The sequence below is a fragment of the Streptomyces sp. NPDC034049 genome (assembly GCF_055575575.1).
Window position 1 is genome coordinate 112643 of record NZ_JBVISJ010000019.1, and the last position, 57671, is coordinate 170313.

Here is a 57671-nt window from a genome sequence, read left to right on the forward strand (position 1 = left end):
GCGTCGAGGCTGCGGGTGCGGGTGGGTGCGTGGAGCGCGCGCTCGCCGCGCCGGTGTGCGCGCCGATCGGCCCCGTCGCCCCGCCCGCCGTCGGCGTTGACGTGATCGACAGGCGCCCCCTACGGTTGCCGGAACGTTCCGGCATGGAGTGGTGGAGTCCCCGATGAGCCATCCCCCGCGCTGTCCCGTGGTCGCCGAGGCGGAGTTGACCGCCTTCCTCGCCACCCGGTTCGGAGTACGCGGCGCCCTCAAGGACCTGGGGAGCCAGCAGGACCGCAACTACCGGGTCCGTACCGACACCGGCGACCGGGTGCTCAAGATCGCCCATCCCGCGACGGACGCCGCGCTGCTCGGGGCCCAGGACGCGGCGGTCGACCATCTGGCCGGGGTGCTCCCGGACGTGCGGCTGCCCCGGGCCCGGACCGGAGTGGACGGCGCGGCGGTGCAGTGGCTCACCGCGGACGGAGTGGAACTGGCCTGCCGGCTGCTGGACTTCGTCCCCGGCGAACCGATCATGGACAGTCGCTATCTGGCCCCGGCCGTCGTCGCCCGGCTCGGCGGACTCGCCGGACGCGTCGCGGCCGGGCTCGCCGGATTCGAGCGCGCCGGCCTGGAGGCGGCCGCCCCGGACCCGACCCGGATGTGGGACCTGCGCAACGCGCCCGCCGTCATCGAGGCACTGGCCCCGCACCTGCCCGACCAGAGGCGCGCCCGACGGATCCTGCGGGCGTCCCGCGCCGCCCGCGCCCTGGTGGAGCCGTACGCCGACCGGCTGCCGACGCAGATCGTGCACGGGGACGTGACCGACAACAACGTGGTCTGCGAGACGGCCGGCGACGGGCGGCCCGTCCCGGTCGGCGTCATCGACTTCGGTGATCTGGGTCCCGGTTGGACGATCGCGGAACTGGCGGTCACCTGCACCTCCGTGCTCCACCACCACGGCGCGGGCCCCGCGTCGGTGCTGCCCGCCGTAGGCGCCTTCGACGCGGCCCGGCCGCTCGGGGACGAGGAGGTGGCCGTACTGTGGCCGCTCGTCGTGCTGCGGTCGGCCGTCATGGTGGTCAGCGGGCAGTACGACACCCTGCTCGACCCGGACAACCGGTACGCCACGGCCGCGCTGGACCGCGAGTGGGCGATGTTCGAGGCGGCCGTGTCGGTACCGGCGCAGGTGATGACGGCCCTGTTCCGGCAGGCACTCGCCCGCCCGGCGGCCTGCCCCGGGGCCGCCGCCGGACCGCTCACCACGTCCACGTCCATGTCTGCGTCCGCCTCCACGTCTGCGTCCGCGTCCATGTCCGCGTCCGCGTCCCGGAGCGGACCGCCCGCGCAGGTCCTGACCGCGAGCCGGCTGCTGCCCGCGCTGACGGGTGAGGTGCACGTCCTCGATCTGTCGGTGGGGAGCGACGATCTGCACACCGGACGCTGGCTGGACCCCGGCATCGAACGCGCGCTCGCGACGGAGGCGTTGGCGGCGGGGCGGACGGCCGTACGGACGCGGCACGGTGAGTTCCGGCTGACCCGGGCGTCCGTCGACGGCGGGGGCGTCGCCGAGACCTGTGCGCTCGGGGTCGAGCTGTACCTCACCGGGCCGCTGGAGGTCCACGCGCCCTGGGCCGGCACGGTCACCAGGACTCCCGACGGCGTGTTGACCCTGAGCACCGGCGACGGGGGCGATTTGATCCTGGACGGTGTCGGGGGCGGGGTCGGCGTCGGCGCCGTGGTCGAAGAGGGCCAGCCGCTGGGCACGGTGGCCGAGGACGACGGGGTGTACGTGCTGGGCGTCCAGCTCTCCGCGCTGCCCGGTGCCGCGCGTCCGCCGAGGTTCGCCACGCCCGAACTCGCCGACGGGTGGCTGTCGTTGTGCCCCGACCCGGGCGTGCTGCTCGGCGACGGAGCACGCGAGCCCGTGGGGGAGGGCCGGGACGGGCTCGGGTCGGCCGCCGTCGACGCGGAGTTGCTGGAGCGCCGCGAGAACTCCTTCGCCACCGTCCAGGAGCACTACTTCGAGGAGCCGCCGCGCATCGAACGCGGCTGGCGGCACCACCTGGTCGACACCCGGGGCCGCGTCTACCTCGACATGCTCAACAACGTCACCGTTCTCGGCCACGGCCACCCCGCGCTGAGCGACGCCGTGCACCGGCAGTGGCGGCGCCTCAACACCAACTCCCGTTTCCACTACGCCTCGGTGGTCGAACTGTCGGAACGGCTCACCCGGTCGCTCCCCGACGGCCTGGACACCGTCTTCCTGGTGAACAGCGGCTCCGAGGCCGTCGACCTCGCGCTGCGGCTCGCCTGGGCGACGACCGGCCGGCAGGACGTGGTCGCCGTCGAGGAGGCGTACCACGGCTGGACGTACGCGAGCGACGCCGTCTCCACCTCCATCGCCGACAACCCGGGCGCCCTCGCCTCACGCCCGCCCTGGGTGCACACGGTCGCCGCGCCCAACTCCTACCGGGGCCGGCACCGGGGAGCCGAGGCACGGCGGTACGGTCCCGAGGCCGCCGAGCGGATCGCCCAACTCGCGGCGCGCGGCAACCCGCCGGCCGCGTTCCTGTGCGAGCCGTTCTACGGCAACGCCGGCGGCATGCCCCTGCCGGACGGCTATCTCGCGCAGGTCTACGCGGCCACCCGGGCCGTCGGCGGTCTCTGCCTCGCGGACGAGGTGCAGGTCGGCTACGGCCGGCTCGGCACCCACTTCTGGGGGTTCGAGCAACAGGGCGTCGTACCGGACGTGGTGACCGTCGCCAAGGCGATGGGCAACGGGCATCCGCTGGGCGCGGTGGTCACCCGGCGTGAGATCGCCGAGGCCTACCGCGGCCAGGGCTACTTCTTCTCGTCCGCCGGTGGCAGCCCGGTCAGCTCGGTGGTCGGGCTCGCCGTCCTCGACGCACTGCGCGACGAGGAACTCCAGGCCAACGCCCGGGACGTGGGCGGCCACCTGAAGCACCGGCTCCACGAACTCGCCCACCGGCACGAGCTGATCGGCGCGGTGCACGGCTCCGGTCTCTATCTGGGCGTGGAGTTCGTGCGCGACCGTACGACGCTGGAGCCGGCCACCGAGGAGACGGCCGCGATCTGCGAGCGGCTGCGCGAACTCGGCGTGATCATGCAGCCGACCTCCGACCGGCAGTGCGTGCTGAAGATCAAGCCGCCGCTGTGTCTGACCAGGGACGGCGCGGACGGCTTCGTCGCCGCCCTGGACGACGTCCTGACACACGGCTGGTGACCTCGGGGGTCACGGGGGCGTGTCCGCCCGTGTGCTCCGCAGGCTCGGGAACAGGGCCTGGACCCGGGCGGGGTCGGGCGTGACGAAGACGCCGTCCGCCGTCACCGCGGGGACCGCAGGGTCCGCCTCGGCATGATCGAGCCGTACACGAGGATCTTGCGGCCCTCGGTGCCGGTGACCCGGGCGAAGAGCCGCAGCGGCGTCTCCAGCGGGACGGGACGGTGGTAGTGGATCTGGAGGAAGACGGTCATGGCGTGCAGCCCTGCCGCGCCGCAGGCCCGGCCCATCAGCTCGTCGAGCAGCATGGCGCTCATCCCGCCGTGCCCGTAGCCCGGCGGCCCCTCGTGGGTGACACCGAGGGCGCACCGGCCGACGAGGCCACCGTCCGCCGGCGCCGCCCGCAGGGGCGGGGCGAAGGGGTTGCCGACGCCGGTGACGGGGCTGAACATCCGGGTGCCGCCGGGGAATTCGTCCACGTCCGGGATCTCCGCCCTGCGCCGGAGCCGACCGGTCAGCCGCCCGGTGATCCGGCGGACGTCGTCCGCCACGGCGTGCAGGACCTGCGCGGGGGCCGTCGTGCGGACCGCCGTCTCCACCAGGGCCCGTAGTTCCCGGCCGAGCGCGGCCGTCGCCGCCCGCCGGTGTTCGAGCTCTGCCTCGTCGTGCGGGGGAGAGTCACCGGGGAGCTGCGGCGTGGGGGTCGTCGGTGTCGTCGGTGCGGTGGTGGAGGGAGGACTGTCTGTGCGGGGTGTGTTCATCTGGGTTCTCGGTCGGTGCGTGCGTGCGTGCGGGGTCGGGGGAGGGGGAGGGGGATCAGGTGGCGGCGCGGACGAAGACCGGCTTGAGGTGCTTCTCGGGGAGCGCGTCGGGAAGCTGCTCCCAGTCGAGGACGTGCGAGACGACGCGCGCCGGGTCGACCTTCCCCGAGCCGGCCAGGGCGAGGGCGTCGGGGATGTGGGCGCGGACGTTGTCGCGGGCGACGCGCAGGGTGACGCCGGTGAGGTACATGTCGAGCAGGGGCAGTTCGCCGGGGCGGAAGTGGTTGCCCGCGGACTCGCAGACGCCTTCCGGGGCGAGGGACTTGACCGCGAGGGCGAGCTGATCGACACGGCCGGTGGCCTCGACGGCGATGTCGAAGCCGTGCGGGACGGGCTCGGCCGCCTCGGCGGTACGGGCGCCGAAGCCCTCGGCGAGCTGCCGGTGCGCGGGGTCGGGGTCGACGTACAGCACGTCGGAGGCGCCGAGCGCGCGGGCGATGTCGCACACGTACAGACCGATGCTGCCCCGGGCGACGACCAGGACGCGGGCGCCGGGACGGGTCGCGAGGTGGGGTGCGACCAGGCGCCAGGACAGGGACCAGTTGTCGCTCGCGGAGGCCATGGCGACGGGGTCGAGTCCGGCGGGCAGGGGCACCAGCATGGCGTCCGCGTACGGCACGCGGACCAGGTCGGAGAAGAGGCCGCCCCAGGTGCCGCCGATCGGCGCCCCGTACATCGCCATGTGCGGGACGGCCGTGCAGTGGGCCGTGAGCCCGGCCCGACAGTGGTCGCAGGCTCCGCAGTTGATGGACCAGGGGACGACGACCAGGTCACCGGGGGACACCGTGGTGACGGCGTCGCCGGTCTCCACGACGCGGGCCACGCATTCGTGTCCCAGGGCGAACGGCGGCTCGATGAAACCGTGACCGGCGAGGATCGCGGAGTCCACGTCGCACGGGGTGGCGGCCACCGGGGCGACGATCGCCTCCGCGTCGGAGCGCAGGCGCGGGTCGGGGGTCTCGCGCCACTCGACGGTGCGGCGGGCCACGTAGGTCAGTTCACGCATCGGTCCGCCGGCCCTTCGCCAGGGCCACGAGGTCGGCGAAGCGGACGACGGAGCCGCCGGCGCCCCAGGTGCCGTCGGGCTGCTCGTGCACCAGCACCCACACCCGCGGGGCCTCGGCCGGGGGCAGCCCGGCGGCTTCGAGGACGGTCCTGGTCGCGTCCTCGACCAGCCCGGCCCGGCGCCGCTCGGACAGCGCCCCCTGCGGAACGGTCACCTCCACGAGATGGCGCGGCGCGTCGTCCTCGGCCGTGGTCTGCGCCCCTGCGGGCAGCTCGACCAGGTAGCTCCACGCCTGGGCGCGGAAGAACGCGGTGTCGGGCGCGCCCTCCCAGCGCAGCAGCACGGCGGCGAGTTCGCGCTGGACCTTCTCGCGGCCCGCCTCGGTCAGTGAGCCGGTCGGGGCGGTGAGCCGGATCATCGGCATGGCGAAGTCCCTTCGGGAGTCGGGGCGTCGGGATGGATCGAAGACCTGCGCACGGTCCCTGACAGCGGCCGTGACCAGATCTATGACGATCGTTATAAGCGGAGGTCACGCTAGACTATGACGAGCGATATAGCCAGAGGGGAGCACGTCTTGGCGCAGGAGGGCACACCGTCCCGGGAACGCATCGTGGCCGGGGCGGCCGATCTGATCAGCAGGCGCGGGCTGAACGCCGCGAGCATCCGGAACCTGGCCAAGCACGCCCGGGCGCCCCTCGGCTCGACCTACCACTACTTCCCCGAGGGCAAGGGGCAACTGGCCACCGAGGCCGTGCGCTACGCCGACGCGGCCATCGCCCGCAGACTGGGCAAGGCGCTGGAGGCGGGCCCCGTCGCCGGGCTGCGCGCGTTCCTGGCCCTGTGGCGCGGCGTCGTCCTCGACAGCGAGTTCCGTGCCGGCTGCCCCGTGCTCGCCGTGTCCGTGGAGGAGCCCCCGGCCGACGAGATCCCGTCGGCCCTCACCGCCGCCGCCGAGGCCTTCGACGGCTGGGAGCGCCTGCTCGCCGACTCGCTGCGCGACCACGGTGTCGACCCGGAGCGGGCCTCCGGCCTCGCCGCGCTCGTCGTGGCCTCGGTCGAGGGAGCCATCGCCATGTGCCGTGCCAAGCGCGACATCCAGCCGCTCGACCGGGTGGGGGAGCAGTTGGAGGCGCTGGTCGCCGGGGCGGTCGTGCAGCGGCCCTGAGGGAAGCCGGGCTCAGTCCGCCCGTCCAAGCACCGTCTCGACAAGGTCCCGTCGGTAGGTGGTGTACGCGGCCCGCAATGCGGGTCCCGGCCAGTTCGCCGGAAGCAGTTCGGCCGGCAGGACGGGGTCGGCGAGCAGATGGCGTACGGCCGCCGCGAGCGCGGTGAAGCGGTCCGCGGGCTCGCGGGTCCGCTCGATGTGGCCGAGCAGCACCTCTGCGGTGCCCGCCCAGTCGTCCAGCGGCCACAGGCTCGCGGCCAGGTCCCCCGCGGGCTGCTCGGGGCGGCTGTCGAAGTGCTGGACCGTGGGGCCGAGGTCCGGCGGCCGGGTGTGCCGCAGATTGGCCGGGCGGAGCCAGACGCCCTCCCGCAGCTCGGCGAGCCGCAGCGCCGTCAGCCGCGCGCGCAGATCGGCGCGCTCGGCGGGGCTCCGGCCGGTCGCGGTGACCACGACCATCTCCCAGTCGCCCCGCCACGGCCGGGTCTCGGGGTGCACCGACTCGTCCTGGCGTCGCTGACGCTCCAGGAGCCGGTCGCTGAGCCGGTACACGGCGTCCGAGCGCCGCAGGTCCCCGGCCGCCACCATCCGGCTGAGCGCGGCCCGCAGCGTGGACCCGGCGACCCCGAACGCCTCCACGTGGCGCACCAGTTCGCGCACCGGCAGCTCGGGTGGATGCATGCCCAGCAGCAGGCTCAGGACCACCGACCGCGCGGACAGCGGCCGCAGTTCCAGCTCGGCGGGCCGCCCCGGCGCGTTCGTCTGCATGACCCGTACTGTACGGGGCGTTCGATCATTGTTACGTCATAGCTGCGACCGTAGAAATAATGTAATACTCGCGGCATGGTCTCGATACTCGCGCACACGCGGCCGCGCCCCGCCGGCGCCACCCACGACGTCACCAACCAGCCTCCGCCGCTCGTCCCCTACGACGCCTCCGAGGACGCGGCCCTGCTGGAGGGGCTGCGCAGGGAGGGCGCGGAGTGGGCCGAGAAGGACGTCCGGCGGCTCGGGACGGTCGCCGGTGGTGCCGAGGCGCAGGAATGGGCCGAACAGGCCAACCGGTACGAGCCGGAACTGCGCACCCACGACCGCTACGGCAACCGGATCGACGAGGTCGACTTCCACCCCGGCTGGCATCACCTGATGCGGACCGCCGTGCGTGCGGGCCTGGCGGGCGCTGCCTGGGCGGACGACCGGCCCGGCGCCCATGTCGCGCGCATCGCGGGAGCCCTCGTGTGGGGGCACACGGAGGCCGGACACACCTGCCCGACCTCGATGACGTACGCCGTCGTGCCCGCGCTGCGCCGGCAGCCGGAGCTGGCCGCCGTGTACGAGCCGCTGCTGACCGGACGGGAGTACGACCCGGTCCTGCGGGTGCCCACCGAGAAGCCCGGGCTGCTCGCCGGGATGGGCATGACCGAGAAGCAGGGCGGCAGCGACGTACGGGCCAACACCACGACGGCCACGCCGAGTTCCGAGCCCGGGGTGTACACCCTGCGGGGGCACAAGTGGTTCACGTCGGCGCCGATGTGCGATCTGTTCCTGGTGCTGGCCCAGGCGCCCGGCGGGCTGAGCTGCTTCCTGGTGCCGCGCGTCCTGCCCGACGGCAGCCGCAACCCCTTCCGGATCCAGCGGCTCAAGGACAAGCTCGGCAACCGCTCCAACGCCTCCTCGGAGCCCGAGTTCGACGGCACCGTCGCCTGGCGGGTCGGGCCCGAGGGGCAGGGCGTGAAGACCATCATCGAGATGGTCAACTCCACCCGCCTCGACTGTGTGATGGGTTCCGCGGCCCTGATGCGCAGGACACTCGTCGAGGCGGGCCACCACGCGCGGCACCGCAGCGCCTTCGGGGCGCGGCTGCTCGACCAGCCGCTGATGCGCAACGTCCTGGCCGACCTCGCGCTGGAGTCCGAGGCGGCCACGACCCTCACCCTGCGGTTGGCCGGCGCCGCCGACCGCGCGGTGCGCGGGGACGAGGGTGAGCGGAGGCTCCGCCGGATCGCCACCGCCGTCGGCAAATACTGGGTGACCAAGCGCGGCCCGGCCTTCGCGGCCGAGGCGCTGGAGTGCCTGGGCGGCAACGGCTATGTGGAGGACTCGGGCATGCCCCGGCACTACCGTGAGGCGCCGCTGCTGTCCATCTGGGAGGGCTCGGGCAACGTCAACGCCCTCGACGTGCTGCGGGCGTTGACCCGCGACCCCGACACCGCGGAGGCGCTGTTCGCCGAACTCGCCCTGGCCCGGGGCGCGGACGCCCGGCTCGACACGGCCGCCGCCGGGCTGAAGGACGCGGTGCGCGTGGCCGACCAGGCGGGTGCCCGGCGGCTGGTGGAGCGCATGGCCCTCACCCTCCAGGCGTCCCTGCTGGTCCGGCACGCGCCGGGCGCGATCGCGGACGCCTTCTGCGCTACCCGGCTCGGCGGCGACTGGGGGCACGCCTACGGCACCCTCCCGGGCTCCGCCGACCTCGACACCATCCTGAGCCGCGCCCTGCCGGCTGGCTGAGGGGGGCGGGGCGAGGGTGGGGGTGAGGGCCGGGGCGAGCGTCAGGCGTGGGCGTGGGCCGAGGTGCGGGCGAGGCTGAGGACCGGGTGAGCGTCGGGGCGCGTGCGCGGGCCGGGACGCGGGGGCCGAGGCAGGGTCCTCGGGTTTCTCAGGCGCCGAGGGCCGTGCGGATCGCCTCGGCCTTCTCCCGTGTGAACACTCCGCTGTCGAGCAGGGAGAGGACTGACAGCACCCCGCCGCCGGAGCCCCAGCTGCCTTCGTCGACGACCCGGAAGGTGACCCACCACGACGGCGAGGGCTGTGTGACACCGCACGCCTCGGCCAGCGCGGCCAGGATCCGTTCGACGACCTCGGCCCGGACCTCTCGACGCCAGTCGCCGTCCATCACGGTCACATCGACCACCATGACGTCGGCCGCCTGCTCGGCGTCCACCAGTAGCCGCCCGCCGATCGCCATCATGTCGGCGGCCCGCTCCACGAAGTGGACCTGGAAGCCGGCCCGCGCGGCCGGGGCGAACTGTCCGACCTCGGGCACGAGGACCGCGTCCGTCAGGGTCTCGGCCAGCGTCCGACGCTCTTCGAGGCTCAGACGGCCCTGCGGGGTGTTCACGGTGATGACGGTCATGACTGCCTCCTATGGCGATCGTTATAGGAGGACAGTACACGGAGCTATGACGACTGTTCTAATCGACGGGGTGAGGTGCCGCAGCGGTCGAACGCGCAGCTCAACCGCGAGCGCGATCGTGCGCCCCCGCGGGCTCACCCGGCGAGCGCGTCAGTCATTCGTTGTGCAGCACCTGCGCGATCGTCAGCCCGGCCGCGCGGCGGGCCGGTACGTAGGCGCCCAGGACGGCGATCAGGACGCCCGCGAGAGCGGGCGCGGCCAGGGTCGGGGCGCTCCAGACGTCCGTCGTGTACGACGGCAGAGTCATGTCCACCGCGTCCGCCATCCGCGGAACGACCAGCTGGTGGCCCGCCATGCCGAACGGGATGCCCAGGAGCGAGCCGAGGGCGCCGAGCAGCGCCATCGAGGCCACCGTCATCGCCGTGACCTGGCGTGGTGTCATGCCGATGGACTTGAGCATGCCGAGGTCGCGGCGACGGTCGCGGGTGTTCAGGACGACGGTGTTGAAGACGCCCAGCGACGCGACGACGGCGAGCAGGAGGGTGAGCGCGGTGGCGGAGCCGATGATGGTCCGGGTGGCGGAGTTGGCGCCGGTCGCCGACGGACTGAGCCCCGGATCCGCGGCTTCGGCGGCGCGGGCGTAGGCTCCCGCGTCGGCCCCGTCGCGGAGCTTGACGTGGTAGGCGATGGGTTTCTCCTCCGGAGCCACTGCCCGCATGGTCGCCCAGTCCGTGACGACGGCACGGGCGTTCGTCTCCATGTACTCCCCGACGACGACCACGTCCGCGCCCCGATCCCCCTGCTCGATCCGGATGCGGTCGCCGACGCCCAGACCGTGGCCGCGCAGGAAGGCCGATCCCGCCACCACCTCACCGGTGCCCCGCAGCCACCGGCCCTCGGTGAGCACGCTGCCCATCACGGGGCGGTCGCCGCGACGCGCTTCGAGCCACAGCTTCTCCGTGGACCCCGCGAGCCGGACCTCGGTGTCGGCCCTGGCGGTGACCTCGCGGGCGTCCGGCAGCGAGCGCAGCAGGGCGTGCAGGGCCAGGTCGTCGTGGACCGGCTCGATCTCCTTGCCGTCGCGGTACTGCCCCACGTAGACCGTGACCTGGTAGGCGTCGCGACCCGCGTTGCCCACCCGGTCCATCGTCGTGGCCAGACCGGTCGCGAACGTCACGGTGGTCACACCGAGGACCACGGCGGCGAGCGTGAGGGCGCTGCGGCCGGGCCGGGCGAACGGCAGGCCCAGCCCGAGGCTCACCGAGCGCGGCAGTCGGCTGCCCGCCAGCCGGCGCTGGACCCCGAGCGCCCGGCCGGCGCGCGGTGCGCTGCCCGCGCTGATCGCCCGCGCGGCGGACAGCCGGTGGGCGCGCACCGAGGGCGCGAGCGCGGCGAGGAGGCACAGGGCCGGCATCCCGGCCAGAGCGAGGACACTGACCCAGGGAGCGAGCGAGACGGTGTCGTGGAACACCCCCGCGTCCGGGCCCGTGAACGCGAACCGCAGCAGGGGCCGTGCCGCGAGATTGCCGGCCACCGTCCCGAGGACACAGCCCAGCACGGCCGGGACGGAGATCATCACGAGGTAGACGGACACCACCTGCCCCGGGGTGAACCCCAGCGCCTTGAGGATGCCGATGTGCCGGAAGCCGGAGATCACCGCGCCGCTGACCACGTTGGCGACGATGAGCACGGCCACGAGGACGCCGAGGACCCCGAAGGCGAGCAGATAGGGCGCGTACGCCCGCGCCGCACTGCCTGTCTTGTCCTTGAGGGTGAGGTACGACCGGGAGCCGGCGAGCGCGCCCGACGGCAACTCCTCCGTCACCGCGGCGAGTCGGGAGCGCAGCACACGGTCCGACGAGGCGTCCGTGAAGCGGAACAGCACCTGCGTGTCCGTCGGGTGCAGGGCCTCGATCTGCCCCGGGGCGACCCAGGCGTCGGCGGTGCGGCTCAGATCGAAGGCGAAGCCGACGATGGTGAGTACGGGCCCGGAGGGCACCCGCAGCTTCTTGCCCAGGTCGTCCGCCGTCCAGTCGGACTGCCGGTTGAGGACGACCTCGCCGGGCCCGGTGGCCCAGCGGCCCGCCCACAGGTCCAACCGGTCCACCGGCCCCCCGGGGCCGGGCCGGCCCACGACGGTGAGTTCACTGCTGATGCCGTAGTTCATGACCGCTCTCGGCAGCTCGACGGTGGCCTGGGGGAAGGGACCCGCGGTCGCCGCGACCCCGGACTGCCGGGCCGCCCGCTTCAGTTCACCGTTCGCGACCTTCGCGCGGTCGAAGGCGGCGACCACATGCGGCCCACGCTGCTGCGCGAAGGCCTTGTCGAACGGCGACGAGGCCGCGTCGACCAGCCCGAGCGCCACCACGATCGCCGTCGTCGAGGTCAGCGTGACCAGCGCGATCACCAGCGTCTGGAGCCTGCGCCGCCGTACCGCCGCACGCGCGGCCCGCCACACGGCCCTCATGCGGACGGCTCCAGGGTGTGTTCGCCGCGCACCCGGCCGTCGGCGAGCTCGACCAGCCGGCTGGCGCAGCGCCGGGCGAGACGCTCGTCGTGCGTCACCATGATCAGCGTCTGACCGATCTGGTTGAGGTCGAGCAGCAGGTCCATCACCTGCTCCCCGGCGCGGCTGTCCAGCGCCCCGGTCGGCTCGTCCGCCAGCAGCAGCGCCGGGCGGTTCATCAACGCCCGTGCCACGGCGACCCGTTGCCGCTCACCGCCGCTGAGCACCGCCGGATACGCATGGCGCCGCTCGGCGATGCCGAGCTCGTCGAACAGCTCCAGCGCGCGACGGCGGGCCTGCCGGGCCGGCGTGCCCGTCAACTGGGCCGCCAGAGCCACGTTGTCGAGCGCCGACAGGTCGTCGATGAGGTTGAAGAACTGGAAGATCATGCCGATGCGGCGCCGCCGGTACAGGGCGAGCCCCTTCTCGCTCAGTTCCCCCACGTTCTCGCCGTGCACCACCACGGTGCCGTCCGACGGACGGTCCAGTCCGGCGATCATGTTCAGCAGCGTGGACTTGCCGCACCCCGACGGACCCATCACCGCGACCGCCTCACCGGCCCGGATCTCCAGCGACACCCCGTCCAGAGCCGTCGTCTCCCCGTACTCCTTGCGCACACCGTCGAGTCGTACGACGGCCTCCGCGCTGTTGTTCTCGTTCTCCTCGGTGACCATGCACCGGACGCTAGGCGAGTGGCGCCGCCAGGACATCCCTCCCTGGAGGGCACCGTGGCCCGCGCCTCATCCCGCAGATGCAGGGGACCGCATCCGGGGGCGGATGCGCGGCGGCCGGCCGTTCTGCGATGGTGAACCCCATGTGGGAGTGGGGGATGAACGGGCCGGTGGCGGCGCTGGGGGTGGTGACGGCGGTCGCGGGGGGTCTCGCGGTGGCCCTGGTGCGCACCCGGCGCCGGTGGCGGAGGGCGCTGGGGGAGCGCGGCTGGTTGCTCGAACGGGAGCGGGAGAGCGCCGCTCGGGCCGCGATCGCGGCCGAACGCGACCGTATCGCACGGGAGTTGCACGACATCGTCAGCCACAACGTCAGCCTCATGGTGGTCCAGGCGGGTGCGGCGCGCGAGGTGCTGGGCACCATGCCGGACGAGGCGGTGGCGGCCCTGCGGGCCGTCGAGGACGCGGGCCGCGGCGCGATGACCGACCTACGGCATCTGCTGGGGCTGCTGGCGCCGTCGCAGAACGGGGAGGAGCCGGCGGAGGGCCCGGACGCGCGGGAGGCGTTGGGCACGCAGAAGGGTGCGGACCGGGAAGAGGACGTGGCGGGTGCGGGTGCGGGTGCTCGTGTGAGTGCGGAGGCAGTCGCGGGGGCCGAGTCCCGGGTCGCGGCCGGGGGTCGGGTCGGGCCCGGCCGTGGGGCGAAGGGCGGGGCTGTGGACGGAGTGGGGCGCGTGGAGCGAGGGGAGTGGCCGGAGTTGGCGGAGCTGACGCCCCAGCCCGGGCTCGACCGGCTGGGGCCGCTCGTCGACCGGGTCTCGTTCGCCGGACTGCCTGTCGAGGTACGGATCTCCGGCGAACCCCGTCCCTTGCCGCAGGGCATCGACGTGACCGCGTACCGGATCGTCCAGGAGGCACTGACCAACGCGCTCAGACACGGTGACGGCGGCAGCGCCGAGGTCACCGTGCGCTACGCCGACCGCGCGCTGCGCGTGGAGGTGCTGAACACCGGCCCCAGCGTGCTGACCGGCGCCGCCCCCGCCCCGTCGCCCCCCACGCGTCCCGCACCGCGCCACCCGCGCGGCACCGGGCGCGGACTGCTGGGCCTGCGTGAGCGTGTCGCGGTGTACGGCGGCGACCTGGACGCCCGGCGCCGCCTCGGCGGTGGCTACCGGGTCCGCGCCCGCATCCCGCTGGACCGACCGTGACGCCGGCCGGGACGGAGGCCGCGCCGCGCGTGCTCGTGGTCGACGACCAGACGCTGATCCGGACCGGGTTCCGGCTGATCCTCACCGCCCGGGGCATCGAGGTGGTGGGCGAGGCCTCCGACGGCGCGGAAGCGGTGGCGATGGCCCGCGAACTGGCACCGGACGTCGTGCTGATGGACATCCGGATGCCGAACATGGACGGGCTGGAGGCCACCCGACGCATCCTGACCGCGAAGCCGGAGTGCCGGGTGCTGATGCTCACCACGTTCGACCTCGACCGCTATGTCTACGCGGCCCTGTCGATCGGCGCCAGCGGCTTCCTGCTGAAGGACGTCACCCCGCAGCACCTCGCGGCCGCCGTACGCCTGGTCGACACCGGCGACGCGCTGCTGGCCCCCTCCATCACCCGACGACTGGTGGAACGCTTCGCCACGGAAGCCGCCGGGCCGCCCGTGGTCTCCGCCGACCTCCAGGTGCTGACCCCCCGCGAACTCGAGGTCCTGACCCTCCTCGGCCGCGGCCTGTCCAACACGGAACTGGCGGCCGAGTTGTTCCTGAGCGAGGCCACCGTGAAGTCGCACGTGGCCCGTATCTTCGCCAAGCTCCAGCTGCGCGACCGTGCCCAGGCCGTCGTGATCGCCTATGAGAAGGGGCTGGTCAGAGCCAGGGAGGCCTGAGGCGGCGGGCGGCACCGCGCCAGCGACGGGGTGATCGCGATCGGGAACGAGGATCCGGGTCGGAATCGTTCACGAGTCGCACGCCGATCGAAGGAGCAAGCCCTTGTCCGCCAGACCGACGGACCCTCCGAGCAGACCCTCGGATCCCCCGAGCAGGCACTCGGATTCCCCGAGCAGGCGGATTCCCCGACCAGGCCGTTGGATCCGCTGAGCGGACGCTCGGAGCCGAGAAGCACGCCTGCCGACTCCGCGAGGTCTCGTCGATGAGCGTCCTCAGCGCCGTGCTCGGCGTGCCGGCCGTGCTGGTCCTCACCGCCGGTACCGGCTATTTCGTCGCCCAGGAGTTCGCCTACGTCTCCGCCGACCGGCTCGCCCTCGCCCGTGAGGCGGAGGCGGGCGACCGGAGGGCGGCCCGGGCCCTGAAGGTGCTGGAGCGGCTGTCGTTCATGCTCTCCGGCGCCCAGCTCGGCATCACCGTCACCGGCCTGATCGTCGGCTTCGTCGCCGAGCTGTCCGTCTCCGCCCTCCTCGAACCCGCCCTGACCGGCGTCGGTGTCCCCGACGGCGCGGTCGGCGGCATCTCCGTGGTCGTGGCCTTCGTCGCGGCCACCGTCGTCCAGATGGTCTTCGGCGAGCTGGCCCCGAAGAACCTCGCGCTCGCAGTCCCCGAGCGGCTGCCCGCGCAGCCCCTCACCGCCACCACCGCGGGCGCCCTCGCACGTCGCCCGCTGCTGCTGCCGGACACCCTGCCGCTGCCGGACGCCGTGACCCGGATGCGGGAGCGCGACGACGAGTTCGCCGTCGTCCTGGACGAACACGGCGGGGTCGCCGGCATCGTCACGTACGAGGACATCGCCGAGGAACTCGTGGGCGACATCGCCGACGAGTCCGACACCGTCGTCGAACTCGCCGTCTCCGACGGGACCGGCTGGCTGGTGGACGCCGGGCGCCGCCTCGACGAGGTCGCCGACGCCACCGGTGTCGCCCTGCCCGAGGAGGAGGACTACGACACCGTCGCCGGCCTGGTCGTGGACCGACTCGGCCGCTTCCCGGCCATCGGCGACCGGCTCCCCGTCGACCTGCCCGACGGGGAGAGCGCGGTCATCGACGTACGCACCCTCGACCGCCACGTACCGGACACGGTCCGTCTGGAGCGGCTGCCCGCGCGCGAGCGCGAGGAGGAACAGGCATGAGCTTCCCCATGGCCCTCTTCGTCACCGTCCTGCTGCTGATCGGGAGCGGCTTCTTCGTCGCCGCCGAGTTCGCGCTCGTCGCCGCCCGACGCCATCGTGTGGAGCAGGCCGCCGCCTCGGGCCGGCGTGGCGCCCACGCCGCCCTGGCCGGCATGCGGGAACTGTCCCTGATGCTCGCCGGCGCCCAACTCGGCATCACCGTCTGCACCCTGGGCCTGGGCGCCGTCTCCAAGCCCGCCATCTCCCATGAACTCGACCCCCTGCTGCACGACCTGGGCCTGCCCAGCGCCCTCAGCTACGGTGTGGCCTTCGTGGTCGCCATGGTCGTCGTGGTGTTCCTGCACATGGTCGTCGGCGAGATGGCCCCCAAGTCCTGGGCCATCGCCCACCCCGAGCGATCCGCGATGCTGTTGTCCCCGCCCTTCCGGGCCGTGGTTCGCACCGTCCGCCCGCTGATCGGGCTGCTCAACCGGGTCAGCAACGCCCTGGTACGACTGTGCCGGGTCACCCCGCGCGACGAACTCGCGTCCGTCCACAACCGCGAGCAGCTCACCCACCTCGTCGAGGAGTCGTAGCGTCTCGGCCTGATCAGCGCGGCCGACTCCGAGCTGATCACGCGTTCGCTGACGGAGCCCGAGACCCCGGTGCGCGACCTCGCGGTCCCGGCCGCCGAGATCACCTCGGTGGACGCGGACGCCGACGCCGAGGCCGTCCTCCGGGCCGCCGCCGACCACGACCGCACCCGCCTCCTCGTCCGCGCCTCGGACGACATGGTCCTCGGCTCCGTCCACGCCCGTGACGCCCTGGTCGCCCGGACGAGGGGCCGCGCGGTCACGGCCCGGGCCCTCGCCCGGCCCGTACCCGTGCTGGGGCACGACGCGACCGTGGCCGACGCGATCGACGTCCTGCGCCGACACCGCGCCACGCTCGCCGTCGTCCACGACACCACGGGTCGCCTCACCGGCCTGGTCAGCCTGGACGACCTGCTGGCGCGCTATCTGCAACCGAGGCGGGTCTGACGCGGGGCGAACAGCCGAGGGGCGTCAGGCGGTGTGCGACGGGGGCCGCCACGTGGACTGGATCAGGGCGCGTTCGGTACCGGTCAGGTAGATCGCGGTGGCCAGCCACGCGCGGGCGTAGCGGTCCGGGTCGGGGTCGGTGATGCGGCCGAAGACATCCCGGGAGCGGCGGTCCGCCTCCGTGGCCAGCGCGGCCGCCAGGGCGGCACCCGCCCGGAACCCGCTGCGCCGCAGAGCCGCGCCCCCTCCGTCGCGGTCGCCGTCCCGAGCCGGCTCGGCGACCGCGCGGCGGCCCCCGGAGACGGCGACCTCGACCAGGCGGCGCAGCCGCCACAGCGGCGCCTCGGCGAGCGGGTCGGCCGGAACCCCGCCGGGACCGTCGACCGCCGACAGGGCGTCGGGCGGTGGGAAGTGCGCGCCCTGGAGGCGGTCGTAGCCCATATCGGCGTGGCCCTGCCACTCGTCCGGCAGCCGCAGGGTCTCCTCCGTGCCCGGGACCGGGCCGATCGCGAGCGGGCGGAGGGTCGCGGCCCGGTCCGGTTCCAGGCGTCCGAGCACCCGTATCCGCAGCCCGGGACGGGCGGCCAGCTGGCGGAAGTTGGCGGTGTGGGCGAGATCGGGGTGGCCGCCTGCCGGGGTCAGCCGGACGAGGAGACCACCCTCGGCCGACTCCCCGGAGCCGGACACCTCGCGGGCGTAGAGATGGTCGCCCGCCGCGCCGACGAGGACGAGGTCGCAGCCGATCGGTCTGCGCGCCTCCTGCTGCACCTGCTCGGGGTCGGCGCCGGGGCCGCTCCTGAGCCGTTCCGCGACCGCCTCCGCCAGGGGACGTGCGAACAGGGCGGCGAGCGGGCCCGACGTCCAGGAGAGACCGGCGAGGGGAGTGGCGCGCACGCCCTTGCCGGAGCCGAGGCGGCCGTCCGGCGAGACGGTGGCGCCCGAGATCAGCAGTCCGCCACGGGAGAGCTGGGCGTGGTCGAGGGTCCCGGAGCCGAGGGCGACCGGGGCCCGGGCGGCACCCTTGGCGCGGGCCGGACCGCCCGGCTTGACGTCGGCGATCGAGTACCAGCTCCCGTCGTCGGAGACGAGATGGGTGACGACACCGCCGTACCCGGTGGCCGAGATCACCGGTTCCCGGCACACCCCGTGCACCCGCAGACTGCCGCCCGGCCGGTAGGCGCGCCGCGCCGTGCCGACGAGGGCGGGGTCGGGGTCGGCCGCCGACAACTGGCCGGTGGTGAGCAGCAGTTCGCGCACGTCGGCGACGAGGTCGGCCAGCCGGTGGCCGTCGTGCCGGGCGCGGGCCCCGCGCAGTCCGCGTACGACGCGCAGGGCCGCCGCCTCGGCGCGGTGCAGTCCGGCGAGCCGGGCGGTGTGCGCGGCCCGCAGCAACTCCGCCTGCGGCACGGCTCCCGCCGCCGGGACCCCGGCGGCGAGCACGGCCGCGGTGGCCGCCCAGAGACCGGCCGCGGCGGCGACCTGGGCGGGGGTGGGCGCCTTGCCGCCGTCGCCGAGGTCTCCGGTCTTGCCGGTGGGGTTGGCGGGGCCGGTGGTGCCGGTGATACCCACGCCGCTGCCGCCGCTGGCGTCGGTTTTGGCCGGTGCTGTCGCGTCGGCAGCGGTGGTGGTGCCCGGGGAGGAGCCGTCCGTTCCGGGGGACGACGCGTCGGCTCCGGGTGACGCGTCCGCTCCGGCGGGGACGGGTCCCTCGCCCGCCGCCGAACCGGCTTCGCCCGCCGGGCCCGACGGCCCGGCCTCCGGCTCGGTCGCCGTCGCGGGCCTGGCCTCGGCGTCGGCCACCGGGCAGGCGCTCAGGACGGCGGCGCGGTGCAGACAGCGGGGTGCCAGCAGGCAACTGCACACCGCCCGCTCGGCGTCGGTCACCGCGCCCGAGGGGCCGGGCGTCAGCGTGACCTCGGCGTCCTCGCCGCACCGGACGCGCACGGCACCGCCGTCGACCGTGACGGGCAGAGCCGCGTACGTCTCGACCGCGGCGTCCAGCTTCTTGCGCAGCCGGGAGGTCAGGCTCTCGACGGCGGTGGCCACCACGTCGGGTGCCACCGGGGGCAGTTCGGCGTTCATCGGTTCTCTCCGCGGAGGCGGTCCCCCACCCAGCGGGCGAGGGCGAGGGGACTGAGGGCGGCGACCGGCATGCCGGCCGCGACGAGCTGCTGGGCGACGGGCACCGAGTAGCGGGGCGTGCCCGTGTCGTCGAGGGCGGCACAGCCCATCAGGTGCACCCCGGAACTCGCGAGGGCCCGTACCTCTCCCAGGAGCCCGCCCAGCGAGTAGCCCTCCTCGAAGTCGCTCACGACGACGACGAGGGTCCGGCTGGGCACGGTCACCAGGGAACGGGCGTGCGCGAGCCCCGCCGCGATGTGCGTGCCGCCGCCGACCCGGACCTCCAGCAGCAGCGACAAGGGGTCGTCCACCCGGTCGGTCAGGTCGATCACCTCGGTCGAGAACGCCAGGAAGTGCGTCGACAGCGTGGGCACGCCGCCCAGGACGGCAGCGGTCAGCGCCGACCAGATGACGGAGGCCTCCATCGACCCGGACACGTCGACGACCAGGATCAGCCGCCAGTCCGCCTCCTTGCGGGACCGGGTGCTGAACACCGGCCGCTCTGGTACGACCTGGGTCCGGCCGTCCGCCGTACGGTGGGTGCTCGCCAGGTTGGCCCGCAGGGTGCGTGGCAGGTCGAGGCGGCCGCCGGGGCGACGGGTCGGGCGCGGGGTGGCCAGGCCGGTGAGCGCGGGGCGCATCCGGGTGGCGAGCTCCTTGGCCAGTTCGTCGACCAGCCGCCGTACCAGCGGGCGCAGTCTGGCCAGTTGCTGTTCGGGCATACCGCCGGCGAGGCTCAGCACGGAGGTCAGCAGATCGACCGACGGGCGGACGGCCTTGGGGTCCAGCTCGGCCAGTACGTCCGTACGGCCCCGGTCGGCGGCCCGGGCCAGCACCTCCTCACGGACCTCGGCGCCGAACAGGGCGTCCAGTTCCTCGCCCCACTCCCGCGCCGTGGGGAAGGACGCATCCTGACTCCCGCCCTGACCCGGCGCGCCCCGGCCGAGGTCCGAGGAGCCCTCGCCCCGGCCGGTGCCGTACAACTCGTCCAGGGCGTGTGCGTAACGCCGGGCGTCCTGCGGGAGCTTCTCGCTCTCCCGCCCGAGGAGCAGCCGCCAGCGGTCGGTGGGGGAGAGGTGGAGCGGGGAGACCGGCGCCCGGCCGTCGGAGCGGGGCGTGCCGGCGGGCACGGGAGCGCGGGTGGCCTCGGTCGCGGACCGGGCGCGGGTGGTGTCGGCCCACGGCCCGGCCTCGGGTGCCGTCCGGGTGACCGGGACGGCGGTGGAGGTCCGCGGCCCGGCCTCGGCCGCCGGGGGCCGCGCGGCGGCGGTGCTCTCGGGGGACTCCGCCGGGGCCGTGCCGAGCGACAGCCGGAGGGAGCCGACCGCGGTCAGGCCGGCCGTGTCCGCCGCCGTCCACAGCGCGAGGAGCTCCGGGGAGGCGGTGAGGGACAGATCGAGGCGGTCGCCGAGGCGTTCGGTGACCGTACCGAGCAGCCGGTCGCGACCGGCCGGGGTGAGCGTGTCGAAGCCGCCGCGCAGGGCGGGCAGCCGGTCCAGGAACCCCTGGTCCGTCAGCGTGTCGATGCGGTCGAGCAGCGGGTCCAGCGCGGTCGGCGCGGACTGCAGCAGCGGGGCCGCGCCGCTGAGCAGCCCGGTGAGGCGACGGGCGAGCCCGAGGCGGCTGTCGGGACCGGTGGCCGTGTCGATCCACCCGGCCGCACGCGCCCCGACGGTGTCGGCGCCGTCCAGGTCGAGCAGGACCCGGGCGGCGAGGGCGGCCCCCTGGATCAGCGGGGAACCGGAGCGGGCGAGCGTGCCCAGGGCGTCGTCCATGCGCAGACCGAGGCGGTGTTCACCGGCCCGGGCGGCGAGTGCGACGAGCGCGGCCGCGTCCTCCGGCTCGTCGCTGCCCGCGAGACCGGGCAGCGCGCGGACCGCCGCCTCCAGGAGGTCCACGGCCAGGTCGGCGGCCGACGACCTGCCCTCGGGCGTGGTGCCGGGCAGATGGCCCCGGCGCAACGCCTCCAACAGGTCGAGCGCTTCCAGCAGTTCGGGCAGGGTGGCGGCGGCCGGAAGCACGGCGGCTGCGTCCGCCAGCCGGTCGGCGACCAGCGCGGGCAGGTCGCAGCGGGCCGCCGCCCGGAGCCCGGCGAGGACCAGGGCGCAGGTGGGCCCGCCGTCCGCCGACTCCCGCCGGAATGTCTCCCGCAGCGTGCCCTCGGCGGCCAGGGCCGCGGTCACCCCGCGTATCCCGGCCAGGTCGAGCCGGACGGGCACCGCCGGGCTCCACGACACCCGCCACCGGGTGGTGAGCGCCGTGCCGTCGCCCGTGCCTGCCACCTCCACGGACTCGCCGTAGCCCGCACCGCACACCGCGAGACGCTGGAGCAGGATCTCGCGGCGGCCGTCGAGGGCGGAGCGCAGCGGGTCGAGCCGGAGTTCGCGCGAGGCGGGGTCCTCCGGGCCGGGCAGCCGCAGCGCGGCCAGTTCCGCCTCCACGGAGGGGCCGAGACCCGAACGCGGGGTGCCCGGTGCGATCCGGCCCCGGTCGGTGCCGACCAGCACCACTTCGAGCGCGCGGGCGAGGGCGCGACCACGGCCGAGCGGCTCGCCCTGGCCCATCACCGTCGTCAGCGCCTCCAGGACCTCGCCCCGGCCGGGGGCCGCGAGCCCCCGGAGACTGGCCAGGTCGCCCGTCATCCGCAGGGTCTCGGTGGCCTCGCCCGTGCCCGCGGTGTGCCCGGCCGCGCGCAGCTCCCGGCACACATCGGTGATCGCCCGCGCGGCGGCGCCGTGCAGGTGCTCGGGGTCACCCCCGGCTGTGAACACCGCCTGCTGCCAGCGCGGGTCACGGATGCCCGCCGGATACCCGGAGCGGGAGTCCAGCAGGTCGAAGGCGTATGGGACGAGCGAGGTGACGACCGGCGGGTGCTCCCCGACGAGGCCCGCTCCCCGGGCCCCGGCCGCGGTGCCGTCCGCGGCGGGTGCGGCCGGAGCGGCCGTCGGGACGCCCGTCGCGGCCGTCTCCGCGCCGGCGGTCCCGGCTCCCTCCTCCCCGTCGGCCGGGTCGGTGCCCCCGTCGGCCGGGTCCGTCAGCGCCGGGGCGTGGAAGGCGCCGATCACGGCCGCGACCCGGCGTCCGCCCGCGGCGGCGTGGGCGATCGTGTCGCGCATGTGCGCCTCACGCGCCAGGTCGACCGACGGCACACCACCCGCCGACTCGGCGTCGCGACGCAACGCCCACCCCACGCCGAGAGCCGCGCGACGGATCGCCTCCGGCGTGCAGCCGGGAGCGAGCACCTCCACGCACCGGTCCCACAGGTCGTCACCGTCCCGACCGGTGCCGGCGGCGGTGAGCGCCGCCGCGAAGGCGGTCGGCGAGACGAGGGCCGTCGTCCTCGGGGCGTCCGCGGCCGTCGCCGGACGGTCCGCGTCCGTCGGCCCGGCGCCGGCCGGGTTCACCGCCGGACGGTCCTCCTCGGTCGCCCCGGGTCCGGCCGGGTTCACTGCCGGACGGTCCTCCTCCGTCGGCCCAGGCTCGGCAGGGTTCACCTCCGCCCGGTCCGCGCTCCACGCCGGATGCGCCATCGGCAGGTCACAGCACACCACTTCCTTCCCCCGTTCCCGGGCCCAGCGGAGGGCGGCGAGTTCGGGGGAGAAGTCGGCGAACGGGTAGAAACCGAGGCGGCCACCCTCGCTCGCCCCGGCCAGGGCGACCGGCGCCAGGGTGCCCGGGGCGGCGAGATGGGGAAGCCAGTGCTGGAAGTCGGCCGGCAGCTCCACGCAGACGACGTCGGCGCCGGAGGCGTCCAGCAGGGCGGGCACGGCCGCGGCCAGGGCCGGGCTGTGGTGCCGTACCCCCAGCAGATACGGCACCGCAGAGTCGGCGAGGGCCGTGACGGCGGCCCGCGGGTCCTGAGTGGTCGTCACCGAAGGTTCTCCCGCAGGTCCCAGAGGCGGCGCCACATCGCCGAGCCGTCCTCGGCGCGACGGCGCACCGGGCCGTCCCAGTAGCCGAGCAGCCGGGCGTGGTCGGCCGGGTCGTCCTTGCGGACCACGCCCAGCAGATGCCCGGGGACGAGGTCGAGCGCGTCCCCACCGGGCAGATAGGCGGCGGCCACCCCGAGCGAGGCAGCCACCGACACCGCCTCGGCGGTGGACATCACCGTGCCCGGACGCTCCACGTCCCAGCCCTCGGCGGAACGCCCCACGCGCAGATCACGGAAGACGGTGACCAGCACGTCGAGCACCGCGTCGTCCACGCCGAAGGCCGCGCCCGCCCGCTGCACCGCCGCCTCCGCCTGCCGCCTGACCAGCGCCGTCTCGGCGTCGACGTCGGCGATGGGGTGCACGGTCTCGAAGTTGAAGCGGCGCTTGAGCGCGGCGGACATCTCCGAGACACCCCGGTCGCGCAGGTTGGCCGTGGCGATGACCGTGAACCCGGGCGCGGCCGCGACCTGGGCGTCGTCCGTGCCGGACAGCTCGGGCACGCTCACCCGGCGGTCGGACAGGATCGACACCAGCGCGTCCTGCACCTCGGGCAGACAGCGGGTGATCTCCTCGACCCGCGCCACCCGGCCGGAGCGCATCGCGCCGAGCACCGGCGAGTCGACCAGCGCCTGCGGGGTCGGGCCCTGGGCGAGCAGCAGGGCGTAGTTCCAGCCGTAGCGGAAGGCGTCCTCGGTGGTGCCGGCGGTGCCCTGCACGGTGAGCGCGCTGGTGCCGCACACGGCGGCCGACAGCAGCTCGGAGAGCATCGACTTGGCGGTGCCGGGCTCGCCGACGAGCAGCAGGCCGCGCTCCCCGGCGAGAGTGACCACGCACCGCTCGACCAGGGCGCGTTCGCCGACGAACTTGGGTGCGATGACCAGCTGGTCCGGCAGCGTCTCATGCGGCTTGGGCAGCTTCAGCGCCTCGCCGCCGCTGCCGCAGACGAAGGTGACCACGGCACGCGGGGTCAGGCGCCAGCCGGGCGGGCGCGGGCCCTCGTCATGGGCGGCGAGGAAGTCGAGTTCGGTGGCGTGGCGCTCCTCGGCGGGCAGGATCTGCCGGGCCGGAAGGGCCGTCGCCGTGTCGGTCGAGGTCATGAACGTCCTTGCTCAGTAGGGCAGTTGGTCAGTCGGTGGTCGGTGGTCGGTGGTCGGTGGTCGGTTGTGGGGCGGTGGCAGGCGCGTCTGCCGGTCTCGCGGGGTGACGCGAGGCCGGGGCGCCCGGTGGCCGGGGCGCCCGGACCGACTGCTCGCGGTCCGGGCGCCCCCGCCGTCCGTTCAGCGGCGGCGGCCCCGCCGTACCTTCAGTTCCTCGAACCGGGGGATGTCGCCGTCCTGGATCCGCTGCCAGGCCCTGCGGTACAGCTCGGCGGCCGGCTCGGCCGGCACGATCACGCCGAACGTGGCGTGCTCGTCGGTCATCAGGCCCTCGAACAGCGGCAGCTTCCACCGCTCCAGCGGCAGCCGCGGGGCCTTCGGGTCGACCCACGCGCCCGGCAGGAAGAGCGAACGCCCGGCCCTGGCGCGGCTGGCCTCCACCACCAGCTCGCCCCCGGCCAGTTCGGCACGGGCCGCCTTGAGCCGGGCCGGCTTCCAACCCGTCCAGCGGGCCGTCGTCCGGTCCGTCGGGTCGGGCATGGCGAGCAGCATCAGATAGAGCGTGGCGGCGTCCTCACCGATGCCGTACTCCTTCGCCACATCCGTCACCAGCTCGGGCACCGAACGGCTCGGGTCCTGCGGCCACCAGGTGCCGTCCTTGCCGCGCTCGCCCGCCGCGGGGTCGCCCGGGTCGGCCAGCAACGCGGCGTACGGGGCGGAACGGGCCAGGCGCAGTGCCACCTCGGCGGCGTAGGGCCGCTGGTCGTCGACGCGCAGCGCGGGCAGGTACGGGTCGTGGCCGGCCTCGTCGAGCAGCGCCACCCGGATGCCGGGCGACGGCTGGTCGTCGTGGGTGGCCAGGACGACGGCGCCGTAGCGCTCGAAGCCCTCGCCGACCTCGGTCGGGGGGCCGGCGGTCTTGCGGAACTGCGGCAGGCCGACGTACCTGTCGAGGTCCAGGACGAGCCCGGGGTGCGCGAGCCGCTCGCGCACGGCGGTGAGCGCGGCGGGCAGCGCGGCCCGCAGCGGGTCGCCGGCGGGCAGCCGGTGGGCGAGCCAGGCGGCCAGGCCGACCGAGCCGACGAGGGTGTCCGCCGTGAACCCGACCGCGCCGTCGTCGACGGGCCGGACCCGGTCGCCCTTGACGGCCCATTCCAGGTCCCGGGTGAGCCGGGGTTCACCGGCCGGGTGCAGCAGGGCGGGCAGGGCGCCGCGGAGCTCCCACGGGGAGTGCTTGACGGCGCGGTTCGCGTCCGCGAGCAGTTCCTCGGGAACGGCCGTGCGCCTGCCCACCTTGCTGTTCCAGACCTCGGCCGCGGCCGCCACGTCGGGCCCGTCGGTCCACAGCCGGGCCGGGTCGGCGGGCAGCAGCGCGGCCACCACCGCGGCGCGGATGTCGCCGTCGATGCCGCGCAGTTCGTCCTTGGCGACGGCGGCGGGTGCCAGCTTCACACCGATGGCGTTGCGTGCCTCCGTGGAGAGGAACGTGCGCTGGTAGGCGTCGACCTGGGGAAGGCCTGCGACGATCAGCCGGGCCATCGTCTCGGTGACACCGGTGCGACGCGCGAACTCCTCGGCGGCCTCCGGGAACCAGGGGGCGGGACCGCGCGCGTCCAGCTCCGCGAGGAACGCCCCGAGCCGGACCGCGTGCCTCGCCCCGGTCACCCGGCAGGCCTCGCGCAGCGTGTACGGCTCAGGAACCTCGAAGCGCTCCGCCGGGTCGTGGAAGAAGGCGGTGAAGACGGCGCCGTTGTCGTTCAGGGACAGGCGTCCCACGATCGCGAGGAAGGCGTCGCCGCCCAGCGGCAGCACACCGTTCCACGAGCCCGATCGCCACTCGCCCGACGTGGTGCGCAGCTGGTCGGCTGGCAGGCTCACGATCACCCCGCGCCACCGCTCGGCATGGGCCCCGACCCCCAGCCCCAGCGTCTCGAACCGGTCGAGCAGGGTGCGCAGCGCCTCCCGGTGCTCCGGCGAGGTGGTGGCGGCCGTGGCGCGGAGGACGACGGCGCTCGTGCGGTCGGCCAGCGACCACAGATCCGGCTGCCCGGTGGGCAGTTCGGGCCCGTCGAGGTGGAGGCGTACGGCCGGTGCCTGCGGGGCGGTGCCGGCGGGGAGGAGTCCGGCGGCCCTGCTCAGCGTACGCAGCGAACGGAAGACGGTGTCGGCCTCCTCGTCGCGGTTCCACCAGTGGTTCGCCGACTGGCCGAGGCCGCTCAGCGCGCCCTGGAGGACGGTGTCCGCGGGGCCCGCGGGCCCCTCCAGCTCGTCCACTCCCTCGTCGAGCGCCCGGGTGAGCCGGGTCGCCGCGGCGTCGAGGACGGCCTGCTGGCCGGCGGCGTGGCGGACGATGCCGGCGATGCCCGCCACGAGGGCGTCGTGTGTGACCGGCAGCAGCGCGCGGATCGCGTCGGGCAGCGCGTCCTTGTCCTTCTGGGCGGCGGCCAGCAGGGCCGTCGACGTGGCCGCGTCGATGCGGCGCAGCGCGGCGGAGCCCTCTGGGTCGCGCGGTGTCATGCACTCCCAGAACTGCACCGGAGGCAGCAGCAGGGTGCCCTCGCCGTAGATGCCCGGGGTGCGGTCCGTCTTCGCGACGGAGGTGACCACGCCGTCGTGGTCGACGATCTCCAGCTGCCAGCCGTTGCGGACGACGGCGCGGGCCCGGTCGTCGCCCGGGAAGACGACGAGCGCGGATGGCCTGCCCCGGCCGGCGGGCAGGGTGACGGTGTGTCCGGCGAGGTCCTGGGAGCGCCAGGAGCCGTCGGGCAGCTGGATTGTGCGGATGCCGACCACGCCGTCCACGGGGGCCGAGGCCGGTGCGTGGCCGACGGTCGGGGAGGGGCCGAGCCAGCCGCTGTCGTAGACGCTGCCCTCGGGGGCGTCGCGCAACGCGTCGGCGAGGAAGGCGGGCATGCTCATGCGCCCGCGCTTGTCCGTCGCCGGGTCGTACTCGTAGAACCCGTGGGTCTCCCGCTCCCCCTCCGCGTGCCAGACCCAGTACGAGGCGCCGTCGAAGAGCAGCCATCGCTCGCCGGGGACCGTCGTGTCCCCGGCGTGCAGCACACCCGCGCCGGTGGCCCGGCCGCCGCCCGGCAGGGGCAGGGTGAGCCTCAGGTCGGCCTTGTACCAGTCCATCTCGGTGCCCCGGGTGCCGCCCGGGCCCTCCATGCTCTGGGGGCTGTCGGCCCGGGTGTGCCAGTAGCCGCGCAGGCCGTTGTCGCGGGAGCGCCAGTAGACCAGCAGCTCGCCGTCCACGTGGTGGAAGCCCGGGTCGCCCCACTTGTCGTCCGCGGGGATGCGCAGGTCGTGGGTGAGGAGGGTGCCCTCCGCGCCGATGACGCGGGCCTGGGCGGCGCCCGCCACGACCAGGTGCGGCCAGGCGTCGGCGACGATGATGTCCTCGACGTCGTTCTTCGGGACGAGCGTGGTGGTCGCGTCCTCCCAGGCGGGCCAGCCGAGTTCGTCGAAGAGGCCGGCACGCAGGGTGCGTGTGAGCACCGGGGCCAGGTCGGTGGAGACGGCGGAGCGCACCTCGTCCTCGGCGAGCGCCAGCGCCTCGGCGGGCAGCCACTTCAGCCGGGCGAGCGCGTCGGGCAGCTGGGGCAGCCCCACGGCGGCGAACTGCCGGACGACCCCGCGCACCCACTCGGCCAGGAGCGGTCGCCCGCCCGGCGAGGCGGCCAGCACCCGGATGGCGCGTCGCCCCGAGTCGTCGTCGCCGAACCGGTCCGCGCCGCGGCGGAACGCCTCGTGGAAACGGGCGTCGGCGGCCAGCGACAGCAGCTCGCGGTGCCCCTCGCCCGGGGCCCACTGCTCCAGCGGCAGCGACCCGTTCTTCGCCGGGGCGGCCACGGGCACGTCCAGGGACAGCAGCAGATCCATCAGATCGACGTCGTGCGTGACCCGCACCTCACGTCCGGCAGTGGCCAGTTCGGCGCGGAGCCGGTCCGCCGTCCGCTCGACCAGCGGATACAGCTCGGGCATCCGGGTGGAGCCGCGCCAGGACCGGGCCCGCTCCCGGTAGGTCAGGAAACGCTCCAGCCAGCCCGCCGTGCCGTCGTGCGGACGCTGGTCCTCGGGCAGGGAGTCGTCCCACAGCCCGGCCGTGGCGCCGGAGGCCTCCAGCATGTCCAGCCACATCGCGGGCATCTCGTCGTCGTGGGACGCGGGGAGCATGTCCAGCAGGGTGCCCCGCACCTCGGGTGCCCGCGCCGCCAGCGCCACCAGCGCCGCACGGTGCCCCTTCCACCAGCCCGCGGCGGCACGCGCCGTGGACGGCAGGGCCAGCAGCTCGGCCAGATAGTCCTGCTCGGTCAGGCCCGCGTCCCGGCCGGCCGCCCGAGCCAGCCGCCGCAGGTCGTTCGCCATCTGCGCCGAGGGCGGCAGACCGCCCGCCGTGCGGCGCAGGCACAGCTTGGTGAAGCGCCGCAGCGCCTCCTCGGCCGGGACCCGCGCGGCCAGCTCCTTCGCGTACGCCGACAGCACCTTCACCGGGAGCGCGCCGGCCAGCGCGAACTCCAGGAACACTGCGTCCAGCCGGTCCTCCTCCACGACCAGCCCGTGCTCCGCCTCGGCCTTGCGGGCGCGGGTGAACAACTGGGCCGCGTAGGTGGCGTTCTCCTCGGCGAGGAAGACCCGTCCGGCCTGCTCGAAGAAGGTCGGCAGGAAGTGCGGCACCGACGCCGCCAGCCGCTCGCCGAGCTCCAGATAGGCGTCCATGGCCGTCTTGGGCTTCGACTTCGCCTGCCGTGCGGCCCGCTCCAGGTCCGGCACGATGCCCAGCGCGTGGTGCCCGTCCGCCGGGTGGTGCACCAGCACCCACTCGGGGAAGCCCAGCGACTGCCTCAGCCCCAGCCCCACGACGGCCGGCTCCGCGTCCTGCTCCAGGCCGAGGAACCCGGCGGCCAGATCCTCCGCCGCGCCCAGCTCCCCGGCGACCAGCCGCACCACCACCCGGTCCTCCAGGCCCGGATGACGGTACGTCCGCGCGGTCAGCGGTACCGCCCGCTCCCCGGCGTCCTCGGTGTCCGGCGGCAGCACCCCGCCCGCGGCCAGCACGTCCTCGTACGACACCCGTGTCCCCCCGCTCATGCGTCCTTGCCCTCCTCGATCACGCGCCCGGCGTACAGTGCCGCGGCCATCCGCATTCCCTCCGACCACGCCACCGGGCCCACCTCGCCGAGCGGCAGGGCGCGGCCGTTCTGGTCCTGCCAGGTGAGACCGCCGGTCTCCACCTCGGCGTCCCAGTACGGTTCTCCGATCCACACGCAGGCCTCGACGGTGCGCCCGCCGTCCCGGACCCGGGCGGTGGCATGACCGCCGGAGACGCGGTACCCCAGGGAGGTGGCGCGCGCGGCGAGAGCGAAGCGGGAGCGGTACTGGCCGCCGGTGAACTCCCGCACCTGGGTGGCCTTGGCGGCCAGGTCGTCCGGTCGCCGCCAGGTGGCCCGGTGTATCTGCTCGACGCGCTGGACGATGCCGAGCTCCGCCGCGAACTCCCGGATGTCGTCGAGGTCCGGCAGCAGCACCGGGTGCGGCAGCGTCACCGTGCGCGGGGAGAGGCGGACCGTCTCACCGTCCAGGTTCACCACGCGCAGTTCGCCGGCGTCCGTGGCGCCCCGCAGGAAGCCGACATCGTCCGGGTCGTCACCGACCACCGCGAGGTCGCGCAGCGCGGCCTGCCACGCCTCGTCCGGCCACACCCGGGCCAGCAGACCGGTGGGTACGGGCAGTGACGACACCATCCAGGCGTCCACCTGTTCGACGCATGCCGTCGCGTGTCGATCCAGCCACTCGGCGAACCGGCGCAGCCGGTCCACCTCGGGGTGGTCCTTCAGCGCCTTCGGCAGCGACTTCAACTGCCGTCCCGCAGCCCTGCCCGAGGTGGCCCGAGCGGCCACCCGCCCCTCCACAAGAGCGACTTCGTACCCGTCGCCCGCCGACAGCCAACCCACTAACCCCAGCCCCTAGCGTCAGATCCACACGAAGAAAGCACAGTTCAGCCGGGGAATCCCGGCCCAAGTGCGACCATGTGCGGAACGCTAGCGGCAGCCACTGACAATCGGTCCGGCGCCTCCCCACGAAGCCTCCCTCCGGCACGTCGGGAACCCCGACGGCACAGCGGGCACGCGAGACGGCCCCTCCGGCGTCCGGCAAGCCAATCGAAGCGAACAGGGGCGACGCATCCGTAGACCTACGTAACCGGAGTACGTATTACCGGCCAGTCGCCGTAGGCGGCGCCGCGCTCCCGCGGCGCTCACCCTCCGCAGTGACACGTGCCCGCCCACCGGCCGGCCCGGCACCGCCCCTGTCCGCCTCGGACTGATCCCCCTAGCGCGTCGTCGCCCCGGCCGACCGCGCCGCGGCCTCGCAGCTTCCGGCCGGGCGGGCGCGCGTCACCACGTCGCTGACACCGGTGGTGGAGTCGAGCCAGACCACCCGGGTGCCGACGGCCGCCGCGGCGGACAACTGCTCGCCGCGGTTGCAGGAGACGCGGGCGCGCCGTCCCGTGTCGCCGGGGAACTGCCAGAGCTTGGCCAGGGACTCGTTGCGGATCGCGGTGTCGCCGGTGCGGGCCGTGGCGGTGACCGTGTCCTCGGACGCCGTCACGTCGGAGACGTTCAGGGAGTTCGGGCCGCTCTCCGGGCTCAGGTCCACCACACCGGAACCGTCCAGGGCGGAGCGCCTCAGCAGTGTCCTGCTGTCGCCCCGGACCTCGTTGGCGAGCCAGTAGGCGTATCGGCCGTTCACGGCGGTCGGGCCGAGACTCGTGGTCGCCTCCGACCCGTGCAGCAGCGTGTCCTCACCGGTCGCGACGTCGATGATCCGCGTGGAGTACGCGTACGACGCCCGCACGCGCCGGTAGTCCTGGTAGACGACCCGTCCGTCGCTCAGTGACGGGAAGGACGCCCGGCGGTAGGTGCCGCCGCCGATGGAGACCTTGGCCGCCGGGTCCTTCAGACTCAGATACGTCACGCCCCGGCGCCCGCCGTGGTTGTGGTGCTCGAAGGTCACGGTGTCGCCCTCGACGTCGATCGAGGAGCCCACGCCCCGGCCGGACCACAGCTTGCGGACGGGACCGCCCGCGATCGGCCGGGCGAGGACCTCCACGGGACCGGAGCCGTAGGCCGTCCACACCACCGTCCTGCCGTCCGTCGCCGGATCGACGTGGTAGCGGCCGTCGTTGGGACTCATCAGCTTCAGCCGGCCGGAACCGTCGGTGCGCCCGGCCCACACCGAGTACGCCTCGGTGCCCGACTCGTTCGACTGCGAGGCCACCCACCAGTCGCCACCCGCGCCGAGGCGGGAGTCGGTGGTGTTGACGCGCTCCAGCAGCGGATCGGAGTCGACGCCCAGGGAGAGCTCCCAGTTGGCCACGATGCCATGGGCGTTGAAGGCCCGCTGCACCGCGGTCAGGTCCTGACCCTGCACGCCGAGGGCCCGGGCGGCGGCGACCACCGCGTCCCGGCCCTGGGTGAACCCGTCGAGCGGGGTGAGGTACTCGGTGAGCGCCTTGTACACGACCCGGTCGGCGAGCGTGGCGCCGAGGTCCTCGCGGATGTCCCACAACGCCCCGGAGAAGATGGTGGAGTTGAGGTGGACTCCGCCGTTGTCCGTGCCGAACCCCACCCCGAGGAAGGACTTGGCCGTGGTCCGCCCGTCGTTCAGGTCGCGCACCGCGCACTCGGCGGCGGCCTTGGTACGGCACAGCCGCTCGCCCAGGAGCCCGGCGTCCGGGTCGTCCATGGGCACGCCGTACACGTCCGTCTCGATGGCGTTGCCGAAGTAGTCCGCGATCGCCTCGTTCAGGGCACCGGACTGGCCGGCGTAGACGAGGCCGGCCGAGTGGTCGACGACCCCGTGGGTCATCTCGTGACCGACGACGTCCAGCCCGGCGGAGAGCGGCCGGTACTCGGCGTCGCCGGTGCCGTACACCATCTTCGTGCCGTCCCAGAAGGCGTTGACGTACGGCTCCCCGTAATTCGTCACGCCCACCAGGGAGTCGACCGACATCCCGCGCCCGTCGAGGCTGTTCCGGCCGTGCCCGCCCTTGAACCAGTCGAAGACCTGCCCGGCGGCCCAGTGCGCGTCCACCGCGCCCGCCTCGGTCGCCTCCGCCCCGAAGTCGGCGGTGGGCGAGGCGAACTGCGCCAGGTCCGGGGGCCAGGCGCCGGCCACGTCGGTGACCTGTCTGCCGCGCGCGTCCCAGGTCGTCAGGACGGGACGCCCGGTCTCCTCGTCGACCCGGGAGGCGTCGCGCAGGACGTGCGTGCCACGGACCTCGTCGAGGGTGACCTCCAGGCCCACGGTGCGACCGTCCAGCCTGACGCCGGAGCCCGCCGCGGTGGCCCGCCCGGAGAGCCGTCCGGCCGCGTCGGCCCGCCCCGAGGGCCTGCCGTCCGCCTTCGGCACCGCGTCCGGTCCGGAGGTCGCCCCGGGCGCGCCGAACGTCCTGATCCCGCTGTACTGCAGGACCGGATACCCGGCGTCGGCGTCGACGTAGACCTCGCGCAGCACCGGCTCTCCGCCCACCGGGCTCGCGCCCCGGACGGTGATGTGCCGGGTGAGCACACCGGTGCCGGCGGGCAGGACGACCAGGCCGTTCGAGGTGCCGGTGAGCGGATGCCCGGCCTCCTCGCCGCCCTCCTCACCGCTGTCTTCGCCGCTCTCCCCGCCGTTTTCCCCGTACGCGGTGAAGTCCCGCTCGCGCAGATCGGTCAGTACGGCGTCGACGGCCCGTTCGACGGCGAGCGCGTCGTCCACCGCGGGGGCGGCGGTGTCGGCCCGCAGACCCGTGAAGTACCTGCCGGACGTGCCGGTGACGACCCGTTCGCCGTCCCGCTTCTCCATGCGGACGACGTACTGGCCGCCCAGCACCGGCACCCCGCGGTGCTCCTGCCGCAGCCGTACGATCTCGTGCCCGTCACCCGTCGTGAGGGTGCCCGTCGCCTCGAGGTCGCGCCCCGGATCCGCGATCCGGTAGCGGTCCTCCCGTTCGGCGAGGTGGGCGCGTGCCGCGGCCACCGCGTTCGGGGCGTCCGGGGCCCGTTCCGCAAGGCCCTCCACCAGTGCCGGTGTCGCCGTCCGCTGCCCCGGTACCAGCTCTCCCGGGCTCGGTGGCGGTGTCGTCGCCTCCGTCGCCGCGTCGGCCGGTACCGCCGACACGACGAGTGCGGCGACGCCGATCAGCGCCGCCGCACCCGGCCTGCCGTACCTGCGTGCCCCCGATAACCCCGACCGTCTCTCCGAACTCGCTCTGGAACGGCCCACGGTGCCCCCATTTCCCCAAGAATCCGAAACCGGCGGTGGTCGACCGCCGGGCACGGCCATGGAACAGGCGATGCTCCGACTCATCAACGGGGCGGCGGTTTCCACAGATGACTTCCGGCCCCGTGGCCGCCGACGGAGGGACGGGGGCCGGAAATCGGCGGTTGGCCGAGATCTCGCGTCCCGCGCGGTGGCGGAGGAGCGGGCCGCGAGGTGCGATACGCGCCAATGCGGTCCCGTCCGTGTGGTGGCCCGAGCGTGCCGCCACGACACGGTCCGCACCCCCTGTCACATCGCCGTTACCGTGCGCTGACGCGGGCCTGCGAACCGCCGTCACGGATCCATCGCATCGCCTTCACCCTGCGTGCACTTTTGGCCGGGTGGCGGTCGGCCGCCGCCCGTCGGGGCAGACTTCGTGCCGGTCGGATGCCTAGCCTCCCGGCCCATGCGATCACCACTGATGAGACGCTTCGGCCTCGGTGCCGTACTGGCCCTCGCCCTCGCCGTGTTCGGCCTGGCCCCCGGCGCGAGCGCGGCGCCCGCGGCATCCGCGGAGCTGGCGTTCGCCACCGACAGCGCCACCACCACGCCCGGCGGCACGGTCAATCTGTCGATGACGATCAAGAACAACCACACCTACGACGTCTGGTTCGTCTACCAGACCATCGAGCCCACCTGGCTGACCACCCAGCGCCCCGACCTCAAGTACTCCTTCACGGGTTGCAGCCTCGCCACGGCCGCCGGCGCCACCCCCTGCTCCGGGACCGGCCCCGCCAACCTGGGCGCCAACTACGGCGCCACGATCCCGCCCGGTCAGAGCCGTACCGTCACGCTGACGCTCCAGGTCGCCGGGGACTCCGGCTGCAACGGGAACATCGGCTTCTACTCGTACTACTACGCCGAGTTCAGCGACAGCACCAGCGTCAGCGGCGGTCCGGTGTTCACCCCCGAGACCCGGGTGCTCTGCGCCTGACGGCCCGTCACGAGGTGGGCGGTCGTGACGGGAGTGACCTGAAATGATCTGCGATCAGGCTTCCGTCATGGTCTGAACCACTGGCGAACGGTCGGACGGGTCCGAACGGTTCGCCGACACGCCCCGCAGGGCCCGGACCAGCGCTCCGGGCCCTAGCGGTCGGTCCGGGCCCCCTTCGGGGGCGGATGAGAAAACGTTCAATTCGGTTCCAGGTTCGCCCAGTTGGACACCTGCACTTTTCCGTCATGTTTCGCAGCATGACCACGAAAGCCACACACAGACACCACTATGTGACGCGACGGATGCGTCGACGACTGGGTTCTGAGGGGGACGCCGGCGTCACGCAAGGGGGTGCGTCCGCTCCAGGAGAGGCGTGCTCACCCCTGCCCGGGGAGGGGACTTCACCGCATGAAGCGGACTTTACGCACCACCGTGCTCACGGTGGGCGCGCTCATCGCCGCGCTCGGCCTGCCGGCCGGCCCGGTCCACGCCGACGACACCACGCCCCGCGTCGATCTGCGGGTCCTGGTGGTCAGCGACGGCGGCCCGTCGACCGACGCGATAGCCGCCGAACTCGCCACCGTCGGCACGCCGTACACCGAGATCGACCTGACGAGCGCCGACCGGCCGGTCATCGACGCCGGCTTCCTCGCGGACACCGTCGACGGCCGCCCGCGCGCCAAGTACCAGGCGGTCGTGCTGCCCAACGACAACCCGTTCCCGGCCGGCTCCGCCGAGATGACGGCGCTCGCGGAGTACGAGCGCACCTACGCGATCCCCCAGGTCGACGCCTACACCTACGCGCGTCCGGAAGCCGGTCTGCAGTACCCGGTGTACGGCGGCTACTCCGGCAGCCTCGACGGCGCCGAGGCCAGGGTGACCGACGCCGGGAAGGCCGGCCCGTTCGGCTACCTCGACGGCGCGGTGCCCTTCGAGGACAACGACCCGGCCATCGGCGAGAGTTACGCCTACCTGTCGAGGCCGGTCGCGGGGGCCGACTTCACCCCCTACGTCGACGCGGCCGTCCCCGGCCAGTCCACCCGCGGCACGCTCGTCGGCGAGTACCGGCACGACGGGCGGCGCGAGCTCGTCGTCACCTTCGTCTACAACCGGTACCAGCAGCAGTTCCGGCTGCTGGCCCGCGGCATCGTCGAGTGGATGACCGGCGGGGTGCACCTGGGCGCCTCACGGAACTACTTCGCCGTGCACGTCGACGACGTGTTCGCCGCCGACGACCGCTGGAACACCCAGCTGAACTGCACCCCCGGCGACGTCGACTGCGCCGACCCGAACATCGAGCCCGACCCCATCCGCATGACCCCGGCCGACGTCGACCACGCCACCGCCTGGCAGACGGAGAAGAACTTCACCCTCGACCTCGCCTACAACGGCGCCGGCAGCGTCGACCACCGCGAGGACAACAACGGCGACGACGCCCTCGCCGACAAGTTCATCGCGGACCGGAACCAGTTCCGCTGGATCAACCACACCTACTCCCACCCCTTCCTCGGCTGCGTCCAGGACACCAGCGTGGTCCCCTGGAGATGCGCGACCGACGCCGGCGGCTCCACCCGCTGGGTGAGCCGCAACGACATCTCCGACGAGATCGCCACCAACCGCGTCTGGGGCGAGAGGGCCGGACTCCCCCTGGAGAACGGCGAGTTGGTCACCGGTGAACACTCCGGCATGAAGGTGCTGCCGCAACAGCCCGACGACAACCCCAACCTGGCACTCGCCCTCGACGACAACGACATCACCTGGCTCGGCTCCGACAACTCCCGCGAGCCCGCCCAGCGTCAGGTCGGCCCCGCCACCACCGTGCCCCGCCACCCGATGAACGTCTTCTACAACGCGGGACGCGCGGCCGAACAGGTCGACGAGTACAACTGGATCTACACCAGCCGCGCCCAGGGCGGCAGCGGCATCTGCGAGGACAACCCCGCCACCACCACCTGCCTCACCGCACCGCTGGACACGGCCACCGGGTACGCGGAGGTCATCGTGCCGCTGGAGAAGCGGATCGCCCTCGGCCACGTCCTCGCGGGCGACCCGAAGCCGCACTTCATCCACCAGTCGAACCTGGCCGAGGACCGCATCGCCTACCCGGTGCTCGACGGCGTCCTCGACGACTACGCGGCCCTGTTCGCCGAGAACACCCCCGTGGTCAACCTGCGGATGAACGACATCGGCGCCGAACTCCGGCGCAGGGCCCTCTGGCAGGCCGCCCTCCAGGCCGGCGACGTCTCCGCCCACCGCATCGGCGACACCGTGACCGTCGAGGCACCGGACGGCCTCGCGGTCACCGTCACCGCGCCCACCGGCACCACCCTGGCAGGTGCCGCCTTCGGCGACGCCTACGCCGGCGCGGTCTCCGGCTGGACCCCCTCCACAGGCGCTCCCCTCGCCCTCGCCCTGCCCACGCCGGCCGGCTCCCCGGCGGCCGACGCCACCGGATCCGTCGAGACCACGGACCCAGCGCCGGACACCCGTGTCCCCGCGGGCGTGAGCGAGAGAGTGCCGTACACCCCGGACACCGACTCGACGGACACCGACACCGCGGACGACTGAGCCGCGGCACCTGCCCATCGAGCCGTCCCGGCCGCGTCACCCGCGGCCGGGACCGGCGGGAACCACCCCACACCACAGCCGTGGAGCACACCGATGCCTGTTCCCCACGACGCGCGCCGACTCGGCGCGACGCGCGTCACCCTCCTCACCGAAGGCACCTATCCCCACAGTCACGGCGGCGTCAGCGTCTGGTGCGACCAACTCGTCCAGGGCATGCCGGACCTCGACTTCGATGTCATCGCCGTGACCGGCACCGGACGCGAACCCCTCGTCTGGGACCTGCCCGCCCACGTCTCCCGAGTGCTGTCCGTCCCCATGTGGGGCGACCCGCCCGAGGGCCGCGCGCCCCGGGGCCGCGCCCGTCACCGCCTCACCACCGCCTACGAACGGTTCCTCACCGCCCTGCTCGACCCGGGCGCCGAGGACGGCTTCGCGCCCGCCCTGTACGAGCTGGCCCGGGCCGCGGCGGACGGCACGCTCAGCCCCTTCCTGCGCTCGGACCGGGCGATCGCCCAGCTGGCCGCCGTCTGGAACCGCCCCGGCCTCGCGGTCCGCGAGGCCCGGCCCACTCTGCACGACGCGCTCACCGCGACCTCCCTGCTCGAACACGCCCTGCGCCCGCTCGCCGCGCCGCTCCCCGAGACCGGCGTCGCACACGCGGTCAGCGGCGGTGTCGCCGTCCTCCCGGGCCTCGCCGCCCTCGAACGGCACGGCGTTCCCCTGCTGCTCACCGAACACGGCGTCTATCTGCGTGAGCGCTACCTCGGCTACCGCACCGCCCCCTACCGCTGGCCCGTGAAGGCGGTCGTCCTCGGCTTCTTCCGCCTGCTCGCCGAGGAGACCTACCGCAGGGCCGCCCTGATCACCCCCGGCAACCGCTACAACCGGCTCTGGGAGGAACAGGGCGGCGCCGACCCCGAGTCGATCCGCACGGTCTACAACGGCGTCGACCCCGCCGCGTTCCCGCCCGCCGGGCCCGAGCCGGAGACGCTCACCCTCAGCTGGGCGGGCCGCGTCGACCCCATCAAGGACCTGGAGACCCTCATCCGGGCGTTCGCCCTCGTCAGGGCCGAACTCCCGGACACGCGACTGCGGTTGTTCGGCGGGACACCACGCGGCGGCGAGGCCTACCGGGAGCGCTGCGAGGCTCTCGCCGCCGAACTGGGCCACGGCGACGCCGTCACCTTCGAGGGCCGGGTCGACGACATCAAGGACGCCTACGCGGCCGGCAACGTCGTGATGCTCTCCAGCATCAGCGAGGGCTTCCCGTTCACCCTCATCGAGGCCATGTCCTGCGGACGGGCCACCGTCTCCACCGATGTGGGCGGTGTGCGCGAGGCCGTCGGCGACACCGGGCTCGTGGTGCCGCCGCGCGACCCGGAGGCGATGGCCCGGGCCGCGCTGGAACTGCTGGGCGACCCGGCACGCCGCCGGGCGATGGGGGAGGCGGCCCGGTTCCGGGTGATCGAACAGTTCACCCTCCGCCGGACCATCGACACCTTCCGCGCCATCTACCTCGAACTGCCCACGCTGCGGCAGCGGCCGACGACCGTCGAGATCCCGGCGGCCGCGCCCGCCCCGATCAGCACGGTGGCCGGATGAGCGGCCCCCTGTCACTCGAACCCGGCGGCGCCGAACAGGACACCCTCGCCATCCGGCTGGCCGACCGGCGCCGCCCGCGCCGCCGCCCCAGCTGGGCCCTCGGCGACGACACCACCCTCACCATCCGCCTCCCGCACCGGGGTCCGGACGAGGAGGCGGTCAACGAACTCGCCGCCGAACTCGCCGACCGCGTCGGCCCGGCCGTCCACCCGTACGAAGTGGCCGCCCTGCTGGAGGCGGAGGGCCTGTCCGCCTCCCTCATCAAGGAACGCTACGGCCACCCCAGCCTGTTCTCGCTCGCCGCCGCCCTGTACGAACGCGTACCGAGGACGTTCCCCGAACCCGCGCGGGGCGCCGACCCCTGGCGCCCGGACACCGTGCGCTGCCTGCTGCGGGGCGTCCTCTTCGCCCTGCCCGGCCTCGCCTATCTGCTGACCGCCCCGCTGTGGAACCCCGGCGCCCACGCCCCGGCCCTGATCGTCGCCGGCCTCGTCTCCTGGGCCTGGGGCCAGGCCCTCGGCCACCGCGCCCACCTGCGGATGGCGACCGGGCGGCACGAGGCCGGCCGTACGCTCCTGACCGGCGCCCCCGTCGGAGCGCTCGTCGCCACGGCGAGCGCGGCACTGCCCGCGGGCGGCGGCCCGGTGACCCTGGTGGCGGCCGCCCAGTCCCTGTACCTGGGCGCGGCGGGCGTCCTGCTGGTCCTCGGCCGGGAACGCCAACTGCTCGCCGCGCTCAGCCCGTTGATCGCCGGAGCCGCCGTCCTGCCCTGGTGGGAACCGGGCCCGTGGCCCCGCGCGGGACTGCCCCTGCTCGCCCTGCTCGCCACCCTCGCCGTCACCGGCCTGACCCTGCGGGCCGTCCTCTCCACCCCCGCCGTCCCCGACGCCCGCCGCCCCCGCCCGCTGTGGTCCCTGCCGTACGGCCTCTTCGGCCTGGCCGCCGGTGTGCTGGTACTGCTGGAGGGCCGACAGGAGCCGTACGCGGTGATCGTGCTGACAGTGAGCATGGGCCCGGCGGAATGGCTGCTCTACCGCTACCGGGGACTGTCCGTCGCCGCGCTGCGGGCCGCCGCGACTCCCGCCGGGTTCCTGCTGCGCTCGGCCGGGATCCTCGGCCTCTGCCTGCTCGTCTATCTGCTGCCGCTGCTGCCCGCGGCCCTGCTCACCGGCGCCGCCCCCGCCCCGCTGCTGCTGCTCGCCGCCGTCCTGTGGACCGCGCTGCTGCTGCAGGCCTTCGGGGCGGCCTGGCCGTCCGCCGCGATCTGTCTGGCGGCGGCCGGCGGCGCCGGGGCGGTCACCCTGCTGCGCCTGCCACCGGGCGACCTGGCGCTGCCCCTGTGCTGCGCCGCCGCCGCGCTCTGTCTGTCGGCGTGCGCGCTGCGGTTGCTCGGCCGGCCCGCGCCACACGCCTGAGCCCCGTGCTCACCCGACCACCGCGCACCTCCCACGTGCCACCCCCACACCACCGACCGGAAGGACACACCAGTTGACCTCCGCACCGCTCGCCGCCGTCACCGGAGCCGAGGGTTTCATCGGCTCCCACCTGACCGAGGCGCTCGTCGCCTCCGGACACCGGGTCCGGGCCATGGCCCAGTACAACTCCTTCTCCTCCTACGGCTGGCTGGAGACCCTGCACCCCGACGTCCTCGACCAGGTCGAGATCGTCCTCGGCGACGTCCGCGACCCCGGCTCGGTCCGCGGTCTCCTCGACGGCGCCGACACCGCCTACCACCTGGCCGCCCTCATCGCGATCCCGTACTCCTACCAGGCACCCCACAGCTACGTGGACACCAATGTCACCGGCACCCTCAACGTCCTGGAGGCCGTCCGCGCCCTCGGCACGCCCCGTCTGGTCCATACCTCCACCAGCGAGACCTACGGCACCGCCCGGACCGTGCCGATCACCGAGGACCACCCCATCAACACCCAGTCCCCGTACGCCGCCTCGAAGGCCGGTGGCGACCGGCTCGCCGACAGCTACCACGCGAGCTTCGACACCCCCGTCGTCACCCTGAGACCTTTCAACACCTTCGGGCCCCGCCAGTCGATGCGGGCGGTGATCCCCACCGTCATCGGCCAGGTCGCGGCGGGGGAGCGCACCATCACCCTCGGCGATCTGCGTCCCACCCGGGACTTCATGTTCGTCAAGGACACCGCGCAGGCGTTCCTCACCGTCGGCACCGCGCCCGCCGAGCAGGTCGTCGGCCGCACCTTCAACGCCGGCACCGGCGGCGAGATCTCCGTCGGCGACCTCGTCGCGCTGATCGGCAAGGTCATGGACAGCGAACTCGACGTCCGTGCGGACGAGGCCCGCATCCGGCCCGCGAACTCCGAGGTGATGCGGCTCGTCGCGGACGCGAGCCGCCTCACCGCCGCCACCGGCTGGCAGCCCGCACACACCCTGGAGCAAGGCCTCGCGCACACCGTGGAGTTCTTCCGTGACCCGGCCAACCTCGCCCGCTACAAGACCGACATCTACAACATCTGACTCCCGTCCGGCAGAAGCACATCGACGAAGGAGGAGCCCCATGCACGCAGTGATCCTGGCGGGAGGCAAAGGCGTCCGGCTGCGGCCCTACACGACCGCGCTGCCGAAGCCGCTCGTCCCCATCGGCGACCAGCACGCCATCCTGGAGATCGTGCTGCGCCAGCTCTCCACGGCCGGCTTCACCCATGTCACCATCGCCATCGGCCACCTCGGCGAGATCATCCGCGCCTACGTCGGCGACGGTTCCCAGTGGGACCTGACCGTCGACTACGCCCCCGAGGAGAGCCCGCTGGGCACCATGGGCCCGCTGCTCAACCTGCGCGAGAAGCTGCCCGAGTCGTTCCTCGTGATGAACGGCGACATCCTCACCGACCTCGACTACGCCGACGTCCTGCGCCGGCACCGGGAGTCCGGGGCGCCGCTCACCATCGCCACCTACGCCCGCAAGGTCCACATCGACTTCGGTGTCCTGACCACCGACGACACCAAGGTCGTCGCCTTCACCGAGAAGCCGAGCATGGACTACCGCGTCTCCATGGGCGTCTACGGCGTGTCCCGCTCCACTCTGGAGGGCTACACCCCCGGACTGCCGCTGGGCTTCGACGAGTTGGTGCTCGACCTGATAAGGGCCCGGAACCAGCCGCACGCCTACGACTTCGACGGGTACTGGCTGGACATAGGCCGTCCGGACGACTACGACCGGGCCAACGCCGAGTTCACCACCCGCAAGTCGCTTCTGCTCAAGGGAGCCTGAGCACCGCATGCGCATTCTCGTCCTGGGTTTCACCGGCTATCTGGGCGCCCATGTCGTCGAGGGGCTGCGTGCCCTGCCGGGCGCGCTGGTCCTCGGCGGCGGCCGTGCGCCCACCGCCGACCACGCCGTCGACCTCGGCACCGTCCGCCCCGCGGACCTGGCGAAGACGCTGGCGTCGGCCGCGCCCGACACCGTGGTCAACTGCGCGGGCGCGACCGGCGGCGATCCCGTCACCCTCGCCGAGGTCAACGCCCGGGGCCCGGCCGTCCTGTGCGCGGCGCTTCGCGAGGCCGCCCCCGGCGCACGGCTGGTGCACCTGGGGTCGGCCGCCGAGTACGGGCCCGGCGTCGTGGACGTCCGGGTGACGGAAGCGGCGGCCACCCGTCCGCTCGCCCCCTACGGCGCGACCAAGCTCGCGGGCACGGTCGCCGTCACCACCTCCGGCCTGGACGCGGTGGTCCTGCGGGTCGGCAACCCGGTCGGACCCGGGGCGCCGCGCACCAGCCTTCCCGGCCGTATCGCCGCCCTGCTCCGCACCGCGGGCCGCGACCCCGAGGCCGTTCTCCCGCTCGGCGACCTCTCCGCGTACCGCGACTTCGTCGACGTACGCGACGTCACCCGAGCGGTCGTCCTCGCCGCCACGGCCCCCGGCCCCCTGCCACCCGTCCTCAACATCTCCGGCGGCCGCGCCGTCCCGGTCCGCGAGGTGGTCCACCTCCTGACCGACAAGGCGGGCTTCCGAGGACGGATCACGGAGAACACGACGGGGACGCGGGCTTCGGCGACGAGGGCGCCGGACGCGAGGGCAGCGGGGGACGGGGGCACGGGCGCGGGCCCGGATGCGGGCCCGGATGCGGTCGCGGCCGGGCGGGGGGCCGGGGAGACCCGGGCGGGCGGGTCGGTCCGGTCGGCGGACGTGTCGTGGCAGTGTTCCGACATCACCGCCGCCGAGGCGGCCCTCGGCTGGCGGCCGGTCCACAGCCTGGACGACGCGCTCACCGCGCTGTGGGAGAGCGGCTCGGACGACGCCGAACACGGGGGCGACGCGAAAGGTGCCCGTACGCCGTGAGTCTGCTGATCCCGCTGTACGTCCACCCGGCCGAGGACCCGGGCGCCTGGCACCGCCTGATCCGGGCGGCGCCCCGCACCTACGCCGTCGTCCTCAACCCCGCGAACGGCCCCGGCGACGTCCCCGACCCCGCGTTCACCGCGGCGGCCGGGGCGCTGCGCGCGGCCGGGGCCCGGCTGCTCGGCTACGTCGACACCGACTACGGGGTGCGCGACCGCGCCGAGATCGCCGACGACGTACGCCGTCACCAGGAGTGGTACGCGGCCGACGGCTGCTTCCTCGACCAGGTGACGGCCACCCCGGACGGCCTGCCCGCCTGCCGCAGGCTCGTCCGGGCCCTCCGCCGGCTCGGCGCCGCCACCGTCGTCCTCAACCCCGGGGTCCACCCGGCCCCGGGGTACGCCCGCCTCGCCGACCTGACCGTCACCTTCGAGGGCCACTGGTCGACGTACGTGTCGGCGTTCAGCAGACCCGCCTGGGCCGAGCGCCACCCGCCCGAACGGCTCTGCCACCTCGTCTACGGCGTCCCCGAGGCACTCGTACCGCTCGCCGTGCGCACCGCGCACGACCGGGGCGCCGCCGTCTGCGGCCCGGTGACCGGTGAACCACCCAACCCCTGGGCCCAGTTGACGCCCGCGCTCACCGGGACGGACCGATGAGGAGGCCGACGCTCGCGTACCCGGCGCTGCTGGCCGCCCTGCTGGCCTCGACCCTGGTGGGCTGCGGCGGCGACTCCGTCCCGGATCCCGACTCCACGTCCGGGCCGCGTTGGCGCCCCCGGCCCGGTCTCGCCTGGCAGTGGCAGCTGGACGGGAAGGTCGACCCCTCGGCGGACGTGCCCGTCTACGACATCGACGGCTTCGAGAACTCCGCGCGGGACGTGGCCCGGCTGCACCGGGACGGCCGCAAGGTGATCTGCTACATCAACGTCGGCGCCTGGGAGGACTTCCGGCCTGACAAGGACGACTTCCCGCGCGCCCTGCTCGGCGAGGAGAACGGCTGGACGGGCGAACGCTGGCTGGACATACGGCAGTTGGACGTCCTGCGGCCCCTCATGGAACGCCGCTTCGACATGTGCCGCGACAAGGGCTTCGACGCGGTGGAACCCGACCTGATGGAGGGGTACGCCGACGACACCGGTTTCCCGCTCACCGCGCGGGACCAGCTGACGTACAACCGCATGATCGCGGACCTCGCCCACGAGCGCGGCCTGGCGGTGGGCCTGAAGAACGACCTGCCCCAGATTCCCCAGCTGCTGACCGACTTCGACTTCGCCGTCAACGAGGAGTGCGCCCAGTACGACGAGTGCGCGCGGCTCTCGCCCTTCATCGAGGCCGGCAAGGCCGTGTTCCACGTGGAGTACACCGAACCCAGGAGCAGCTTCTGCGCCGAGTCGCGCCGGCTGAGGCTCTCGTCGATGGTCAAACGACTGGAGCTGGGAGTGTGGCGACAGCCGTGCTGAGCGCGGCCCCCACACCGGCCGCGTGCGCCGCGCGGGCCGCTGCTCCGGCCCCCCGCGCCCGCGACGCTGTGTTCCCATGCGTACGACAGTGCGTGACCCGGTCTTTTTCCTGACCACGGAACCGCGCCCGTGGGCCTCCGGGATCCTATGGTGGAGATCACAGCACGACGGACGCTGAGGCGGCGACCATGGCGGATACGGCGAACGACTACGCGGCGGTGTTCCAGGCGCTGCCGGGCATGGTGGCGCTGCTGACACCCGATCTGGTGTACGCGGACGCGAACGAGGAGTTCCTGCGGATGTCGGGGCGCACCCGCGAGCAGGTGGTCGGCCGGTATCTCTTCGATGTGTTCCCCGACAATCCCGATGACCCGTCCGCGAACGGGATGCGGAACCTGGCGGCCTCCCTCAGCCGTGTGGTGGAGACCGGCGAGCGGGACGCGATGGCGCTGCAGCGCTACGACGTGGAGTCGGTGCAGTGCCCGGGGGAGTGGGAGGAGCGGTACTGGAGTCCGGTGAACGCGCCGGTCCTCGGCCCCGACGGGAAGGTGGTGCTGCTGATCCACAAGGTGGAGGAGGTCACCGAGCTGATCCGGGCCCGCGAGCGCGCGCCGGGCGACCGGGCCCGGGTGCTGGAGGCCGAGCTCTACACCCGTGCCCGGGAGCTGCAGGAGGTCAACGAACGGCTGCGCGAGGCGCACGCCCATGAGCGGGAAGTGGCGCTCGCCCTGCAGAAGGCGATGCTGCCCGCGCCCAACCCGCTCGGACACCACCGGGCGGCCGTCCGCTACCAGCCGGCGACGGACGCGCTGAACGTGTGCGGCGACTGGTACGACCTGGTCGACCTGGAGGGTGTCGACCGTATCGGGATCGCCGTCGGTGACGTGGTCGGGCACGGGCTGGCCGCCGCCTGCGTGATGGGCAAGCTCCGCAGCGCGCTGAGCGCCGCGTCCCTGGTGGCCGACGGTCCCGCCCAGGCACTGGACGCGCTCGGCCTGTACGCCCGCTCCGTCGAAGGCGCCGAGAACACCACCGCCGTGCAGACCTGCGTCGACTTCGACAGCCACACGATCACCTACAGCAGCGCCGGCCATCTGCCGCCCGCACTGCTGCGCCGCGACGGCTCGGTCGTCTTCCTCGACGGCGCCACCGATCCGCCGCTCGGCGCCCGTCCCGAGCACACCCCCCGCCCGGAGGCCACCCTCGGCTTCACGGTCGGCGACACCCTCGTCCTCTACACCGACGGTCTGATCGAACGCCGCGACGAGGACATCGACGTCAGCCTCGGCCGGCTGGCCGAAGCGCTCACCCGCCATCGCCGCTCCACCCCCGAGCTGCTCGCCGACGCCCTGCTCCTGGACCTCCTCCACCACGGCCGTGCCACCGACGACACGGCCCTCGTGATCATTCGGCTGTGAGGAAGTCGGCCACCAGCGCGGCGAACTCGTCGGGGCCGGCCAGGCGGATGCCCAGCGTCTCGGCCTTGGCGCGCTTGGAGCCGGCGTTCTCCCCCGCGACGACCAGGGAGGTCTTCTTGGAGACGCTGGAGGAGGCGCGGCCCCCGGCGCGTTCGATGAGTTCGTTCATCTGGTTGCGGCTGAGCTTCTCCAGCACCCCGGTCATCGCGCCCGTGACCACCACGGCCATCCCGGCGAGCGGCCCACCCGCCGCCTCGGTGCCGTCCTCGGCGTCGGCGGTGCTCTCGTCGGCCGGCGCGGGAGGCGTGGCGCCCGGCTCGGTCATGTTCACCCCGGCCGCCACGAGCTTGTCGATGAGCGGGGCGAGTTCGGCCAGCTCGGCCACGATCGACGGGGCCTTCTCGGTGCCGATGCCCTCGACCCGCTGGATCGCTTCGGCGTCCGCGGCCCGGAGGTTCTCCATGGTGGCGAAGTACCGTGCGATACGGCGGGACATGGAACGTCCGGTGCCCCGCACGCCCAGCGCGCACAGCACCCGCGACAACGGCCGCCCCTTGGCCGTCTCCAGCGCGGCGAGAAGGTTGTCGGTGCTGGTCTCCCCCATGCGCTCCAGCCCGAGGAGCTGCTCCCGGGTGAGGGCGAAGAGATCCGCGAGGTCGGTCACCAGGCCCGCCTCGACGAGCTGGACGACCCGGGTGTGCCCGAGCCCCTCCACGTCGAGCTGGTCGCGCCCGACGGCGTACGACAGGGAGGCCACCAGATGGCAGTTGCGGCCGTTCTCGCAGCGCCAGCGCTGTTCTCCGGTGTCGATGGCGGAGCCGCATCTCGGGCACACCTCGGGGAAGACGATCGGCTGTTCGTCGCCGGTGCGCAGATGGGCGACGGGCGCCTCCACGCGCGGGATCACGTCACCGGCGCGGTGCACCATGACGTGGTCGCCCAGCCGCAGGTCACGGCGGGTGATGTCGGCCGGGTTGTGCAGGGTGGCGTACGTGATGGTGGAGCCGTCGATCTCGACGGGCTCCAGTACGCCGCGCGGCGCGATGATGCCGGTGCGGCCGACGTTCCACTCGACCTCCAGCAGCCGGGTGATCTTCTCGACGGCGGGCAGCTTGTAGGCGATCGCCCAGCGCGGGGCGCGGGAACCGGACCCGGCGGCCTGCTGGTCGGCGGCCAGGTCGGCCTTGACGACGATCCCGTCGATCCCGAAGGGCAGCTCGGCCCGCAGCGCGGCGATCTCCGTCACCCGGGCGAGGACCTCCTCGACGGAAGCGGCGGTGACACCGGGCACGGCCGTACCCGCGGTGGTGTTGACGCCCAGCTCGGCGGCGCGGGCCATCAGGTCGCTGTGGGCCAGCTCCGCGAGCCGGGCGGCGTCGGCGGCGTCCGTGCCAGGCAGCGCCAGCAGCCCGTACCCGAAGAACGTCATCGGCACGGTGTAGGCACGCTCCCTGGCGCGCAGGGTGCCCGCCGCGGCGTTGCGGGGGTTCGCGAAGGGCTGCCCGCCGTGCTCGGTGCGTATCTCGTTGGCGTGCTCGAACTGGGCGGTGGTCATGAGGACTTCGCCCCGCACCTCCACCGTCACCGGCTCGGCCAGCTCGCCCGGCAGCCCCTCGATGGTGCCGATGGCGTGCGAGACGTCCTCCCCGGCCGTCCCGTCGCCCCGGGTGATCAACCGGGTGAGCCGCCCCTGGGTGTAGCGCGCGGCGACCGCGAGCCCGTCGAGCTTGGGCTCCACGCTGAACCGCTCCACGTCGTGCCCGATCCGCCGAGTCAGCGACGCCGTCCACGCGGTGAACTCCTCGCCCGAGAACACGTTGTCCAGGCTCAGCATCGCCACCGTGTGTGGCACGTCCCCCTCGACCGCGCCACCGGCGACCTTGCCGGTAGGTGAGTCGGGCAGTATCCCCTCGGGATGCTCGGCCTCCCACGCCGCGATACCGCGCACGAGCCGGTCGTAGGTGTCGTCGTCCAACGCCGACGTGCCCCCGGTGTAGTAGGCGGACGAGGCCCGCACGGCGTCCTCGACGGCCTGCGCGTAGGCGGCGGCATCCACGATCACTGCAGCTGATGTCGTCATGCCCCCATCCTGCCGCCCACCACTGACAACGCCCCCGAGGCCGGGGAGCGCCCGGGGCTCAGCCCTTCGGCTGGGTGAAGCGGATGCTGTTGCCGAACGGGTCGCGCAGGCCGCAGTCGATGCCGTAGGGGCGTTCGGTGGGCTCCTCGGTGAACTCGACGCCCTTGCCGAGGAGGGTGTCGTAGGTCTTGCGGCAGTCGTCCGTGCTGAAGATGAGGTGGCCGCCCATGGCCCCCTTGGTGAGCAGTGCGCGGACCTGTGCCGCGGTGTCCTCGGAGAGCGCCGGCGGCCCCGGCTTCTCCAGGAGGATCTGGCGCTCCGGCCGGCCGGGCACCTGGACGGTCAGCCAGCGCATGAAGCCCAGGTCGACATCGGTGTTGACCTCCAGGCCGAGCTTGCCGACGTAGAAGTCGAGGGCCTCGTCCTGGTCGAGGACGTAGATCTGCGAGTGCGTGATGGCGGTGAACATGGGCCTCACGCTACCGAGCGGGCCGGTCGGAAACTTATCCAGAACTGCTCAATCGCTCGGCCGCGTCCACGCCTTCGTGGAACACGTCGGCACGGGCAGCGGCGGCGCCTCCTTGCGGTACTGCCGCGGCGACGTGCCCACGATGTCGCGGAAGGTGCGGCTGAAGGTACCCGGGCTGCCGAAGCCCACGTCGAAGCAGATGTCCGTCACACCGCGGTCGGTCTCCCGCAACAGGAACATCGCCCGCTCGACCCGGCGACGCTGCAGATAGCGGTGGGGCGTCTCCCCGAACGTGGCCCGGAACGTGCGCGTGAAGTGCGCCTCGGAGACATGGGCGATCCGGGCCAGCGCGGGCACGTCCAAGGGCTGCGCGTACGCCCGGTCCATGGCGTCCCGGGCCCGCAGCATACGGCGGTTGGACTCTTCGGCAGCTCGGCTCACGACGCCCATCACACCACGGCGGCGGTCAGTCCCAGGGCCACCTCGTCGTGCCACGCGCCGACGACGCCGAGGACCCGAACCGTACCGTCACCCCAGCAGCCTCCTCGCCGTCCGCGTCACCACGGTTCTCTCCGCCGCCGACCGGGGCCCGAGCCCGATTCAAGACGTTCCGAAGGACCGCGCACCCCCCGACGCGGCCGATCTGGCGGCCCGCTCGATCTTGGCGCAGTGGGCCGCACGGGCGTCCTCGTCGATCCGTGTCTCGTGTTCGGGGCGCAACCCGGTCCGGCCGTCGATGCCCTCGCGGAGGATGTCGGCGTGCCCGGCGTGCCGGACGGACTCGCCGAGGACATGGACCAGGACGGCGAACAGATTGGTGTCGGCGTGAGGCTCCGGCCACCACGGCACGTGGCCGGGGGCGTCGAGGGGAAGCCCGTCGATCGTCGTGTCCGAGTGTTCCCACGTGCGCCGGTAGAACCCGATGATCTGACCGCGGGTCTCGTCCTCGGTCGCCCACAGATCGCCGCCGTCGGAGTCCTGCCAGCGGGGCAGCGGCTCCGGTGAAGGGCGGTCGAAGACCTCGCCGAAGTACCGGGCCTCGACGGTGGCCACGTGTTTGACCAGGCCGAGGAGGTTGGTCCCGGTCGCCGTCAGAGGCCGGCGGGCGTCGTACTCGGACAGGCCGTCGAGTTTCCAGAGCAGCGCCTCGCGGTCCCGCCGCAGCCTTCCGTGCAGGTTGTCCTTGGCGAATGCATCGATCATGCGGCACGAGCCTGCCATGGGCTGCTCGCGCGCTCAAGATCCCTTGCGCGGAGTCCGGAGTCGCGGAGCGGAATCAGCGCGCACGAGGTTCGGGAGAACCGTGTCTCGCGCCCGCGGTGCGCACTGATTCGCTGATCCTGCGTCGGTGGCTCAGACCGCCGGAGCCGGGTATGTGGGGTACTCCACGCCGGAGACGTGCTGGACGACCCGGATGACCTGGCAGGAGTAGCCGAACTCGTTGTCGTACCAGAGGTAGAGGATCGCGTTGTCGCCGTCGACCTTGGTGGCGCCGGCGTCGACGATCGACGCGTGGCGGGAGCCGATGAAGTCGCTGGAGACCGAGTCGGGCGCGTTGGTGAAGTCGATCTGGCGCTTCAGCGGGGAGGTCAGCGAGACGCCCCGGAGGTAGTCGAGGACCTCCTCGCGGTCGGTCTCGCGGCCGAGGCGCAGGCTGAGGATCGCGATCGAGACGTCCGGCACGGGGACGCGGATCGAGCTGCCGGTGATCGGCGCCTTCAGGGCGGGCAGTGCCTTGGCGACCGCCGAGGCGGCACCCGTCTCGGTGATGACCATGTTGAGCGGCGCGGAGCGGCCGCGACGGTCCGACTTGTGGTAGTTGTCCAGCAGGTTCTGGTCGTTGGTGAACGAGTGGACGGTCTCCACATGACCGCGCAGCACGCCGAACTCGTCGTCCATCGCCTTCAGCGGCGGCACGATCGCGTTGGTGGTGCAGGACGCACAGGACAGGATCTGCTCGTCCGGCTTGATCGTGTCGTGGTTGACGCCGTGCACGATGTTCGGGACGTCGCCCTTGCCGGGCGCGGTCAGCACGACCTTGTCGATGCCGGGACGCAGGTGCTTCGACAGACCCTCACGGTCGCGCCACTTGCCCGTGTTGTCGATGAGGATGGCGTTCTTGATGCCGTACTCGGTGTAGTCGACCTCGGACGGGTCACCGGCGTAGATCACCTTGATCTCGTTGCCGTTGGCGTTGATCGTGCTGGTCGCCTCGTCCACGGTGATCGTGCCCTGGAACTGGCCGTGGATGGAGTCCCGGCGCAGCAGCGAGGCGCGCTTGACGATGTCCTGCTCACCGCCGCCGCGCACCACGATGGCGCGCAGGCGTAGCCCGTTGCCCGAGCCGGCCTTCTCGATGAGCAGGCGGGCCACGAGGCGGCCGATGCGGCCGAAGCCGTAGAGGACGACGTCGCGTCCCTCCGCGCCCTCGATCTTGTTGGCGCCGGTGGCACCGGCGACGGCCTCGGCGGTGAACTCCGCGATCGACAGGCCTCGGTCGTCGGCCTGGTACGCCTCGGCGAGCAGGCCGATGTCGATCTGGGAGGGGCCGAGGTCGAGCGTGGTGAGGGTCTGTAGGAACGGCAGGGTGTCGGTGACCGACAGCTCCACGCCGGCGATCTGGCGGGCGAACCGGTGGGTCTTCAGGATGCTGACCACCGACTTGTTCACCAGGGAGCGGCTGTGCAGCAGGACCGTCACGTCCCGCTCGCGGTGCAGCTTCCCGATGATCGGGATCATCGATTCCGCGATCTCCTCGCGGTGCTTCCAGACGGTGAACGAGTCCTCGTTGAGAGTCACAGATTTGTCTTTCGAGCTAGGCGGCGCTCATATGCTAACCACCCCGCTCGGAGGAGAGGCATCGAGGGGTGCACATCGCCCCCATTCCTTGACATCCCACCGGCTCACGCGCCGCCCTCGCGCAGTTCGTCCCGGGTCTGGAGGGCCGCCAGCGCCGCCCGTGACGCGAGGCCCGTCTTGCGGTAGATGCGGGAGAGGTGGGTCTCGACCGTGCGCGGGCTGAGGAAGAGCCGCTCGGCGATGGCGGGACTGGTCAGGCCCTTCGCGACGAGGGCGGTGATCTCCCGCTCCCGCGGGGACAGCGCGGCCAACTCCACGAACGCCGCTGCCCGCGACGGCGCGCCGGAGCCCGTGCCCGGCGCTTTGCTGTTGCCCGCGCCCGCGCCCGCGCCCGCGCCCGCGCCCGCGCCCGGACCCGCGCCCGCGCCCGGACCCGCGCCCGGACCCGCGCCCGCGTCGGCCCCGCCCGGCCCGTTCGCCTTCTTCGCTGCCGCCTTCGCCTGCGCCTCTGCCTCCCCTTCCGGTTCCGCCGCCGCGAAGACCACCGGACGGATCGCCTCCGCGAGGCCGGTCAGCAGGTGGGCGCCGGCGTCGGTGCTCAGCTGAACGGCGCGCTCCCACATGACGCGGGCGCGAGCCGGACGCCCCGCCGACGCGGTCAGGGGTGCCCCCATCAGCAGGGTCTGCGCCTCCCACAGCCCGCCCCGGCCCCGGCCAGCCTCCTCGGCGGCCCGCTCGAACAACGTCGCCGCGGCGGCCGGATCACCCTCGGCCAACGGCACATGCGCCAGGCTGCGCAGCGCGGCCGCCCGCTGCGCCACGAGGCCCAGCCGCTCCGCCTCCTCGCGGGCCTGCCCGGCCCACCGCCGGATCTCGTCGTGGTCTCCGGTGAGCAGGGAGGCGGAGACGAGGATCTCGGTGAACAGCGGCCGCATGCTGGGCTGCAGACCGGACAGATCCTCCCCGCCCGCCCGCAGCACGGCCGCACGGGCGCGCACCGGATCACCGGAGTGGAGCGCGGCGAACCCCAGCACGGCCCACGCGATGGACGCCCACCAGCCGGTGCCGGCGCCGGCCCGGGCGACGGCTTCCTCGGCCACGGCCAGCGCACCACCGTCACCCGGCGGGAGCGCGGGGATCAGCGCCTGGGCCTTGGACGCCAGGACGAAGGCGAGCAACTCGTCGCTGCCGATGGCCCGGGCGATCGTCTCCGCCTCCTCCGCGAGTTCCAGGGCCGACCCCAGTCGCAGCGTCATGACATGGAGGTGGGACCGGCACAGCAGCAGATGCGGCACCACATAGAGCAGACCGCCCCGGCGGGCGATCACCAGGCCGCGCTCGGCGTGCCGTTCGGCGTCGGCGTACCGTTCCAGGAAGGCCTCCGCCCAGCTGAGCCGGGCCAGTGGCTCGCACAGGCCCGCGAGATCCTGGTCGGTGAGGGAGTCGATGAGCGCGGCCGCCCGGTCGGTCGCCTCGGCGGCGGCCTCCGGGTCGCCCTCGTACGCCTCCCCGAGCGCGGCGACGGCGAGCGCGCCCGCCTCCGCGATCTCGTCGCCCAGCGACCGGGCCAGCTCCAGGGTGCGGGCCACGTCCTCGCGTACGTCCGGGTAGGAGCTGGCGTGCGGTGCGGACGAGCCCAGTTCCAGGCCGAGTCGGACGGTCTCGGCGGGGGAGAGGCCGGTGCCCCGGGCCAGTTCGCGGCGGAGCAGGGCCACGGCCTCGGTGTACCGGCCGAGATGACGCTCCATCACCGCGCACAGGGTGACGGCCAGGGTCCGGGCGCCGTCGTCGGTGCCCGGCGGCGACAGGCTGATCACCTCGTGCAGCAGGTCCCGGCTCTCGCGCAGCCCGCCGCTGGCGCCGAGTGCCTCGGCCCGGCGGAGCATCAGATCCCGGCGCAGCACGCTGTGTTCCGGACGCTCGGGCAGATGGGCGAGGGCGACGCCGAGCCAGTGCGCGCTGCTCGCGGGCGCGGTGGCGGCGGCCTGCCGGGCGGCCTCGGTGAGTACGGTCACGGCGTGCGGGTCCCAGCCGGTCAGCGCCCGCTCGACGTGGTGCGCCCGCTCGCTGACCGGCGCCCCGATCCGGGCCAGTTCGACGGCGGCGAGGTGGTGCATCCGGGTGCGCAGGGTGGGATCGGTGGTGTCGTGGACGAGGGACCGCAGCACCGGATGCCGGAGCGTCCACCGGCCGTCCGGCCCCGGACGCGCGAGGTCACGGGCGGCCAACTCGCGGAAGTCTGCGTCGAGTTCATGCTCCGGGCGGCCGGTGACGGCGGCCACCAGGGCGGGCGCTGCGTGGTCGCCGAGGACGGCGACGGCCTGAACCGTCCGGCGCTGGTCGTCGGTGAGCGGCGTCAGTTCGTCCAGCAGCAGTGAGCTGAGCCCGGCGGGCCTGCCGGCCTGGAGCAGGGCGAGGAAGTAGAGCGGGTTGCCCTCGCTGGCGGTGTACAGCTCGGCGGCGAGGTCGGCCGGACGGTCGGGGGCCAGAGCGGCGAGGCAGGCGTCGCGGTTCAGGGGGCCCAGTTCGAGGCGGAGCACTGTCCCGGCCTCCACGCCTCGGGTGAGGGAGGCGACGAGCCGGGGCGCGGTCTGCCGTTCCCGCCGGGCCACCACGATCACCACGGGCGCGCGCCGGGGAGGATGCCGGACGAGATGGTCGAGGAGTTCCAGGGACGCCGGGTCGGCCCAGTGCACGTCGTCGAGGACGACCACGAGGCCGTTGCCGGTGTGCGCGATCCGGGTCAGGAAGGCCGCCGCCGCGCGTTGCAGGGCGAAACGGTCCATGGCGCGGACCTCGGCGAACGGCGACGGGATCCCCGTCCCGGTGTCGAGATCGGCGAGGGCGTCGGCGAGGGGCTGGTAGGGCAGGTGCCGCTCGTACTCGGTCGCCCGGCCGCGCAGCACCGTCATGCCCTTGTCCCGCGCCCGGGCGCAGAACTCCGAGACCAGCCTGCTCTTGCCGATGCCCGCCGCGCCGGTGACGTCCACGACGGCCGGGCCGTGGCCGGGCCCGGACAACCCGTCGAGTACGTCGGCGAGGCGAGCGAGTTCCGTCTCCCGGCCCACCAGCGGAGCCACGTCCCACGGCAATGCGATTCCCCCTGAAGCGGGCCCGGGGCCGTCCCGGGCCGACCGGGAGGTTCATGAAAGCGAACCCACGGTCGATTCCCCGAGGATTGTACGGAGGTCCCGACATGTCCCCTGCCCGCTCCACCCCCCGGTACGGGCTCAGGAGGTGCGGTGATGTGTCCCGTGCCCGACGTGCCCGACGTGCCCGACGTGCCCGACGTGCCCCACGCGCCCGACGTGCCCGGCCGCCCGGGTGTGACAGGGGGCCGGGGTGCCGGGTCAGTCGCGGCCCGAGCCCCGGTAGAGGTCCAGCTCTCCCTCCAACTCCACGGCCAGGACGGTCGCGTACGGGTCGAGGTCGGCCTCCGCGGGCGCGTCGATCCAGGTCACGCCGGGCACCGCGTCGAGGCCGCCGATCACCCGGTGCCCCAGCTCGGTGCCCGTGCCGAGGACGGTGACCTTGGTGACGGGGTTGCGCAGCCCCCGTACCGCCACCGACTCGCGCGGCACGTCGAAGCACATCAGGTACAGGGTGCGCCGGTCCGCGGAGAGGGTGCTCGGACCGTAGTGGTGCCCGGCCGGCAGCCCGGCGACCGTGCCGTACACGGCGTCGGAGTGCCGCCCGATCCACGCCCCGAGCCCTTCCAGCCGCTCCACCTGCTCCGGGGGGATCGTCCCGTCCGCCCTCGGCCCGACGTCCAGCAGCAGATTGCCGCCCATGCCGATCGTCTCGGCGAAGTAACGCACCAGCTGCCGCACGGATTTGTGGTTGTGGTCCGCGTGCTGGAACCCCCATGAGTCGTTGATGGTCAGGCACAACTCCCAGGGGCCGGAAGGCGCTTCGAGCGGGACGCCCTGTTCCGGGGTGGCGTAGTCGCCGTAGGAGAGCATGCGGGCGTTGAGCACGGTGCCGGGGTTCTCCCGGAGGATCAGCTCGGCCAACTCCCGCATCCGCCACTGCTCCTCGGTGCGCTCCCACTCGCCGTCGAACCACAGCAGATCGGGGCGGAACCGTTCGACCAGCTCGCTCACCTGGCCGTCCCGGTAGGCGAGGTAGCGCTCCCAGGCGGCCGGGTCCTCCTCGCCGGGTGCGGCGTGGGAGTAGGGGTTGGCGTCGTTGCCGCCCGGGTGCTGGTTCGACCACTGGTCGATGTCGGGGTGGCGGACACTGGCGTAGTCGGGATGGTTCCAGTCGGAGTGCGAGTAGTAGAGGCCGACCTTGAGGCCCCGCTCGCGCAGCGCGTCGACGTACCCGGTGATCAGGTCCCGGCCCGCCGGTGTGCGGCGGACGACGTCCAGATCGCCGCGGGCGGTGTCCCACAGCGCGACGCCGTCGTGGTGGCGTGCCGTGAGCACCGCGTACTTCGCGCCCACCCGGGCGAACAAATCGGCCCAGGCCGTGGGGTCGTAGGCGGACGCGGTGAAGCCGTCGAGCTGTTTCATGTACCGCTCGTGCGTCACCTCGCCCCAGTAGAAGGCCCAGGACTCCGGCACTCCGTCCACGGCGTAGATGCCGTAGTGGATGAAGATGCCCAGCTTGGCGTCGGGAAACCAGGTTTGCATGGTCATGCGGCCACGCTAGGCACGGGCTCCCGGCGGGCGCGTGGGCGCCGGTCACCACTGCTGGTTCATTTTCACTTCCGGCCCCTTCGGCGCGGTGCCGGTCGCGCGACGGGTTCCGCTGACCGTCATGCCCCTGTGGCGTCCGCGCCGCGAGAGATTGCCACGCCCCCGCGCGGGCACCGGCCCGGTCGAGGGCGAGGGCGGTTCCTGGACGACCACACCCGTCGTGACCTGGGCCCTAGGGACCCGGTGGCCCCTCCCGCCTCATATGCATCGCCCAGGTAGAGGAATGCCCGCCTCCACGTCGGGTACGCGAGGGGCGCAGCGCCCGGGACGGACGCCGTCCCGGGCGGCCCTTCCGCTACTACCTGGGATCTTCCGATGGACATACCCGTCAATGGCCACAACCCGCACCAGGCCGCCTCGCCGGCCCAGCGTGCGCTGACCGCGCTCGCCTTCGACACCCATGACACGGCCGCGCTCCACACGCTCGCCGACACCGACGTGCTGATCCCGGTCCCGGACGACGCCGACGAGGCGGCCGTCAACGATCCGACGGCCGTGGCGCTGCCGGTGCTGGAGCAGCCCGGCGGCGAGCAGATCGTGCCGGTCTTCACCTCGGAGCCCGCGATGGCCGAACTGCTGCCCGACGTGTCGCGCTACCGCCTGGTACCCCTGGGCGCCCTGGCCTCCCAGTGGCCCGCCGACGCCGACCTCTCCCTCACCATCGACGCCGGCTCCCCGCACGGCCTCACCCTCGACGCCCACGACGTGGGCACCCTCCTGGGCGGCCAGGGGATCTGACCCGCGCGGGGACCACTCGCCCGACGGCCCCGGGGACGGCCGCCACGCCGTTCAGGGAGCCCCGAGGGCGGGGTCGGTCCTGCCGCAGAGCAGGTGGGGTCAGTCCCGCCGCAGCATGCGGGCCAGGACTTCACGCTGGAGCGGCTGGACCTCCGCGTGCAGCGCGCGGCCCTTGTCCGTCAGGGTGACCCACACCCCGCGCCGGTCCTCCGCGCACACGGACCGCTCCACCAGGCCGTCCTTCTCCAGTCGGCCGATCAGCCGGGACAGCGCGCTCTGGCTGAGGTGGACCTTCTCGGCGATGTTCTGCACCCGGCACAGATCCCCGGCCGCCGTGGCCGCCGCCAGCCCCGACGCGAGGATGTCGAGCACCTCGAAGTCGCTGGCGCCCAGCCCGTGCGGATGCAGCACACGATCGATCTCGCACATCGTGCGCGCGTGCACGGACAGGATGTCCCGCCACTGGTCCTCGAGCCGGACACCGGTCGTGTTCGCTGCCATATGTGCACGGTAACAGAGGGCCGACCGATCGTTGTGCGTGCAACTAGTGCAGTTGCAACGATCGCCCCGTCCCTACTCCTCCGCCGTGTCCTGGAGCAGCCCGATCAGGTTGCCGTCCGGGTCCTTCACCGAGGCGATCAACCGGCCGCCGCCCACCTCATGGACGTCCTCCAGCGTCTGCGCCCCGGCCACGAGCAGCGCCGCGAGCGTCGACCGGATGTCGCTGACGTGCCAGTACGGCACGGGCCCCGTCATTCCCTTGGCATGGCCGTTCGGGTCCAGCCCCACGTCCTGCCCCGCGTCCTTGAAACCGACGTAGTACGGCGTGTCCGCGTACGGCTCGACCTCCAGCAGGGTCCCGAACAGGGCCTTCGCCCGAGCCAGGTCCTCGACGGGGTAGATGACGGTCTTCAGTCCGTCGGTCATGGCGCACTCCTTCGCGGTGCTCTCGGGTCACTGGGCTCCCCGCGGCCGGCAAGCCGCTCCGGGCGGAGCCACACCGTGGCCAGCGGGGGCAGGGTCAGACGGACACTGGCCGGCCGCCCGTGCCAGGCGTGCGGCTCGGCCACGACGGGCCGGGGACGGGTGACTCCGCTGCCGCCGTAGACGACCGCGTCCGTGTTCAGCACCTCGCGCCACGCAGTGACGTCGCCCGGCACCCCGAGGCGGTAGTCCTCGCGCACCACCGGGCCGAAGTGGGAGACGGCCAGCAGCGGTGTCCCGTCCGCGGCGAACCGCAGGAACGCGAAGACGTTGTCCTCGGCGGCGTCCGCGCTCACCCACTGGAAGCCGGCCGGGTCGGTGTCCCGCTGCCAGAGGGCGGGCGTGTCCCGGTAGATCGTGTTGAGGTCCCGGACGAGGTCCCGCACCCCCCGGTGGTCGGCCTGGGCGCCGTATCCGGGATCGAGCAGCCACCAGTCCGGCCCCTGGGACTCCACCCACTCCCCGCCCTGGGCGAACTCCTGTCCCATGAAGAGGAGTTGCTTACCGGGATGGGCCCACATGAAGCCGAGGT

General features: G+C 73.7%; 40 protein-coding genes and 1 pseudogene (1 of these 41 cut by a window edge). 18 read left to right on the forward strand and 23 right to left on the reverse strand.

Annotation, left to right across the window (positions count from 1 at the left end):
• Positions 1 to 163: 163 nt before the first annotated feature.
• The gene (locus ACZ52C_RS37165; protein WP_469078939.1) at positions 164 to 3226 is read left to right on the forward strand and encodes an aminotransferase; all 3063 of its coding nucleotides are present in this window, start codon (positions 164 to 166) and stop codon (positions 3224 to 3226) included.
• 101 nt (positions 3227 to 3327) lie between these two features.
• Here the strand turns inward: ACZ52C_RS37165 and ACZ52C_RS37170 are convergent, their stop codons facing one another.
• Genes ACZ52C_RS37170 through ACZ52C_RS37180 form a run of 3 tightly spaced genes read right to left on the reverse strand, consistent with a single transcriptional unit; the run spans position 3328 to position 5474 of the window.
• Positions 3328 to 3984: a PaaI family thioesterase gene (locus tag ACZ52C_RS37170; RefSeq protein WP_469078940.1), complete on the reverse strand. Its 657-nt coding sequence runs from the start codon at positions 3982 to 3984 to the stop codon at positions 3328 to 3330.
• Positions 3985 to 4039: 55 nt separating this feature from the next.
• Positions 4040 to 5050, reverse strand: a complete 1011-nt coding sequence (locus tag ACZ52C_RS37175; RefSeq protein ID WP_469078941.1) for a zinc-dependent alcohol dehydrogenase — start codon at positions 5048 to 5050, stop codon at positions 4040 to 4042.
• Entirely contained in the window at positions 5043 to 5474 is a 432-nt protein-coding gene (locus tag ACZ52C_RS37180) for a tautomerase family protein (RefSeq protein WP_469078942.1), read from the reverse strand. Before ACZ52C_RS37180 ends, ACZ52C_RS37175 begins: the two co-directional genes overlap by 8 nt.
• A 117-nt stretch (positions 5475 to 5591) precedes the next feature.
• Between ACZ52C_RS37180 and ACZ52C_RS37185 the strand changes: the two genes are divergently transcribed.
• Positions 5592 to 6215, forward strand: coding sequence for a TetR/AcrR family transcriptional regulator (locus tag ACZ52C_RS37185; protein ID WP_469078943.1), 624 nt, complete (start codon positions 5592 to 5594; stop codon positions 6213 to 6215).
• Positions 6216 to 6227: 12 nt separating this feature from the next.
• Here ACZ52C_RS37185 and ACZ52C_RS37190 read toward each other — a convergent pair whose 3' ends face one another.
• A complete protein-coding gene (locus tag ACZ52C_RS37190; protein ID WP_469078944.1) occupies positions 6228 to 6980 on the reverse strand; it encodes a PaaX family transcriptional regulator C-terminal domain-containing protein in 753 nt (250 codons plus the stop codon).
• Between the two features lie 75 nt (positions 6981 to 7055).
• Here ACZ52C_RS37190 and ACZ52C_RS37195 point away from each other — a divergent pair, with 75 nt between their 5' ends.
• Entirely contained in the window at positions 7056 to 8720 is a 1665-nt protein-coding gene (locus ACZ52C_RS37195; RefSeq protein WP_469078945.1) for an acyl-CoA dehydrogenase family protein, read from the forward strand.
• Between the two features lie 148 nt (positions 8721 to 8868).
• On the opposite strand, the gene ACZ52C_RS37200 is transcribed toward ACZ52C_RS37195, so the two are convergent.
• From ACZ52C_RS37200 to ACZ52C_RS37210, 3 genes are all read right to left on the reverse strand, one after another.
• Positions 8869 to 9345 carry a tautomerase family protein gene (locus ACZ52C_RS37200; RefSeq protein WP_469078946.1) on the reverse strand — a complete coding sequence of 159 codons (477 nt, stop codon included), beginning with the start codon at positions 9343 to 9345 and terminating at the stop codon, positions 8869 to 8871.
• A 154-nt stretch (positions 9346 to 9499) separates the two neighbouring features.
• Positions 9500 to 11812 carry an ABC transporter permease gene (locus ACZ52C_RS37205; protein WP_469078947.1) on the reverse strand — a complete coding sequence of 771 codons (2313 nt, stop codon included), beginning with the start codon at positions 11810 to 11812 and terminating at the stop codon, positions 9500 to 9502.
• The gene (locus tag ACZ52C_RS37210) at positions 11809 to 12525 is read right to left on the reverse strand and encodes an ABC transporter ATP-binding protein (RefSeq protein ID WP_469078948.1); all 717 of its coding nucleotides are present in this window, start codon (positions 12523 to 12525) and stop codon (positions 11809 to 11811) included. Before ACZ52C_RS37210 ends, ACZ52C_RS37205 begins: the two co-directional genes overlap by 4 nt.
• A 155-nt stretch (positions 12526 to 12680) precedes the next feature.
• Between ACZ52C_RS37210 and ACZ52C_RS37215 the strand changes: the two genes are divergently transcribed.
• From ACZ52C_RS37215 to ACZ52C_RS37230, 4 genes and pseudogenes are all read left to right on the forward strand, one after another.
• The gene (locus ACZ52C_RS37215) at positions 12681 to 13727 is read left to right on the forward strand and encodes a sensor histidine kinase (RefSeq protein WP_469078949.1); all 1047 of its coding nucleotides are present in this window, start codon (positions 12681 to 12683) and stop codon (positions 13725 to 13727) included.
• Complete coding sequence (locus ACZ52C_RS37220) at positions 13724 to 14404, forward strand: response regulator (RefSeq protein WP_469078950.1); 681 nt, start codon at positions 13724 to 13726, stop codon at positions 14402 to 14404. Before ACZ52C_RS37215 ends, ACZ52C_RS37220 begins: the two co-directional genes overlap by 4 nt.
• A gap of 263 nt (positions 14405 to 14667) precedes the next feature.
• A complete protein-coding gene (locus ACZ52C_RS37225; RefSeq protein ID WP_469078951.1) occupies positions 14668 to 15597 on the forward strand; it encodes a CNNM domain-containing protein in 930 nt (309 codons plus the stop codon).
• A pseudogene (locus ACZ52C_RS37230) lies at positions 15594 to 16616 on the forward strand (hemolysin family protein). Before ACZ52C_RS37225 ends, ACZ52C_RS37230 begins: the two are co-directional and overlap by 4 nt.
• A gap of 24 nt (positions 16617 to 16640) precedes the next feature.
• On the opposite strand, the gene ACZ52C_RS37235 reads toward ACZ52C_RS37230, so the two are convergent.
• The 6 genes from ACZ52C_RS37235 to ACZ52C_RS37260 all read right to left on the reverse strand — a co-directional run bounded on the left by ACZ52C_RS37235 (position 16641) and on the right by ACZ52C_RS37260 (position 32931).
• Positions 16641 to 18698, reverse strand: coding sequence for a hypothetical protein (locus ACZ52C_RS37235; protein ID WP_469078952.1), 2058 nt, complete (start codon positions 18696 to 18698; stop codon positions 16641 to 16643).
• On the reverse strand, positions 18695 to 22609 hold the full coding sequence (locus ACZ52C_RS37240) for a vWA domain-containing protein (protein ID WP_469078953.1): 3915 nt from the start codon (positions 22607 to 22609) through the stop codon (positions 18695 to 18697). The genes ACZ52C_RS37235 and ACZ52C_RS37240 overlap by 4 nt, the downstream gene beginning before the upstream one ends.
• Positions 22606 to 23766 (reverse strand): ATP-binding protein, encoded by a 1161-nt coding sequence (locus tag ACZ52C_RS37245; RefSeq protein ID WP_469078954.1) that lies wholly within the window; start codon positions 23764 to 23766, stop codon positions 22606 to 22608. The genes ACZ52C_RS37240 and ACZ52C_RS37245 overlap by 4 nt, the downstream gene beginning before the upstream one ends.
• A gap of 180 nt (positions 23767 to 23946) precedes the next feature.
• Entirely contained in the window at positions 23947 to 28857 is a 4911-nt protein-coding gene (locus ACZ52C_RS37250; RefSeq protein ID WP_469078955.1) for a DNA-binding protein, read from the reverse strand.
• Positions 28854 to 29720, reverse strand: coding sequence for a DUF4132 domain-containing protein (locus tag ACZ52C_RS37255; protein ID WP_469078956.1), 867 nt, complete (start codon positions 29718 to 29720; stop codon positions 28854 to 28856). Before ACZ52C_RS37255 ends, ACZ52C_RS37250 begins: the two co-directional genes overlap by 4 nt.
• 376 nt (positions 29721 to 30096) lie before the next feature.
• On the reverse strand, positions 30097 to 32931 hold the full coding sequence (locus ACZ52C_RS37260) for a M4 family metallopeptidase (RefSeq protein WP_469078957.1): 2835 nt from the start codon (positions 32929 to 32931) through the stop codon (positions 30097 to 30099).
• Between the two features lie 562 nt (positions 32932 to 33493).
• On the opposite strand from ACZ52C_RS37260, the gene ACZ52C_RS37265 reads away from it, so the two are divergent.
• The 10 genes from ACZ52C_RS37265 (at position 33494) to ACZ52C_RS37310 (ending at position 45369) form a co-directional block, all read left to right on the forward strand.
• Positions 33494 to 34006: a hypothetical protein gene (locus ACZ52C_RS37265; RefSeq protein ID WP_469078958.1), complete on the forward strand. Its 513-nt coding sequence runs from the start codon at positions 33494 to 33496 to the stop codon at positions 34004 to 34006.
• A gap of 408 nt (positions 34007 to 34414) precedes the next feature.
• On the forward strand, positions 34415 to 36574 hold the full coding sequence (locus tag ACZ52C_RS37270) for a hypothetical protein (protein ID WP_469078959.1): 2160 nt from the start codon (positions 34415 to 34417) through the stop codon (positions 36572 to 36574).
• Positions 36575 to 36667: 93 nt separating this feature from the next.
• Positions 36668 to 38176: a GT4 family glycosyltransferase PelF gene (gene pelF / locus ACZ52C_RS37275; protein WP_469078960.1), complete on the forward strand. Its 1509-nt coding sequence runs from the start codon at positions 36668 to 36670 to the stop codon at positions 38174 to 38176.
• Positions 38173 to 39591, forward strand: coding sequence for a hypothetical protein (locus ACZ52C_RS37280; RefSeq protein ID WP_469078961.1), 1419 nt, complete (start codon positions 38173 to 38175; stop codon positions 39589 to 39591). Before pelF ends, ACZ52C_RS37280 begins: the two co-directional genes overlap by 4 nt.
• Before the next feature lie 73 nt (positions 39592 to 39664).
• Entirely contained in the window at positions 39665 to 40666 is a 1002-nt protein-coding gene (locus tag ACZ52C_RS37285; protein ID WP_469078962.1) for a GDP-mannose 4,6-dehydratase, read from the forward strand.
• 40 nt (positions 40667 to 40706) lie between these two features.
• Positions 40707 to 41420, forward strand: a complete 714-nt coding sequence (locus ACZ52C_RS37290) for a nucleotidyltransferase family protein (protein ID WP_469078963.1) — start codon at positions 40707 to 40709, stop codon at positions 41418 to 41420.
• A 7-nt stretch (positions 41421 to 41427) separates the two neighbouring features.
• The gene (locus tag ACZ52C_RS37295) at positions 41428 to 42489 is read left to right on the forward strand and encodes an NAD-dependent epimerase/dehydratase family protein (RefSeq protein WP_469078964.1); all 1062 of its coding nucleotides are present in this window, start codon (positions 41428 to 41430) and stop codon (positions 42487 to 42489) included.
• Entirely contained in the window at positions 42486 to 43148 is a 663-nt protein-coding gene (locus ACZ52C_RS37300) for a spherulation-specific family 4 protein (protein WP_060887655.1), read from the forward strand. Before ACZ52C_RS37295 ends, ACZ52C_RS37300 begins: the two co-directional genes overlap by 4 nt.
• On the forward strand, positions 43145 to 43951 hold the full coding sequence (locus ACZ52C_RS37305) for an endo alpha-1,4 polygalactosaminidase (RefSeq protein ID WP_469078965.1): 807 nt from the start codon (positions 43145 to 43147) through the stop codon (positions 43949 to 43951). Before ACZ52C_RS37300 ends, ACZ52C_RS37305 begins: the two co-directional genes overlap by 4 nt.
• A gap of 188 nt (positions 43952 to 44139) precedes the next feature.
• On the forward strand, positions 44140 to 45369 hold the full coding sequence (locus ACZ52C_RS37310; RefSeq protein WP_469078966.1) for a PP2C family protein-serine/threonine phosphatase: 1230 nt from the start codon (positions 44140 to 44142) through the stop codon (positions 45367 to 45369).
• Here the strand turns inward: ACZ52C_RS37310 and ligA are convergent.
• The 7 genes from ligA to ACZ52C_RS37345 all read right to left on the reverse strand — a co-directional run bounded on the left by ligA (position 45356) and on the right by ACZ52C_RS37345 (position 55357).
• A complete protein-coding gene (gene ligA / locus ACZ52C_RS37315; RefSeq protein ID WP_469078967.1) occupies positions 45356 to 47449 on the reverse strand; it encodes an NAD-dependent DNA ligase LigA in 2094 nt (697 codons plus the stop codon). The genes ACZ52C_RS37310 and ligA overlap by 14 nt on opposite strands.
• A 58-nt stretch (positions 47450 to 47507) precedes the next feature.
• The gene (locus ACZ52C_RS37320; RefSeq protein WP_045561818.1) at positions 47508 to 47918 is read right to left on the reverse strand and encodes a VOC family protein; all 411 of its coding nucleotides are present in this window, start codon (positions 47916 to 47918) and stop codon (positions 47508 to 47510) included.
• A gap of 48 nt (positions 47919 to 47966) precedes the next feature.
• Positions 47967 to 48359 (reverse strand): helix-turn-helix domain-containing protein, encoded by a 393-nt coding sequence (locus ACZ52C_RS37325; protein ID WP_469078968.1) that lies wholly within the window; start codon positions 48357 to 48359, stop codon positions 47967 to 47969.
• 159 nt (positions 48360 to 48518) lie between these two features.
• Positions 48519 to 49121, reverse strand: coding sequence for a DinB family protein (locus tag ACZ52C_RS37330; protein ID WP_469078969.1), 603 nt, complete (start codon positions 49119 to 49121; stop codon positions 48519 to 48521).
• Positions 49122 to 49271: 150 nt separating this feature from the next.
• Positions 49272 to 50717 (reverse strand): glyceraldehyde-3-phosphate dehydrogenase, encoded by a 1446-nt coding sequence (locus ACZ52C_RS37335; protein ID WP_469078970.1) that lies wholly within the window; start codon positions 50715 to 50717, stop codon positions 49272 to 49274.
• 104 nt (positions 50718 to 50821) lie between these two features.
• Positions 50822 to 53809, reverse strand: a complete 2988-nt coding sequence (locus ACZ52C_RS37340) for a helix-turn-helix transcriptional regulator (protein ID WP_469078971.1) — start codon at positions 53807 to 53809, stop codon at positions 50822 to 50824.
• A gap of 258 nt (positions 53810 to 54067) precedes the next feature.
• Entirely contained in the window at positions 54068 to 55357 is a 1290-nt protein-coding gene (locus ACZ52C_RS37345; RefSeq protein ID WP_469078972.1) for an alpha-L-fucosidase, read from the reverse strand.
• A 375-nt stretch (positions 55358 to 55732) separates the two neighbouring features.
• Here ACZ52C_RS37345 and ACZ52C_RS37350 point away from each other — a divergent pair, with 375 nt between their 5' ends.
• Complete coding sequence (locus ACZ52C_RS37350; protein WP_469078973.1) at positions 55733 to 56155, forward strand: SseB family protein; 423 nt, start codon at positions 55733 to 55735, stop codon at positions 56153 to 56155.
• Positions 56156 to 56254: 99 nt separating this feature from the next.
• On the opposite strand, the gene ACZ52C_RS37355 is transcribed toward ACZ52C_RS37350, so the two are convergent.
• From ACZ52C_RS37355 to glgB, 3 genes are all read right to left on the reverse strand, one after another.
• A complete protein-coding gene (locus tag ACZ52C_RS37355; protein WP_469078974.1) occupies positions 56255 to 56656 on the reverse strand; it encodes a MarR family winged helix-turn-helix transcriptional regulator in 402 nt (133 codons plus the stop codon).
• 72 nt (positions 56657 to 56728) lie between these two features.
• Complete coding sequence (locus ACZ52C_RS37360; RefSeq protein WP_086803260.1) at positions 56729 to 57082, reverse strand: VOC family protein; 354 nt, start codon at positions 57080 to 57082, stop codon at positions 56729 to 56731.
• A protein-coding gene (gene glgB / locus ACZ52C_RS37365; protein WP_469078975.1) for a 1,4-alpha-glucan branching enzyme crosses the window boundary here: on the reverse strand, positions 57079 to 57671 show its 3' end. It continues 1705 nt past the right edge of the window; the window shows 593 of its 2298 coding nt (coding positions 1706-2298); its start codon lies off the right edge, out of view — the gene reads right to left on this strand; it ends in the stop codon at positions 57079 to 57081. Before glgB ends, ACZ52C_RS37360 begins: the two co-directional genes overlap by 4 nt.

Bases quoted from the DNA above. Each gene is read 5' to 3' on its own strand.
- ACZ52C_RS37290 (WP_469078963.1), top strand. From the start codon at position 40,707: ATGCACGCAGTGATCCTGGCGGGAGGCAAAGGCGTCCGGCTGCGGCCC.
- ACZ52C_RS37310 (WP_469078966.1), top strand. From the start codon at position 44,140: ATGGCGGATACGGCGAACGACTACGCGGCGGTGTTCCAGGCGCTGCCG.
- ACZ52C_RS37270 (WP_469078959.1), top strand. From the start codon at position 34,415: ATGAAGCGGACTTTACGCACCACCGTGCTCACGGTGGGCGCGCTCATC.
- ACZ52C_RS37265 (WP_469078958.1), top strand. From the start codon at position 33,494: ATGAGACGCTTCGGCCTCGGTGCCGTACTGGCCCTCGCCCTCGCCGTG.
- ACZ52C_RS37350 (WP_469078973.1), top strand. From the start codon at position 55,733: ATGGACATACCCGTCAATGGCCACAACCCGCACCAGGCCGCCTCGCCG.
- ligA (WP_469078967.1), bottom strand. From the start codon at position 47,449: ATGACGACATCAGCTGCAGTGATCGTGGATGCCGCCGCCTACGCGCAG.
- ACZ52C_RS37360 (WP_086803260.1), bottom strand. From the start codon at position 57,082: ATGACCGACGGACTGAAGACCGTCATCTACCCCGTCGAGGACCTGGCT.
- ACZ52C_RS37195 (WP_469078945.1), top strand. From the start codon at position 7,056: ATGGTCTCGATACTCGCGCACACGCGGCCGCGCCCCGCCGGCGCCACC.
- ACZ52C_RS37175 (WP_469078941.1), bottom strand. From the start codon at position 5,050: ATGCGTGAACTGACCTACGTGGCCCGCCGCACCGTCGAGTGGCGCGAG.
- ACZ52C_RS37330 (WP_469078969.1), bottom strand. From the start codon at position 49,121: ATGATCGATGCATTCGCCAAGGACAACCTGCACGGAAGGCTGCGGCGG.
- ACZ52C_RS37345 (WP_469078972.1), bottom strand. From the start codon at position 55,357: ATGACCATGCAAACCTGGTTTCCCGACGCCAAGCTGGGCATCTTCATC.
- ACZ52C_RS37305 (WP_469078965.1), top strand. From the start codon at position 43,145: ATGAGGAGGCCGACGCTCGCGTACCCGGCGCTGCTGGCCGCCCTGCTG.
- ACZ52C_RS37235 (WP_469078952.1), bottom strand. From the start codon at position 18,698: ATGAACGCCGAACTGCCCCCGGTGGCACCCGACGTGGTGGCCACCGCC.
- ACZ52C_RS37245 (WP_469078954.1), bottom strand. From the start codon at position 23,766: ATGACCTCGACCGACACGGCGACGGCCCTTCCGGCCCGGCAGATCCTG.
- ACZ52C_RS37200 (WP_469078946.1), bottom strand. From the start codon at position 9,345: ATGACCGTCATCACCGTGAACACCCCGCAGGGCCGTCTGAGCCTCGAA.
- ACZ52C_RS37190 (WP_469078944.1), bottom strand. From the start codon at position 6,980: ATGCAGACGAACGCGCCGGGGCGGCCCGCCGAGCTGGAACTGCGGCCG.
- pelF (WP_469078960.1), top strand. From the start codon at position 36,668: ATGCCTGTTCCCCACGACGCGCGCCGACTCGGCGCGACGCGCGTCACC.
- ACZ52C_RS37355 (WP_469078974.1), bottom strand. From the start codon at position 56,656: ATGGCAGCGAACACGACCGGTGTCCGGCTCGAGGACCAGTGGCGGGAC.
- ACZ52C_RS37250 (WP_469078955.1), bottom strand. From the start codon at position 28,857: ATGAGCGGGGGGACACGGGTGTCGTACGAGGACGTGCTGGCCGCGGGC.
- ACZ52C_RS37225 (WP_469078951.1), top strand. From the start codon at position 14,668: ATGAGCGTCCTCAGCGCCGTGCTCGGCGTGCCGGCCGTGCTGGTCCTC.
- ACZ52C_RS37165 (WP_469078939.1), top strand. From the start codon at position 164: ATGAGCCATCCCCCGCGCTGTCCCGTGGTCGCCGAGGCGGAGTTGACC.
- ACZ52C_RS37295 (WP_469078964.1), top strand. From the start codon at position 41,428: ATGCGCATTCTCGTCCTGGGTTTCACCGGCTATCTGGGCGCCCATGTC.
- ACZ52C_RS37280 (WP_469078961.1), top strand. From the start codon at position 38,173: ATGAGCGGCCCCCTGTCACTCGAACCCGGCGGCGCCGAACAGGACACC.
- ACZ52C_RS37210 (WP_469078948.1), bottom strand. From the start codon at position 12,525: ATGGTCACCGAGGAGAACGAGAACAACAGCGCGGAGGCCGTCGTACGA.
- ACZ52C_RS37180 (WP_469078942.1), bottom strand. From the start codon at position 5,474: ATGCCGATGATCCGGCTCACCGCCCCGACCGGCTCACTGACCGAGGCG.
- ACZ52C_RS37185 (WP_469078943.1), top strand. From the start codon at position 5,592: ATGACGAGCGATATAGCCAGAGGGGAGCACGTCTTGGCGCAGGAGGGC.
- ACZ52C_RS37320 (WP_045561818.1), bottom strand. From the start codon at position 47,918: ATGTTCACCGCCATCACGCACTCGCAGATCTACGTCCTCGACCAGGAC.
- ACZ52C_RS37205 (WP_469078947.1), bottom strand. From the start codon at position 11,812: ATGAGGGCCGTGTGGCGGGCCGCGCGTGCGGCGGTACGGCGGCGCAGG.
- ACZ52C_RS37215 (WP_469078949.1), top strand. From the start codon at position 12,681: ATGAACGGGCCGGTGGCGGCGCTGGGGGTGGTGACGGCGGTCGCGGGG.
- ACZ52C_RS37170 (WP_469078940.1), bottom strand. From the start codon at position 3,984: ATGAACACACCCCGCACAGACAGTCCTCCCTCCACCACCGCACCGACG.